Annotated in this window: 53 protein-coding genes and 3 pseudogenes; 17 read left to right on the top strand and 39 right to left on the bottom strand. The window is 41.9% G+C overall.

Translation table 11 applies throughout. The annotated features are described in order from the left end of the window. Window positions 1-9: 9 nt before the first annotated feature. The gene (locus JMW64_RS13375) at window positions 10-294 is read right to left on the bottom strand and encodes a hypothetical protein (RefSeq protein WP_062844972.1); all 285 of its coding nucleotides are present in this window, start codon (window positions 292-294) and stop codon (window positions 10-12) included. 325 nt (window positions 295-619) lie between these two features. Here JMW64_RS13375 and JMW64_RS13370 point away from each other — a divergent pair, with 325 nt between their 5' ends. The 4 genes from JMW64_RS13370 to JMW64_RS13355 all read left to right on the top strand — a co-directional run bounded on the left by JMW64_RS13370 (window position 620) and on the right by JMW64_RS13355 (window position 5,431). Next, a complete protein-coding gene (locus tag JMW64_RS13370; protein WP_201555269.1) occupies window positions 620-1,366 on the top strand; it encodes a heavy metal response regulator transcription factor in 747 nt (248 codons plus the stop codon). Continuing rightward, a complete protein-coding gene (locus JMW64_RS13365; protein WP_201555267.1) occupies window positions 1,356-2,828 on the top strand; it encodes an ATP-binding protein in 1,473 nt (490 codons plus the stop codon). Before JMW64_RS13370 ends, JMW64_RS13365 begins: the two co-directional genes overlap by 11 nt. Window positions 2,829-3,011: 183 nt before the next feature. Beyond that, window positions 3,012-3,896 (top strand): prolipoprotein diacylglyceryl transferase, encoded by an 885-nt coding sequence (lgt, locus tag JMW64_RS13360; RefSeq protein ID WP_011959981.1) that lies wholly within the window; start codon window positions 3,012-3,014, stop codon window positions 3,894-3,896. A gap of 812 nt (window positions 3,897-4,708) precedes the next feature. Further along, window positions 4,709-5,431 (top strand): CHAP domain-containing protein, encoded by a 723-nt coding sequence (locus tag JMW64_RS13355; protein ID WP_201555243.1) that lies wholly within the window; start codon window positions 4,709-4,711, stop codon window positions 5,429-5,431. Window positions 5,432-6,726: 1,295 nt separating this feature from the next. Here JMW64_RS13355 and JMW64_RS13350 read toward each other — a convergent pair. From JMW64_RS13350 to JMW64_RS13320, 7 genes are all read right to left on the bottom strand, one after another. Further along, entirely contained in the window at window positions 6,727-7,707 is a 981-nt protein-coding gene (locus JMW64_RS13350; RefSeq protein WP_227694303.1) for a DNA-binding protein, read from the bottom strand. 279 nt (window positions 7,708-7,986) lie between these two features. Then, window positions 7,987-8,151 (bottom strand): hypothetical protein, encoded by a 165-nt coding sequence (locus tag JMW64_RS13345; RefSeq protein WP_156410068.1) that lies wholly within the window; start codon window positions 8,149-8,151, stop codon window positions 7,987-7,989. Beyond that, on the bottom strand, window positions 8,138-8,401 hold the full coding sequence (locus tag JMW64_RS13340) for a BrnT family toxin (RefSeq protein ID WP_226949371.1): 264 nt from the start codon (window positions 8,399-8,401) through the stop codon (window positions 8,138-8,140). Before JMW64_RS13340 ends, JMW64_RS13345 begins: the two co-directional genes overlap by 14 nt. An 18-nt stretch (window positions 8,402-8,419) precedes the next feature. Beyond that, window positions 8,420-8,647: a type II toxin-antitoxin system RelB/DinJ family antitoxin gene (locus JMW64_RS13335; RefSeq protein WP_114701935.1), complete on the bottom strand. Its 228-nt coding sequence runs from the start codon at window positions 8,645-8,647 to the stop codon at window positions 8,420-8,422. 83 nt (window positions 8,648-8,730) lie between these two features. Then, the gene (locus tag JMW64_RS13330; protein ID WP_058368520.1) at window positions 8,731-9,687 is read right to left on the bottom strand and encodes a replication initiation protein; all 957 of its coding nucleotides are present in this window, start codon (window positions 9,685-9,687) and stop codon (window positions 8,731-8,733) included. Between the two features lie 327 nt (window positions 9,688-10,014). Beyond that, on the bottom strand, window positions 10,015-10,185 hold the full coding sequence (locus JMW64_RS13325) for a hypothetical protein (protein ID WP_162799535.1): 171 nt from the start codon (window positions 10,183-10,185) through the stop codon (window positions 10,015-10,017). A 198-nt stretch (window positions 10,186-10,383) separates the two neighbouring features. Then, window positions 10,384-10,725, bottom strand: a complete 342-nt coding sequence (locus JMW64_RS13320; RefSeq protein WP_201555265.1) for a hypothetical protein — start codon at window positions 10,723-10,725, stop codon at window positions 10,384-10,386. A 262-nt stretch (window positions 10,726-10,987) separates the two neighbouring features. Here JMW64_RS13320 and JMW64_RS13315 point away from each other — a divergent pair, with 262 nt between their 5' ends. Both JMW64_RS13315 and JMW64_RS13310 read left to right on the top strand, forming a co-directional pair. Continuing rightward, window positions 10,988-13,624 carry a MobA/MobL family protein gene (locus JMW64_RS13315; RefSeq protein WP_201555263.1) on the top strand — a complete coding sequence of 879 codons (2,637 nt, stop codon included), beginning with the start codon at window positions 10,988-10,990 and terminating at the stop codon, window positions 13,622-13,624. A 30-nt stretch (window positions 13,625-13,654) separates the two neighbouring features. Then, on the top strand, window positions 13,655-14,611 hold the full coding sequence (locus tag JMW64_RS13310) for a hypothetical protein (protein ID WP_201555261.1): 957 nt from the start codon (window positions 13,655-13,657) through the stop codon (window positions 14,609-14,611). A 187-nt stretch (window positions 14,612-14,798) separates the two neighbouring features. Here the strand turns inward: JMW64_RS13310 and JMW64_RS13305 are convergent, their stop codons facing one another. Together JMW64_RS13305 and JMW64_RS13300 are read right to left on the bottom strand one after the other, a co-directional pair. Next, entirely contained in the window at window positions 14,799-15,074 is a 276-nt protein-coding gene (locus JMW64_RS13305; protein WP_201532525.1) for a hypothetical protein, read from the bottom strand. Between the two features lie 155 nt (window positions 15,075-15,229). Beyond that, window positions 15,230-15,454, bottom strand: coding sequence for a helix-turn-helix domain-containing protein (locus tag JMW64_RS13300; protein WP_057758779.1), 225 nt, complete (start codon window positions 15,452-15,454; stop codon window positions 15,230-15,232). Between the two features lie 372 nt (window positions 15,455-15,826). Between JMW64_RS13300 and parA the strand changes: the two genes are divergently transcribed. Further along, window positions 15,827-16,465 (top strand): ParA family partition ATPase, encoded by a 639-nt coding sequence (gene parA, locus JMW64_RS13295; protein ID WP_201555259.1) that lies wholly within the window; start codon window positions 15,827-15,829, stop codon window positions 16,463-16,465. Between the two features lie 3 nt (window positions 16,466-16,468). Then, window positions 16,469-16,678, top strand: coding sequence for a plasmid partition protein ParG (locus tag JMW64_RS13290; RefSeq protein WP_201555257.1), 210 nt, complete (start codon window positions 16,469-16,471; stop codon window positions 16,676-16,678). Between the two features lie 387 nt (window positions 16,679-17,065). Here JMW64_RS13290 and JMW64_RS13285 read toward each other — a convergent pair whose 3' ends face one another. The 5 genes from JMW64_RS13285 to JMW64_RS13265 all read right to left on the bottom strand — a co-directional run bounded on the left by JMW64_RS13285 (window position 17,066) and on the right by JMW64_RS13265 (window position 21,793). Then, window positions 17,066-18,151, bottom strand: coding sequence for an ImmA/IrrE family metallo-endopeptidase (locus JMW64_RS13285; protein ID WP_201555255.1), 1,086 nt, complete (start codon window positions 18,149-18,151; stop codon window positions 17,066-17,068). Window positions 18,152-18,169: 18 nt separating this feature from the next. Beyond that, window positions 18,170-18,805: a hypothetical protein gene (locus JMW64_RS13280; RefSeq protein ID WP_201555253.1), complete on the bottom strand. Its 636-nt coding sequence runs from the start codon at window positions 18,803-18,805 to the stop codon at window positions 18,170-18,172. Between the two features lie 312 nt (window positions 18,806-19,117). After that, window positions 19,118-20,185 (bottom strand): LLM class flavin-dependent oxidoreductase, encoded by a 1,068-nt coding sequence (locus tag JMW64_RS13275; protein ID WP_201555251.1) that lies wholly within the window; start codon window positions 20,183-20,185, stop codon window positions 19,118-19,120. A 93-nt stretch (window positions 20,186-20,278) separates the two neighbouring features. Then, a complete protein-coding gene (locus JMW64_RS13270; protein ID WP_201555249.1) occupies window positions 20,279-21,193 on the bottom strand; it encodes an MBL fold metallo-hydrolase in 915 nt (304 codons plus the stop codon). A 51-nt stretch (window positions 21,194-21,244) separates the two neighbouring features. Continuing rightward, complete coding sequence (locus tag JMW64_RS13265; protein WP_201555247.1) at window positions 21,245-21,793, bottom strand: cysteine hydrolase family protein; 549 nt, start codon at window positions 21,791-21,793, stop codon at window positions 21,245-21,247. Window positions 21,794-21,901: 108 nt separating this feature from the next. On the opposite strand from JMW64_RS13265, the gene JMW64_RS13260 reads away from it, so the two are divergent. Further along, window positions 21,902-22,882, top strand: coding sequence for a GlxA family transcriptional regulator (locus JMW64_RS13260; RefSeq protein WP_201555245.1), 981 nt, complete (start codon window positions 21,902-21,904; stop codon window positions 22,880-22,882). A gap of 658 nt (window positions 22,883-23,540) precedes the next feature. On the opposite strand, the gene JMW64_RS13255 is transcribed toward JMW64_RS13260, so the two are convergent. Then, complete coding sequence (locus tag JMW64_RS13255) at window positions 23,541-24,374, bottom strand: cation transporter (RefSeq protein WP_025644116.1); 834 nt, start codon at window positions 24,372-24,374, stop codon at window positions 23,541-23,543. Window positions 24,375-24,449: 75 nt separating this feature from the next. On the opposite strand from JMW64_RS13255, the pseudogene JMW64_RS13250 reads away from it, so the two are divergent. From JMW64_RS13250 to JMW64_RS13240, 3 genes and pseudogenes are all read left to right on the top strand, one after another. After that, window positions 24,450-24,524 (top strand): annotated as a pseudogene (locus JMW64_RS13250) (IS1 family transposase); the annotation flags it as partial. 266 nt (window positions 24,525-24,790) lie between these two features. Continuing rightward, the gene (locus tag JMW64_RS13245) at window positions 24,791-25,381 is read left to right on the top strand and encodes a recombinase family protein (RefSeq protein WP_062844955.1); all 591 of its coding nucleotides are present in this window, start codon (window positions 24,791-24,793) and stop codon (window positions 25,379-25,381) included. 309 nt (window positions 25,382-25,690) lie between these two features. Continuing rightward, a complete protein-coding gene (locus JMW64_RS13240; RefSeq protein ID WP_201532527.1) occupies window positions 25,691-27,274 on the top strand; it encodes a Fic family protein in 1,584 nt (527 codons plus the stop codon). A gap of 598 nt (window positions 27,275-27,872) precedes the next feature. Here JMW64_RS13240 and JMW64_RS14300 read toward each other — a convergent pair. The 3 genes from JMW64_RS14300 to lspA form a co-directional block, all read right to left on the bottom strand. Continuing rightward, the gene (locus JMW64_RS14300) at window positions 27,873-28,121 is read right to left on the bottom strand and encodes a recombinase family protein (RefSeq protein WP_228139849.1); all 249 of its coding nucleotides are present in this window, start codon (window positions 28,119-28,121) and stop codon (window positions 27,873-27,875) included. A 564-nt stretch (window positions 28,122-28,685) separates the two neighbouring features. After that, on the bottom strand, window positions 28,686-29,018 hold the full coding sequence (locus tag JMW64_RS13230; protein ID WP_131603940.1) for a DUF3817 domain-containing protein: 333 nt from the start codon (window positions 29,016-29,018) through the stop codon (window positions 28,686-28,688). A gap of 275 nt (window positions 29,019-29,293) precedes the next feature. Beyond that, window positions 29,294-30,001, bottom strand: coding sequence for a signal peptidase II (gene lspA / locus JMW64_RS13225; protein WP_007394842.1), 708 nt, complete (start codon window positions 29,999-30,001; stop codon window positions 29,294-29,296). A gap of 179 nt (window positions 30,002-30,180) precedes the next feature. Here lspA and JMW64_RS13220 point away from each other — a divergent pair, with 179 nt between their 5' ends. Further along, window positions 30,181-30,831 (top strand): IS1595-like element ISPssp3 family transposase, encoded by a 651-nt coding sequence (locus tag JMW64_RS13220; RefSeq protein WP_007394843.1) that lies wholly within the window; start codon window positions 30,181-30,183, stop codon window positions 30,829-30,831. 27 nt (window positions 30,832-30,858) lie between these two features. On the opposite strand, the gene ccmI (JMW64_RS13215) is transcribed toward JMW64_RS13220, so the two are convergent. The 5 genes from ccmI (JMW64_RS13215) to JMW64_RS13195 all read right to left on the bottom strand — a co-directional run bounded on the left by ccmI (JMW64_RS13215) (window position 30,859) and on the right by JMW64_RS13195 (window position 37,735). Then, window positions 30,859-32,139, bottom strand: a complete 1,281-nt coding sequence (ccmI, locus tag JMW64_RS13215) for a c-type cytochrome biogenesis protein CcmI (RefSeq protein ID WP_062844957.1) — start codon at window positions 32,137-32,139, stop codon at window positions 30,859-30,861. Continuing rightward, window positions 32,136-32,618 (bottom strand): cytochrome c-type biogenesis protein, encoded by a 483-nt coding sequence (locus JMW64_RS13210; RefSeq protein ID WP_371532842.1) that lies wholly within the window; start codon window positions 32,616-32,618, stop codon window positions 32,136-32,138. The genes ccmI (JMW64_RS13215) and JMW64_RS13210 overlap by 4 nt, the downstream gene beginning before the upstream one ends. Window positions 32,619-32,701: 83 nt before the next feature. Continuing rightward, window positions 32,702-33,364, bottom strand: a complete 663-nt coding sequence (locus tag JMW64_RS13205; protein ID WP_084387320.1) for a DsbE family thiol:disulfide interchange protein — start codon at window positions 33,362-33,364, stop codon at window positions 32,702-32,704. Continuing rightward, window positions 33,365-35,413, bottom strand: a complete 2,049-nt coding sequence (locus JMW64_RS13200; RefSeq protein WP_062844959.1) for a heme lyase CcmF/NrfE family subunit — start codon at window positions 35,411-35,413, stop codon at window positions 33,365-33,367. A 120-nt stretch (window positions 35,414-35,533) separates the two neighbouring features. Then, window positions 35,534-37,735 (bottom strand): heavy metal translocating P-type ATPase, encoded by a 2,202-nt coding sequence (locus JMW64_RS13195; RefSeq protein WP_007394844.1) that lies wholly within the window; start codon window positions 37,733-37,735, stop codon window positions 35,534-35,536. A gap of 142 nt (window positions 37,736-37,877) precedes the next feature. On the opposite strand from JMW64_RS13195, the gene cadR reads away from it, so the two are divergent. Continuing rightward, complete coding sequence (gene cadR / locus JMW64_RS13190; protein WP_007394845.1) at window positions 37,878-38,288, top strand: Cd(II)/Pb(II)-responsive transcriptional regulator; 411 nt, start codon at window positions 37,878-37,880, stop codon at window positions 38,286-38,288. Between the two features lie 147 nt (window positions 38,289-38,435). Here the strand turns inward: cadR and JMW64_RS13185 are convergent, their stop codons facing one another. Continuing rightward, the gene (locus JMW64_RS13185) at window positions 38,436-39,158 is read right to left on the bottom strand and encodes a CHAP domain-containing protein (RefSeq protein ID WP_201555243.1); all 723 of its coding nucleotides are present in this window, start codon (window positions 39,156-39,158) and stop codon (window positions 38,436-38,438) included. Window positions 39,159-39,956: 798 nt separating this feature from the next. Next, window positions 39,957-40,601, bottom strand: coding sequence for a DUF411 domain-containing protein (locus tag JMW64_RS13180; protein WP_007394850.1), 645 nt, complete (start codon window positions 40,599-40,601; stop codon window positions 39,957-39,959). A 239-nt stretch (window positions 40,602-40,840) separates the two neighbouring features. Between JMW64_RS13180 and lnt the strand changes: the two genes are divergently transcribed. After that, complete coding sequence (gene lnt / locus JMW64_RS13175) at window positions 40,841-42,409, top strand: apolipoprotein N-acyltransferase (RefSeq protein WP_007394851.1); 1,569 nt, start codon at window positions 40,841-40,843, stop codon at window positions 42,407-42,409. A 140-nt stretch (window positions 42,410-42,549) separates the two neighbouring features. Here the strand turns inward: lnt and JMW64_RS13170 are convergent. Then, a pseudogene (locus tag JMW64_RS13170) lies at window positions 42,550-43,774 on the bottom strand (IS3 family transposase). Window positions 43,775-43,836: 62 nt separating this feature from the next. On the opposite strand from JMW64_RS13170, the pseudogene JMW64_RS13165 reads away from it, so the two are divergent. Next, window positions 43,837-44,130: pseudogene (locus tag JMW64_RS13165) on the top strand (transposase); the annotation flags it as partial. A 259-nt stretch (window positions 44,131-44,389) separates the two neighbouring features. Continuing rightward, entirely contained in the window at window positions 44,390-45,154 is a 765-nt protein-coding gene (locus JMW64_RS13160; protein ID WP_227522957.1) for a sulfite exporter TauE/SafE family protein, read from the top strand. A gap of 465 nt (window positions 45,155-45,619) precedes the next feature. Here the strand turns inward: JMW64_RS13160 and ccmI (JMW64_RS13155) are convergent, their stop codons facing one another. The 12 genes from ccmI (JMW64_RS13155) to JMW64_RS13100 all read right to left on the bottom strand — a co-directional run. Further along, window positions 45,620-46,900 (bottom strand): c-type cytochrome biogenesis protein CcmI, encoded by a 1,281-nt coding sequence (gene ccmI, locus JMW64_RS13155; protein ID WP_062844964.1) that lies wholly within the window; start codon window positions 46,898-46,900, stop codon window positions 45,620-45,622. Then, complete coding sequence (locus JMW64_RS13150) at window positions 46,897-47,460, bottom strand: cytochrome c-type biogenesis protein (protein ID WP_062844965.1); 564 nt, start codon at window positions 47,458-47,460, stop codon at window positions 46,897-46,899. Before JMW64_RS13150 ends, ccmI (JMW64_RS13155) begins: the two co-directional genes overlap by 4 nt. After that, a complete protein-coding gene (locus JMW64_RS13145; RefSeq protein WP_062844966.1) occupies window positions 47,457-48,107 on the bottom strand; it encodes a DsbE family thiol:disulfide interchange protein in 651 nt (216 codons plus the stop codon). Before JMW64_RS13145 ends, JMW64_RS13150 begins: the two co-directional genes overlap by 4 nt. After that, entirely contained in the window at window positions 48,100-50,154 is a 2,055-nt protein-coding gene (locus JMW64_RS13140; RefSeq protein ID WP_058025868.1) for a heme lyase CcmF/NrfE family subunit, read from the bottom strand. The genes JMW64_RS13145 and JMW64_RS13140 overlap by 8 nt, the downstream gene beginning before the upstream one ends. Before the next feature lie 244 nt (window positions 50,155-50,398). Continuing rightward, window positions 50,399-51,688, bottom strand: coding sequence for an ATP-grasp domain-containing protein (locus tag JMW64_RS13135; RefSeq protein WP_036599449.1), 1,290 nt, complete (start codon window positions 51,686-51,688; stop codon window positions 50,399-50,401). 104 nt (window positions 51,689-51,792) lie between these two features. Next, a complete protein-coding gene (gene tatC, locus JMW64_RS13130) occupies window positions 51,793-52,662 on the bottom strand; it encodes a twin-arginine translocase subunit TatC (protein WP_011959994.1) in 870 nt (289 codons plus the stop codon). Next, complete coding sequence (gene tatB / locus JMW64_RS13125; RefSeq protein ID WP_036599454.1) at window positions 52,659-53,045, bottom strand: Sec-independent protein translocase protein TatB; 387 nt, start codon at window positions 53,043-53,045, stop codon at window positions 52,659-52,661. The genes tatC and tatB overlap by 4 nt, the downstream gene beginning before the upstream one ends. Before the next feature lie 55 nt (window positions 53,046-53,100). After that, window positions 53,101-53,385, bottom strand: coding sequence for a Sec-independent protein translocase subunit TatA (tatA, locus tag JMW64_RS13120; RefSeq protein ID WP_011959992.1), 285 nt, complete (start codon window positions 53,383-53,385; stop codon window positions 53,101-53,103). 80 nt (window positions 53,386-53,465) lie between these two features. Next, entirely contained in the window at window positions 53,466-56,084 is a 2,619-nt protein-coding gene (locus tag JMW64_RS13115) for a copper-transporting P-type ATPase (RefSeq protein ID WP_062844968.1), read from the bottom strand. Between the two features lie 115 nt (window positions 56,085-56,199). Further along, window positions 56,200-56,355: a hypothetical protein gene (locus tag JMW64_RS13110; protein WP_201555241.1), complete on the bottom strand. Its 156-nt coding sequence runs from the start codon at window positions 56,353-56,355 to the stop codon at window positions 56,200-56,202. 150 nt (window positions 56,356-56,505) lie between these two features. After that, on the bottom strand, window positions 56,506-56,982 hold the full coding sequence (locus JMW64_RS13105; RefSeq protein WP_037059145.1) for a DUF305 domain-containing protein: 477 nt from the start codon (window positions 56,980-56,982) through the stop codon (window positions 56,506-56,508). A gap of 95 nt (window positions 56,983-57,077) precedes the next feature. After that, the coding region (locus JMW64_RS13100; protein WP_201555239.1) for a copper resistance protein B at window positions 57,078-57,671 on the bottom strand (594 nt) is incomplete at its 5' end.

Here is a 57,671-nt window from a genome sequence, read left to right as displayed (position 1 = left end):
CTTTTAGTATTACTTCTCACTACCATATTTTTTCACAAAATACTTTTCAGACTGCAAGTGTTGATCTTGATGCTGCACCTGACACGCGACTCTCGCATCAACATAGCCTTTCATTTGCACGCTAGAAATCTGTGCATCGTTATGATCTGCGTTCTTTGCAAAACTAGTGAGCGCATCACAATTACCGAGAACAGAAGCATCTAAGTTTGTGGTATGCGCATTGGCCGCTGACATGCCCACTAACATCGATACTGAAAGCAAAGCTGCTTTTTTTAATGAACTATAATTTTTCATATAAGACCCTTTAAAGATAAATAACAAACTGTTTAAGTAGGATAATTGCTTTACTCGTAGAGGCAGTCTGTATCAGAGACAAGCCAATATGCGGCGTTGATTTAGAATACTAAATGGTGGCTGACAGCTAGATGACACGGATATTACATGTTCGTTAGGAACAGCATAATATTGTCATCTTCTTGTCATTAAAACCAAATACCAGCATCTGTCTCTATCCAAAGAACACTGTTATAACAAGGGTTCCTGATAAATATATGGCTGATAAGCTAACAATGTTAGTGATACGCTGTTGACAACTATAATGATATAAAGGTAAGCAACGATGAAAGTACTGTTAGTAGAAGATGAGAAAAACCTTGGAGAATATATTAAGAAAGGCTTAACTGAGGCCGGTTTCATCGTGGATCATCACATGACAGGTTTAGATGGCTATCATGCGTTAATGACTGAAGATTTTAGTGTGGTTTTGATGGATGTCATGCTACCTGACGTCAGTGGCTTTGAGTTGGTACAGCGCTACCGAGCTGCTGGAAAGCATACGCCAGTTTTATTTTTAACGGCTAAAGATGATTTAAGCGATCGGATTAAGGGCATTGAAATTGGTGGCGATGATTATCTGACCAAGCCTTTTGCTTTTGCTGAACTGATTGTTAGAATAAAAAGCCTATTGCGCCGTGCCAATCAATCTGATTATAAAAGCTCGGTCATACACATAGCTGATCTGAAAATGGATATTGCCAAACGCACCGTTCATAGAGGCAACACTAATATAAAATTGACTGCTAAAGAGTTTGCTTTATTACAACTTTTCTTAGAACGTCAAGGTGAGGTACTGCCGCGCACTGTGATCGCCTCGCAAGTATGGGATATAAACTTTGAGAGTGATACGAATGTCATTGACGTGGCTATAAGGCGCTTGCGGATAAAAATTGATGATGGATTTGATATAAAGCTGATTCATACGGTACGCGGAATGGGCTACAAGTTAGAGCCACTGGCTGTCGACGTGGATAGTGGCATGGGCGACGATAGTATTAATAAAGACAGTCTGGCATCAAATGAGACATAAATCTAAGAATCGGCGTTGGTCACTGTTATGGCGAACTATTTTTTTACTGACATTGTTCGTTGTTATCTCTCAAGTTGTTATTTATATATGGGTTCAGCGCTCTGTTAACGAGCACTTTGAGCAAATGGACTCAGAGATTATTACCCATGCAGCTTTTAACCTGCGTAAACGCATGGTGAATTTTAACGATCACATAGAACCTTTTACAGTGTCAAAGTCGCAAGCGCTAATTGATGCCAATCATGTACATTCTTCTTGGTTAGACTATGATTTAAAAACGTTAATATCAGACAAAAACGGCAATTTATTGTCCAGCGATCCCAGTAATTTCATCAATGATCTACCGGCAGATTTTAGCTTGTTACAACTATTGCAGGACTATCGCGATCAGCAGTTTATGATCAAGATAAATAATAGGTATTACCGAGCCATTATCATTACACATCAAGAGGTTTTGGCATTTATTGCTCTACCTATCGATGTGCATCATCAATATCTTATCCAGTTTAATCGCCAGCTGAGCTTGATACTTATCGCCATTACCTTATTATTGGTTTCAGTAGCAGCACTAAGTGTACACTGGGGTTTTGCTCCCCTAGCTACTATCGTACAAAAGATGAAAGGCATTAATCTTCAAAGGTTAGATGAAAGAATTGTGGTTGGCGATATGCCGTTAGAATTACGTCCACTAACGGAGTCTTATAATTCTATGATGGTCAAGCTTGAAAGTAACTTTGAATCATTATCACGGTTTTCAGACAATATCGCCCATGAGCTACGTACGCCAATAGCGACGCTGAGTACGCAAACGCAAGTCATGTTAACTAAGCCAAGAGAAAGCGACGAATACATTGAGCAATTGCATCATCAGCATGATACGTTAAAGCAGTTATCCGCCATGATTAACGATATGTTACTACTGGCAAAAACTCAAAAAGAGCTGAGTGATTCGCAAATCAGTCATGTCGATATAGAGAGCTTGATCACAAAGCTTATAGATTATTATGAGATGATTGCTGAGGATCGTGAGATAATCTTTGAAAAATCGGGTGATTTTAAAACAGTACTAGGTGATAAAGGCTTATTGCAACGGCTGTTTGCCAACCTGATGTCAAATGCGATTTATTATGCGGCTAGTAATAGCACTATTATGATATCCGCTACTGTCCTCACTTCAAGCACCTCGCTTAATGCGCCAAAAGACGATATTCAATCCCCAGAGCAGCTCTGGTTAAGAATAACTATGACCAACCGTCTAGACAAACCATTAAATCAGATTGAAGCCGATAAACTGTTTGAGCGATTCTATCGTCATGATAAAACGAATACGATGCATTCAGGAACAGGCTTAGGCTTATCTATTGTGCAAGCTATCGCCAATGCTCATAATGGCAAAGTTAGTATTACTATCAAAGATGAGTGTCTTTTTGAGGTTGCTGTAAAGTTGTTGATTGCCAGGTAGTAAATACCTTCATACTGTCTATGAACCGCTCAGATTAGATCGAAGGCGAGTTTACTTGGAAGGTCTCTCTATCCATAAGATGAGATTCTGACTTGCGATAGTTGTACTTTTCAATTGTTGGACAAAAAATTTCTTATATAAGCCTATTTCATACATTCTATTACCAATAATTATGGTGCCTTTATGATGATTCATCCTCAGTATGATCCCGTAGCGCTTTCCTTGGGTCCATTGGAAGTGCATTGGTATGGGCTAATGTATTTGCTAGCCTTTGCTGCCGCTTACGGTTTGGCTTGGTATCGCAGTACCAAACGCGACAATTGGACCACCGACATGGTCTCTGACTTAGTCTTTTATGGCGCGCTTGGTGTCATCTTAGGCGGTCGTATTGGCTATGTGCTGTTTTATCAGTTCGGTGAATTACTCCAAAACCCTGCCTATATATTAAAAGTCTGGGAAGGCGGTATGTCTTTCCACGGCGGCTTTATCGGCGTCATGCTAGGTATGTGGTTCTTTGCCCGTAAATATAAAAAGACTACCTTTCAAGTATTCGATTTTATCGTTCCTTGTGTACCAACCGGCTTACTGTTTGGGCGTATCGGCAACTATATCAATGGCGAATTATGGGGTCGCGTCTCAGACGGTGGCTATAACTGGCTGACCTACTTTCCGCAAGCCGCGGCGTTTGATATGGAGCAATTACAGAGCAATCCACAATTGCAAGAATTGATGATTGAAGTCAATGGTCAATACATATTGCCTCGTCATCCATCACAGCTATATGAAGCCTTTGCCGAAGGTCTGCTGCTATTTATATTCTTATGGTGGTATTCATCAAAACCACGTCCACGTATGGCCGCCTCCGCTGTATTCTTACTAGGCTATGGCATCAGCCGCTTTATCATTGAATTCTTCCGCCAGCCAGATGCTGACCAAGGATTCATATTATTAGGTTGGATGACCAAAGGGCAAATCTTAAGCGCGCCGATGATTATCGCCGGCTTAATCATGCTGATTTATGCTTACAAACGCGGTATTTATGATTGGGGTAAGCAGTCTGCATATTAGAAATAAGTGTCGAGGTGCATGAACAAATAAATATAAATGCAGTTCTAACAAGATACATTCCATTTGCAGAATTAATACCTATGTTAGTACAAGGATTTTTACTCCTAAACCTAATTTTTTCATCAGATAGTGGAACTTCAAAAGCTAAAAATAAATTTGGATATGTAACTTTTTATGTCAATGTAACCTATTTTAGATGTTATCTGTCTTTAAAATAACCAATTTCTTAGAAATTAATACAAGGAACTACATGATGTATCGCAACAATTACGTAAGATTACATAGTTCCTTAGCGAATTAAAATTCATATTGACACTATAAACTAGTATATTATTTTAATAATTGGTTAAACCCTATATAGCATAATTACTTCACCCACTAAAAAAACGTTTGAGGATTAAATCTAAATTAAGGATTTAATCCTCAAACGTTTTTTTCTGCTTATCAAACAGGAGATATTGTTGTCAGGTTGGTCAGCTATATTCTATAAATGTTACACGAAATTACATTATAAAATAGGTATTTTTTATCATTTTATAAGCTTAAAAAGAGCTTTTATCAGATTTTTATTAGTGATGACATGCTTTACAGCCTATGCTAAAGTCCGATTTGTGTTTTGGCTAACAGTTTGACTTCCAATAAATTTATAAGGTTTTAGCGAAATCGTTGATAATGCCGGCCGCCTATGAAATAAGGGTTTGCAGCATAATTATTAGTCACCACAATGTGTATATTCTTGAGTTGTTGAGATTTAATTGACTGCTCTGTTATGGACAACAGACCATTTTGAATTAACCGTAGGTATTAGATTTATGAAACAGGCCTTATTGATTTTGTCAGTACTGGGTATGGGCATAGCACAAACGAGTACTGCTGCTGTAACGACCTTTCAAACAAGTAATAATATAACCAATATTTCTGCGGCATCAAACTACGGTTCATCAAAAAACATCTATAGCACCAAAAGTGGTGCTTATGTTTCTAATAATGATGAAATTAGTCAAGCAATTAGCAACCTAAGTGCGCAGGCCAAGCAAAAAGAGAATCAGCTTTCATCATTAAACAGCCGCTTATACGCTGAAAAACAACAGCAGCAAGTCAATAAGGTTCCTGACAGCAATTCAGCCCCCGCTATCGCTGCTGCTCGCGCCTCAAAAGTGGCTTTATCTGGCAGCTCTGGATATTGTGCCCGTTACGTACGTAAAGCACTACAATCAGCTGGTTATGAATTTACACCCAATCCTTCAGCCTATCAGTACGCCACTCGTGGCACGCTTGATAAAGCAGGTTTTAGCAAAATCAGTAATGATATGCCAACCCAAGTAGGTGATGTTATTGTCTATGATCGCTCATCAAAGCGCCCGCATGGCCATATCCAAATATTTGATGGCGAAAATTGGATTTCTGATTTCCGTCAGAACAGCATCAGCCCATACAGTGGTGTCTATGCTTATACGACATGGCGTGATTCAAAATATGTGGATGACGCATCCGCATCAGATCGTAATATCTACCTTGCTATGAATGATAAATAAGACCTGAGAAGTCAGCACAACATATTTATTGCTTTTCCCCAACCCAGTAGTGATCTTACTATCATTGCTGGGTTTTTTTGTGCTTAACATCAGGGTGTATTTAACCTTTCATGATTTGATCAGTCAGAAATAGACACTACTGATATCATTACTCATGACAGGAGTTATCGGCAAGCGCGTTTAAGATGCCACATGATACCGCTTGTGCACTACCTGCACATTTCTGGCGCAAAACTGAGAAATTTTTGGATTGCTAGCATTACAAGACAAATTACGAAACGACGCTCATGAAGATGTGGCTTAGCTCAAAGCGTATGGGTAAACCACCCCGAGTTCGTCGTACTCTCTAAGACTGTTTAGTCTCCGAAAACCTGAGGCGGTTCAGATAGTTTTTTTTGAGAGAGTATGACACTGCCAAAGCGATCTGAATTACTTAAACCAATTGATTGTATCAGTGCCTAAAAATTTTACGAAAATCTTATCAAAGGACTAGACAAAAAAATGCCTCTGGGAGTTGACTCCCAGAGGCATTTAGTTTTAAATGTAGATAACGGTTACAGTGTGCGACAACACGCTGTAACGAACAAATAAGCACACAGACTGCGTTATTTGAACAGCATTAAATGCCCGTTTAGGGTCATTTTATCCAAAATCTGCTTTCATATCAACTCTATTTGCTATACATTTTAAAAACTGCTTGTTCGCTCGTTACATTTTCGTGCTGCTCTCTCTGTACCCGTTACCCGTCAAATGGGTGGCAGGCCTCGGTGACGACTGCGTTTGACATAAGGGTGAGCTCCCTACAGGGGTGACTAGACAAAGGATCAGAGCAACGCAATGAGTGGTTACTTGTGCATATCGTAGCGGTATATTGGGCGAACGCCCTTGCTAGCGTATGACAGCACAGTAGCGGTTATGAGCGTGTCTAGGCGGTGCTATCAGCCGTAATCATAACAGCCGTAGCTTGATACAGTGATACGGTCTTGATGACGCGATGGGCGATGAAGTCGGCATGACTAATCACATCAAATTCAAGGAATGCACTAAAGTGTTTGTGAGTGTTTTTATTATACTCATAACTGCTTTAGGGTGAGTGTTCCTTGAAATCTGCTCAAGGCTCCAAAATCAGCATAAATTCACTTAGGCTAATTTAAGTAGTATATAGCCCACTAGGCTATATACTATAAGAATCTAGAGAAAAATTTAGAATATTTATTATACAACCATCATTTATTCAGTGAGTCGATATTGTCATGGTTGATTCATAAGCTTAGTGTGAATAGAACGGGATTGACTTATTTATTGTTAATTGTCTCTCGCATCTTTTCAATCTCTGCAGTCAATGAGCTACTCTTTTCCTGTTCTGATTGATAGTTAATTGAAAGCTCATCATACTGCTCACTCAATGCAGTGTGCTCAGTACTAAGCAAAGTTCTCTCATGATTTAACGTGTCGTGTTGCTTAATCAGTAGCTGATGATCTGCTTCAATCTTAGCTTGCTTTTGAGTAAGCTGCTCATTAATCCCTGATAACTTATCACGTTCAGCGATTATGGCCTTTAACTCTCCTTTCACTTCTGCTGTAAGATTCGTTATCTCGTTGCGCTCAATAACGACTGTCTTTAGCTCATCCTTAGTTGCTGTCAGTTCTGTTTGCAGACGCGCGATCTCTGCTTTATCGCTATTAGCAGTGGCTTCAAGCGTGGCCACCTTCGATATGTTGGCACTCAGCTCTTTTGATTGCTGATCAAAACTGCTACGCAGGTCACCAAGTTGGGCCTGAGCTGCCACTGTTTTAGCTCGTTCAAGTTCTAGCTGGTGCTGAGTATCGCTGAGTGTCTGTGTCAGCACATCCCGTTCAGCAGTCACTTGAGCCGCGGTGATAGCCGTTGCCTCTGCAGTTGCTGTGACCTCATCGAGCTGTTCTAACAAATCAGCCTGCTCACTCTCTAGGGTCTTAACCGCTTCTTGAGCCTCATCTGTCTCAGCTTGCGACTTGGCCTTAATACTCTCTAGAGCCTCCCGTTCTTTAACCAGACGATCATTGGCAATATCAATGGCCGTCTGCCACATATCCGCACCAAGCGTTTGTAAGCGTTCAGTGATACCACTTGGTAGCTCAACCTGTCTTAGCTGCTCTTCTTGTTGGTTATCCTGACGCCAAGACTTCATAGCTTCACTGATGGTCGTGAATGATCCACCACCCAGCGCCTTACGCACTTCGGCTAAAGTAGGTTTGATACCTTGTTCGTGCAGTTGATCAGCAATAGCATGAATTTGCTGTGTAGTAATGGCGATAATTATTGTCCTTAATTTTGTATGAGTAAATATGTAGCATTTGTAGTATTTTTTATATAGTATAATACAATATACAACATACTACAATATAAGGCTTAAAAAAACCTCAAGTAATCTTGAGGTCACAATCATTAGATTAGGGCTAACGATCAGTTAAGTACTCTTCTAGCGCATTACTATCATTTATTAATGATTAGCGCCTGTTTGCTTGGTTTTATCCTTAAATTTGGCAATGATACTGGCCTCAGTAAAGAACGCTTATGGTTTAATACTGCCACGGCTAACACCTGACCAGTCGGTGACTTCTGGAATGTCTGATAGATCAATGTCGTCATCATTAAGCGTTGCTAAATGCTCTAAATCTACTTGTTGCTTGGCCGTTAGTGGTGGTAGCTCGTCTATTTGATAACTAACTTTGTTCACACTGGCTCCCTTTCATTTTTTTGACACGTCTAGCTGAGATAATGCGTATAACCTCACCATTATCTATTTCTGTTTGCGTATGGGCTACCAATAGGACGGCGGTACCGTCTACTGTACCCAGCGCTTGCCACTGCTTTTCATCATTTTCATACCTGTCTTGCTGACGCAGGCATAAAAGGTCTAGAAAAACTCGGGCGGCTGCCTCAAATAATAAACGGTGCTTACGCTGATTGGTGTTTTTTTTGTTCATCCCATTCAAATCTAATACTTATCTGTTCTCTCTGTCAGTATGCTCTTTATAGATTAGCAATTCATCTTGACTGACAGCTGTTACTTTCTGGTATTCAAAAGATAGCGGTACTTGATTGGTTTGCGCCACTTGGGTCAAGAACAATTTAATCGCTTGAGACGGCGTTAGACCATAGCTTTCAAACACGGCAAAAGCATTTTCTTTTAGCTCTTGATCGAGCCTGATATTATAATTAGTTGTCGTCATGGCATTACAAATGGCTTATCTGTGTACATATAATATAAACCATTTGTATAGACAGTACCAGATTAATCACTCTTTTTTCTTTGCTATGATTTTTGCTTAGGGAACGTATAACCTACCGCCAGCAAATGCTTTTTATGGGTCTTTAAAAAAGCTTCATCTCTTAATTGAGTGTGTAACCAGCTGATCACTTCTTGGGTACTTTTTCCTGAAGGCGCATAGCTACCAAATGGGGCATAGTTAGCCAATAGAGGCGCAAAACGGTCGATCTGTTTGACTGTTAAGGATGGTATATCTCTATTCTCATTATTCTGATTTAAGTCCTCCAGACTTTTTTTCTTGGTGGGCTTAGCTTTTACATTAAATTTTAGTCCTGTGACGGTACGACCACGTTTGACGTTTTCATAGGTGATTTTAATATCTGACTTTTCTGTTATTTCTTCAACGCTTGGGTTGATGACTCGACTTTTTAGGTTGTTAATACGTTCGTAAGATTTAGAAAGAGCTAGCTCCTCTCTAATTTCTTCAAGTGACATTGTCCACGAGCTCATTGCCTCATGTTTTTTGGCCAGATGGTATATATCTATTGAATATTCACCCTTCAGTTTAAGTACATCTTCTTTTTTATATTTAGTGAATGGATTATTTTCATCAAAAACCTTCAACATCAGTAGCACTTCATCTGTAAAACATAGAGACACATAGCCATCTTCATATATTGATCTGATGACCCACTGTACATTGACACGGCTACCGCGTTCATTTCTATAGCTAAAAAATCGCCTCATCATCGTTTCACTAGCATCTTTTAATTGAGTATAAGCAGAATCCACTTGAATGTTGCAAGCCTCTGCAAATGCTTTCGCGGTTATCTCTATAGTGTCTTTTTCAGTGGCATCTATCAAACGCACTACTGAACTAGCAAGCAACAGCAACCGTTTTTCATCAAGTGTCATTTCATAAAACGCTTGTAGAATACGATTTTGCATAACAACCCAATTTGCAGGGTATTTCTTCTCATATAAACCAACTTGGTTAGTCATATCTACGCCTTAATACTCAAATCTATCTAATTGTAGCATAATACCTGCTGATTGTAGCTTTTAACCTAGCTGATTGTAGCTTTTAACCTAGCTGATTGTAGCATTAACCTAGCTGATTGTAGCTTTATAGATCTTGAAGCCCTTAACTGGTAAGGTCTGAGAGCTTCCTAAAAGTCTTTAAAAATCTTTAAAAGTAAAAAATATGTTTTTATATTAAATAATAGGAAAAAAGCTCAAGAACTGACGGATTTGAGATGATAATATGAGCGACCAATCACTTATAGAACTGTTCAGTAGCTCAAAACGCTATGGTCAATTTACTCGGTATCAATCTTTATTCTCATAGTTCGGATTAAGCTTTGATCTTTGAAAATCTTCAAAAGCACGGTCAAAGATATTTTGAATGTCTTCATCTGTCATTCTGGCCAACGCTGTTTTCATACTCTCAGTATCAGTCTCATTTTTTGTAGATAACTTGTCTTCATTTTCAATAGTCATTATCGACACCTCTGTAAACACATCTTAAAGCATTGCTAAAACGCATAAAAAATACTCTTATATGCGTTCTACGCTCTGTTCGATACGATGGTAGCTAAAGCTATTTTAAAACGCTTAAAACGGCCAATAATAACCTCCTAACTTTTCGCTGATTAGCAGACGATTCATCTGTACTGCTAATAATCCAATTCCTAGCTACTACTGCTCCAATGAATCATCCTCAAACAATGAACCGTGCTTACTATTCTGACTGTCTTTAGGTGGTGTAAAGTTGCTTAGTGTTACCTTAGCCTCACCTTGCATCTTATGAGCAATTGACTTTAAAAACTCACGGTGCTTTTTCAAACGGACATACTTTTCATTATCGTGTGCGTCTAAAAAAATAGCTTGCAGTTCATGATTATCATCATCGTCTAATGCGTTGGCCAACCACTCCCCCAATATTTTATGTGCTTCAAGCCTGTCCTGATCAATCTCTTTTTTAAGAGCCTGTAATTGCTTAATCTTATTTGCAAATAAATCATCTGATATTACTGACATTACTTCATCCTTTTTTTAGCCAACTATGATAGAGTTGATCCTAGCAGTACATACACAGGTATGCAAGGTAGTAAAATACACAAGACCACATCGTTTCGTGGGCGCAGTAGTATTTTAACCCTCTGTTAAGAGCGAACTTAGGAGTTTATGTAAAAAAGACCCACAAGGGGCGCTATTTTTTTACATAAACTCCGTCGTCCGGCAGGGGGCGAACCCCCTACAACCCCCAAAAAATCATCTCTCCATATTGGGTTTTTTTGCTATGAATAATAAAGGGTTTCATCTGTCAGTTAGCGCCGTTAGTAAGGCGAAAAATCATAGCGTGGTGGCAAAGTCGGCTTATAATTCTGGCTCAAAACTGGTTGATGAGCAGTCAGGAGTCGTCCACGATTATACCAGTAAAGCTAAAGACAAAATCTTAAACTTAGTAGACAGTGATGGCACTAAATACACGCAAGTTATTGACAAAAATGTGGTGCATACGGCGTTGTTAACGCCAACTCTTGCTGGGGATCTAGCAGTGACACGTGAGGGTTTTTGGAATGATATCGAACGCATTGAGACTCGTAAAAACGCGCAATTGGGTACTGAGATTGATGTGATGTTTCCTGATGGAATCACCGCTGATCAGCGTATAGTTCTGGCCGAGTGCTACGCTCAAACATTATCTGATCGCTATAACGTGCTTGTCGATATGGCCATTCATCGGCCCCACAGTCACGAGAAACATGTGGGGGAGGTTGAAGTGGTTGAGCTGACCAGTCGTAACTTTCATGCCCATATTTTACTCTCAAGCCGTGAGATAGTAGCGGATGTTAAGGGTTATGCTTTATCAGCACGCAAGAATTGGTTGCAGTGGTCAACGGAGGAGCGGTTATCTAAGGGGTTAAACGGGCGCGGCGATGAGCTTAAATATCAACGCACCCTTTGGGCGGATATGGCCAATGAGCTACTGCCTGAGAATAAAACCATTAGTGAGAAATCCTACCGTGAGCTGGGCATCAGTCGTTTACCAAAAATGAAACTGGGTAAGTCACTATATAAGGATATTCTCAAAGGCAATCGTTCAGTGATTCATGAGTACAACGAGACGATTGATGAGATCAATGCTTACATTGAAAAAAATGGTCTGGTAATTGAGTACGACGACAAGGGACGTATTGACCTAGAAAGCAATGAACAAGAGGTTAACGGCGTCACAATACATTATAAAAAGCGTAAGCCCTTTGCGCGAATTGAGCTCAGTAACATCCGCTTTGTAGATCCTGCCGCTGAACTTGAACCCGCTATTCCTAAAAATAAGAATCAGACGCATAGTGATGCGGCCAATGATCACGCACTTGATGAGCTTTTAGCAATCTCAGCCAACTTTGTGAGTCAAAAAAAGATGGTACGCAGCGCCTTATTTTCAACCATTGATGCGCTGCATGAAGAGTTAGCGCACCAGTCTAAACAGATTATTACCATTGATAAAAACATTAAGAGTACCCAGCGGTTCACCGAGGAGGTGGGACAGGATTTTAGCGAGCCCCGCCAAAAAATGATTGAGCTTGCCCGGAAAATACATACGAAAGAGCAAAGTGAGGCACTAAAGACGGCTTTAGTGTTGGTTGATCAATTTAGACAAGATGACACCCTACAAACAGGCCGCGCTGTTAGCCGCCTTGAAGAGCAGCTGTCACAGATTGATAAAACGGTGCTGAACAATAAAGCAGTTTTAAAAAAGCTTATTCCCCTTAACAATCGAGTTATTGATGATCATAAGGCGCTAAAGGCCACTTTAAAACCTTTTGCCGCAACGCTGAATAAGCTGGCTACTGATTTTAAAGCGCTTGATGAGATTGATGTTGAAAAAACTGAGCTGCAGCGGCACTGGCGGGAGGCGTTTGAGGATTTGCAGACGATCGAGGTAACGAGTAATCTTGACACCTATCATAAGTTCGCGGCAATGGCAGATCTTGATGTTGAGCGTTTTAAAGCGCTTGAGCAAGAGCGTGAGGCGCTGCGTGCTCTTAAAGCGGTAGAGATAGATGATACCGCTGAGGCACGTTTGAAGATGCTTGTATCTGATGTAAAGACATTTAAAACCGCCAATAATGAAGACATCAAACAATTAAAGCTGCAAATCAATACTAGTCAAAAAACCTATCAGCGCCTATCGCCGTTTTATGAGCAGCGTATTGCCCTTCTTGATCAAAGTGAAGCGGTGATTGTGCAAGATGATAACTTATACGATGAGATTACCCGTACCAAGACCACTCAATTGAACGCAGATCGGCTTGATGACTGGCGTACTCGTACCATGGCGCTCCAATACCAGCTCAACAAAGCGCATGAGCAAGCCGAAACTGAGAACAAAGCCAGGCGTGAGCGAGAGGAAGCACATCGGCGGCGGCAAGAAAAACAACAAAAAGAGCAAGATGCTACTGCCCTTGCGCGTACCCGACAGGCAGAAGTCAAGGCGTATCAGAGCAGGTTTGATAATATGCTGGTACGGGTTAAAGACCGTATTGATAAGATCGACTTTAAAGCGATTGATACTACTGCCACTGTGATAGAGGCGGCTGAAAAGTTAGCTGCTGAGGCCCTCGTCTTAAAAACGCTTCAGCATACTGATAATGTCACCGCGTTGCAAAAGCGTTTGCGAGACACGGATGCAAAACGGGTGATGATAGACAGAGATACGTCGGTACAGACACTATTACAAGCGCTCGGCACGCTTCCTAGCGACCGTCATAAAATTGATACTATAAACGCGCTTAATGAGCGTTTTGAGCAGGTTCCTGACATCCGCGTGGGCACGCAAAATTTAGCGCAAATCTTGGCCGCACAAGTGCTGGATATAGACAAGGCTATTCAAGAAAAAGCGCGCCATTACTCGTCACCACGCCCATTTTAGTTGTGATGATTATAATAATGAGTACTTACTATGAATAAAAATGACCGCACTGAGCAAGACATACACGATCAACTTGTTAACCTAGTGACTTCATTGACTCCGGTCATTGGGGCCTTGCGTGAGCTGATTAAGCGAGCCGATGATGCGGTAGCGAGGCGGCTTGAGCGTTCGCTTAGCGGTATTGATAGCAAGGTGAGTGAGGTGTCTTCTGCCATTGAAGAATTAGGTGGTAGCGCAAGCACGACTTCGCAGGCATTGAGTCAGTATCAAGAACTCGTGTTAAAGCAGCTACAAGCGGCAGTGACTGCTTTCACTGACAATGAGATGCCAAGTCGTTATGACAACAAAATAGCGGGCATTATCACCGATATGAAACAGCAGATTGATACGGCTGTACAGTCGGTGGTCACTGCTAAAAACGACAGCATAGAGGTACAAGTGAGTACCATGCAAGGAGTTGCTGATAAACTTAGCGCAAGCGCTGACAATCTAGCCCTATTCACCAATCAGTACCAAGCTGGTCATAAGCAGATTATTGAAGATATTGAGACCTTTGAGACCACCACCAAAACGCGAATTGAGCAGGTCGAGGGTAGAGCTAGTAAAGACTTGGACAAAATTCATAAGTCCATTGAGACTATGAGTATTAAAAGGATTGCAGCCGTTGTCGCAGCGGGTACGATGGCTGTGATAATAAGTTTGGTGGCCCTGGTATTTTGGTATGTGCCAAGCTTTGATGAGATTGCAGAGATGAGATACCAGCAAGCAGAGCTACAGCGCGGCATCGATGAGCTTGAAACGGGGTGGAAGCAGGCATTTGATAACGCTCAAAGTCAGCAGATTATTTTGGCTTGTGATGTTAATGAAGCGCAGCCTGATGCAATCAGCTGGTGCGTTAGAGCAGACAGTAAAAGTGTTTTGAGAGATGAGAGAGGCTTTGTTTATTATAAAATAGCTGGGGTGCCGCGTGCAGAGCCGACTGAGTAAAGGCGTATGGTAATAGTAAGCTATATTGCCCAAAAGTGCGTCTTCTGAGACATATAAGACTGAAAAAAGCTTTTTTGATTGTCGTTATCTTTGTCTATATTAAAAAGCCAGATAATGACACTTTATCTGGCTTTAAGGGTTACTGTTTCTTGTTAAACAAGTTGTCTGTAAATATAAGCTAAAGCCATTACGCTGCTTGGTCAGTGTGAGCTGTGACCAACTCTATAAAAGCAGTTTCAAGGGTGCTTAACGCATAATCGTCAACGATAAGACCGTCATCTAGCTGTCGTTGCACCCAGACATAAACCGCTTCACCATTATAAAGAATGGGGTCAACACCAAGTAGGGTTGCCAGCTGTACGCCTTGCTGTATTTGTAAGTTTAATAACAGCTGAGAGGCTAACGTTTTAGTCTGTTCACTAAACCATGTGCAGCTATTGAGCCGAGATAGATTGTTATTCATTGGTATTCTCCTATAGATTATTATGTGCATATAATAAGTAAAATGACTTACTACAGGTCAAATTATACCTATATTTTAATCTATTGCAAGAGAAAATAACCTTCTGTAGGTCTTTTTATTCGTTTAAAGACAATTACAGCTCATGATAACGTTATTTATGCTGGTGACTCACTGCTGTCCTCGTTTATGATTTCGTATAAATCACCAACATTGATTCTAAGATAAGTACATAAAGACTCGATGACATCTAGATCAACGCGGGTGGCTTCTTCATGATACATGCGAGTAATGGTGCCACGATTGATACCAGTATCTCTTGAGATATCGGCAATTTTAAGGCGTCTTTCACCCATGATGGTCGATAAGTGACACTTCACCATAGTGGTTCCCTCATTCATATTAGTGGTTTTTGATTGGTGAGCGGATTATAACGAATATGAGCTGATGAAGTATTGCTTTTAGTAGCTCAAATTGATATCCAATAGCGACAATTTATCTAGTAGTAGGCAGTTTATGATACTGTCTTTGATACAGGACGTCCATCATGATGGATATACGCTCGTTAGAAAAGACGATGCTATTTTTACTATAAGATATTGCTATTAGTAATGATGTGACGTACATTTTTAGTTATACTTATATACTTATATACTTATATACTTATATACTTATATACTTATATACTTATATACTTATATACTTATATACTTATATACTTATATACTCAATACATACTACAGGGATCTGTATTTATGAAGGTAATTGCGGTATTGAATCAGAAGGGCGGCAGCGGTAAGACCACCATTGCAACGCATTTAGCACGGGGACTACAGCTAAAAGGTCATAGTGTGCTGCTGGTAGATAGTGACCAACAGGGCAGTGCGCGTGACTGGAGGGCAGTTGATGAAGACAATCCGGTACCGGTGATCGGGCTCGATAGACCAACGCTTGATAAAGATTTAAAAAGCGTCTCTGATAAAGAGTACGTGGTGATCGATGGGTCACCGCAAGCCACCAGTTTGGCCATTTCAGCTATTAAAGCCGCTGATTTTATATTGATTCCGGTGCAGCCGAGCCCCTACGATATCTGGGCAACCAGTGATTTGGTTGATTTGGTGCAGCAGCGTATTGAAATGATGGATGGCAAACTAAAGGCGGCGTTTGTCGTATCACGTGCCATTCAAAACACCAATATAGGTAAGGAGGTAGCGACAGCATTACTTGATTACAATCTTCCGGTGCTAAAGACCAGAGTGATGCAGCGAGTTGCTTACCCTAACAGTGCTGCCCTTGGTAAGACAGTATTTGATACCGAATCGCCTAATAGCAATGCCATACAAGAGATAAGCGCATTGGTCAGTGAGATTCAAACATTTTTTGGTGAGGAGTAAGTTATGAGTTTATCAGCAGGTCGTCCTAGTAAGAACGTTAAGGATCAGTTAGCTCTATCAGATGTGACGGATAGTTCCAAAAAGACGGTACGAGTGAATTTCAATCTAGATGAAGATAAGCACATTGCGCTCAAACGATATGCGCTTGAGAGCCGCAAAACGGTTACTGAGCTGTTGACTGAGATGATTGAGGAAAAGTTGGTTGAGCGATAGGCATAAAAAATCGGATTTTTTATGCTTATTAAAAGGACATGTATAAAAAATTCAAAAAACTATACATGTTATTGAATGCTATGAAACGCTTCAGTATCATCGAATGCTTATTTTCTTAAGCCAGACGCAGAAGCAAGGTGCAAAGAACACAACAATGGCAAAATTGAACCGCCCCAAATATATCGGATACTGATATATTTGGGGCGGTTCCTAGGTTTAGTATAAAGTATAGCCGTAAATAGCTAAGTGCTTACCATTAATAATAATGAGATTGGTACGTATGGGCATTCATTTTTTGATTTAATGATCGCCCATATGCATGCTTGAGTAGTTGAATTAAGAGTAACAAAGCGAAAGCAGCTATCAATTTTGACTGACAATCTCACTTCATTTTAAAACTTGAAACAAATGAACAGGCTTTGTATTTTCAGCAAGTTGAAATAATAATGGAGTTATATCAGCTTTTCTAAGATGAATGTTTTTAGCAATATCATCTAAACTTATTCCTTCTGAATTTAGTTCCTTGGTTATGGTATTGAGTACTTGGGAAATTTCTCTACCCATTGGATAAGGCTCTGATTTACGATAATTGTATTTTGCAATTTGTGGACAAAGAACTCTTGTGTAAATCCACTCACTTATAAATCCTAGTTTATGCATTCTATATGCCAATGCAACTAAAGATACACCGAACACTTTTTTCAGCTCAATGAGATTGTTTATAGTAGGGTTTACATGCTTATATTCCATCAATGCAACCTCGGGCATCAAGAACGCAGATGCAAACTCGTCTGCACATCTTTCAACTACTTTAGAATCTAAATCTTCTTCAAGTGGTTCACCAAAACTTTCAGACATTTTCATGCTATAGATATCTCTAACCAAATGACCTAATTCATGACATGCGTCAAAACGGCTTCTCTCCATAGTTTTTTGGTTATTCAAAAATATAAAAGGCTTGTCATCATACCAAACGCTGAAAGCATCAATGTATTCCGATTTTACAAAAATCGAAAAGATGCGTATACCCCTTGATTCTAATAGAGCAATTAAGTTTCCAATAGGTTTATCCCCTAAACCCCAGTCATAGCGAAGCGTATTAGCCGCCTCTTCAGGAGACAAGTGTGACAAATCAGGAAGTTCTGATTGAACAAGCTCAAATTCTTCTTCAAACCAATCATTAAGCATAAAGCCGGTTACGCCATAAGTTAAAGCCTCAGCTTTGACTTTCTTAGTCATTCTAGAACGAGATCTAAAACTGACGCTATGTTCATCAATAATTGGTAAATCACTGCCTTTAAAAAAATCGATAGGCAAGCTTAGCACCCTTGAAAGATCAACTAAATTAGGCTCAGTATTTCCATTTAGGTAATTTGTTAATGTTCTAGGAGTAATATTTAGCTTTTCTGCTAATTCGGCTTTGCTCACAGCCCGCCTATCGATTGCAAATTGTAATCGATTTGGATTAAACATATATTAGCCTTAAGGTAATTAAGCTTTTTTCTTACGCTTGACAGGAACTACACCTACTTCTACTTTATCTTTCATACGTGGTGTTGTAGGAATGTTGAATTTGATATCAGGAAGTTTAATACGCGTACTCCAGTCATCAATCTTACCTTTTGCAAATGATTTTGGCTGTGAAAGCTCTAATCTCATTAACTCACCAAATCGGTAATGAAGTAAAGTCCAAATGGTCGTTCCCTTATCAGAATTTAGTAAAGGATAAATATCATCTTTAAGAGTACTACCTTTAATCGATTTATTGCTTACGCTTCCATCTCTTAAGCCTACATACTTATTACCTGCAAAGACACGGATTGCATGCTCCTTACACGGCGATATTACATATGCGACTCCTCCCTTGCCATCAACTTTGGTCCAACCAAAAGAGCATAATTTCTCTCTAAGAAAGCCTGAAATATGAAACTGCCACATCGCTAATAAAGCATTTGTTGGAAAGGATGTTCCAACATGTTGGGTTTTTTCATTAGCAGCCAGAATCACTTCGTAAACTAGTTGAGTTGTAAGACTGGGGTGGATGGCAGCAAGAGCACTAACGACCTCAGAAGTTTCATCAATAAATTTATCTGAAGTATGATCAAAAGCTGGTTGTAGTGAAAACATAATATTTCCGATATATTGACATCAATTTGATGTATGATAATAGGAAATATTATGTAAGTAAATAGCTAAGCGTCAATAAGATAAATAGAGTGAGCTGAATCTAGCTTTATTTAGTATTATGCAGAAAACCTAACCTATTTAATATTCTCACCTTTGGCTGTGTGCTATATCTAGCAATATATTCAACCGATTTATTTACCATAATGTACCTTTATGGGAATAGGGATTACTGCTGGCATACCTAACAACAAGCTTAATGGTTAGGCTTTAAGCTCTTTGCTAACCTTTTAATATCATTATTCTTAACAAGATCTAGTGACTTGGCATATCATAGTGATCTGCGATTAGCTCAACAGTGCGCGATTGGGCGCGACGCGAATAACCTTGAACAACCAACATGACCTCGTCGACACCTGTCTGCTCCTGAAGACTCTCTAAACCTTTAGCGACCTCGGCAGCAGTGCCATGCAGGGTTTGATTAGTATACTGCTCAATAACCTGGCGCTCTTGTATACTACCTTGAAAAGCCGCTACTTCATCAGGTGGCAGTAAAGCAAAAGGTTTACGTTGGAACATTCTTAACATTGCCATAGCAGACGACGTTGATTGGCGCCATGCCTCTACAGGGTCTTCATCTGCAATCGCTCCAATACTGACCAAACTATATGGCTTGGCTAGAATTTTTGAGGGACGGAAGTTCTCTCGGTAAATGCGCATGGCACTTAAGACATCAGCACTGCCAAACTGTAGAGCGAATGCATAAGGTCTACCCAGCTTTGCTGCCATATGTGCTGAATAGGTCGATGAACCCAAAATCCACACATCAGTGGCAGTCTTCGATGGTGGCACTCGATTTTGCTCAGCTTGCCATGGGCCTGGCACCGCATGAACCTCACTGTAAGGATGGTCTTTTGGAAAACTGTTTTCTAAAAAGCCCAATAATTCTGCGACTTGCTGAGGAAATTCATCGTTCGCCGCATGGTGACGACGCAAAGCTGACGCCGTTGCGCCGTCCGTACCGGGCGCCCGTCCCAAACCAAGATCAATTCGTCCTGGCGCCATCGCATCGAGCATCCCAAATTGTTCAGCGACCACCAAAGGCACATGATTCGGTAGCATGATGCCGCCTGCACCAAGCCTAATGCGCTCGGTTTCACCAGTCAGCCGAGCCACCATCATCTGCGGAGAAGGAACCGCGGCGCCCGGCATCGCATGGTGTTCAGACATCCAAAACCGCTGAAACCCTCTTTTATCCGCCAGTTTGGCAAGAGCGATCATCTCTTGAATGGTGTTCTCTATTGTGTGGCCAACACCAGTGAAGGCATTGTCGAGCACTGAAAGAACAAAAGGGGCGTTGCCAGAATGATTTGAAATATTCATAAACAATCTCATCTGTATAATATTGATTATGCATGGCAACACACTTTGGGCATTGCCACACAAAAAAGCTTCTAACAATTGACTTTCAAAAGACTAAAACTTGTAAGTTTGACCATCATCGGGAACAAGTACACGTTGTTTATCCAGATGTTTTTCCTCGATAAAGCGGCGTAGCTCTGCTTTCGACAGTGCTCCATGATTGACCGTATCCATGTGTACGTTAATTATCTGAGCATTAGGAGAGAATTTATACGCGCGGTATACATCGTCTTTTCCCATGATAATAGAGTCATCAACGAAAGTAGTCAGCTTCGCATATCCTGTATTTAGGATGACCGCATCAGGCTTGTAGCGAGTAAGTGCACTCTCTACTTGCTTATCCCAAATGGTATCTCCCGCAACATAAACTGTCTTATAGTTTGGTTTTTGGAACACAATACCCATCGTTTTGCCAAGTGCCTGAGCAAGTGCTGGAACCTTGTACATCTCATCAGTACCATGTTGTCCAATGGTTTTATTGATTCTCGTGCCTTTAAACACAACCCCTTGCTGTGTCAATATTCTGACATCGGTAAAGCCATCTTTACGCACAGTTGCCGCATCGGCTTCATTTTGAGTAAAAATTGGCATATTACGAGGGACGAGGTTACGTGCGGCATCATCCCAATGGTCAGCATGTAAATGCGTCAAGATAATGGCATCTGCTTTAAGCACTTCTGCAACAGATATCGGCAAATCGACCACTGGATAGCGGATTTCGCTATTCAATGTGTCTGCAAACCCTGGATAAGCGTTTTTAGGTGCTAGCATAGGATCCACTAAAAAAGTGGTGCCCGCATAATTAAGCTTAATTGTGGCATTACGGATTTGCTGAAATTGCACAGTATTGGTTGCCGTCTGTTTTCCAGCGTTGGGACTCGTTGCTGGACTGGCGAATGTGGTACATGCCGTTAGGAACATCACGCCACTTAATAGCGTGGTACTGGTCAGCGATTTGGCTATTTTCATGATAGATACCTTATTAATTAGTGTTATATATGTGCATTTAGACCGTGGTTATTAACGTGCAATCCACGTTTGGGTATCAATCACTTCTCCATATAGAAACTCAATCGCTGCCATGATAGTGGCATGAGCCTGCGCTGCAGGTACGGTCGTGCCATTGAATTCAAGATCAAGCGTGGCACAAGCATCATGGACGGTGGTTGTGGTATAACCAAAGTCCACTGCCGCACGAACCGTTGCATCTACACACATATGACTCATGGCGCCAATAACAGTCACCTCTTTTATACCTTCTTTATCTAATAGCTCTTTTAGAGTGGTCTCACGGAACGAATTAGGGTAATGCTTAGTGATTACAGCTTCACCCTCTATAGGTTTTACCTTCTCATTGATCTCTACACCATCGGTATTGGGTGTAAACATCGGTGCGTCGGCAGAAGGCATCTCGTGACGGATATGGATGATGGTCTGCCCTTTTTCTCTAGCAGATTCAATAATCAAAGCGGCATTGTCAGCGGCTTCGTTAATACCTACAAGTGATAACTTACCTTCTGGGAAATACTCATTTTGAATGTCAACAACGATAAGTGCTTGTTTGTTCATGATAGTGCCTCTTTGTTTATGGGAGTGACTGTATAGACGTACATTTTACAAGCACTGTGCTACACTAACGAGTGGCTACATCGACACATAAGAGGTTAATAACGACATATGAATCAAAAACATACTATTGAAATTGGGTTGGTCGTTTATGAGAAGGCACAAATGGCGGCCATCCTTGGTCTGACTGATCTGTTCGTCATTGCCAGTAAAATAGCCGCCAAGCGCCAAGATACAACTGATCTTCCTTTACAAGTGAGTCACTGGGAGATTAAGGATGCTAAAGAACAACCTACCTGCATTTTTTCTAGTAATTCCGATAGTGTAGGAAAATTAGCGGCTGTCATTATCCCGCCAACGTTAGAGGCACCGATTGAACAACAAGCAGCAGCGCCTTGGCTGAACTGGCTGAGAGATCAGCATTCAGGAGGTGTAATCATGTCATCCGTTTGTGCGGGTGCTTTTTTATTGGGTGAAACAGGATTACTCTCCAAGCGTAAGGCAACCACACATTGGGGTTATGTGGCGCAGTTCGAGAATCGTTTCCCTGATGTGGAGCTTGACGTGGATCGCATCATCATCGAAGACGGTGATATTGTGACTGCTGGTGGGGCGATGGCTTGGACGGATTTAGGACTTAGGATGGTTGACCGCTTTCTTGGCTCACAGGTGATGAATGAGACCGCTCGTGCGTTATTGATTGATCCCTCAAGACGTGAACAATGCTATTACAGTGCGTTCTCACCGGTATTAACACATGGTGATGCAGCCATACTAAAGGTGCAACATTGGTTGCAAAAAACAGAAGCACAGGATATTGATTTGCCCACACTAGCCAATTGTGCTCAATTGGAGGAACGTACTTTTTTGCGTCGTTTTCATAAGGCGACGGGCATGACGTCAACGGAATACTGTCAGCGATTACGGATAGGAGAGGCAAAAGACTTTCTACAGTTCTCGTCGTCTCCTGTTGAGCAAATCGCGTGGAAAGTGGGTTATAGTGATGTCAGTGCGTTTCGTAAGATATTCAAACGTATTGTTGGGTTGACACCTAGCGAGTATCGGCGCAGATTCAATCCAAATAAAGAGTGATATATTTAAGAGACTGCTGATTTAAAGGCATACCTATGGCTGTTTCTGTCCATTGTGGTTGCCTTTAATTCTATTCGGTTCCCTAGTGAGGACTTGAATCTTTGGCTGTGAGCTAATGGTATTAAGGTTTCAACTTGCTGAGATAGCCACAGTGTACTTCATGATGTACTTACCATAGATATTCTATCTATGATCGGTGCGCTAGTGAGGACTTGAAGAGACCATCCCAGATTCTGTGTAACTGACGTTTAGATTAAATACTTACACAAAATTTAGGAAGGTCTCTGAAAATTAACCACCTGACACAACTCGTCACCTACTAACAGATCTTGGCGGTCATAAAAGTTGCCCCAACGCTTATAATTATTATCCGTTCTCGACTCAGGGTTATAAGTAATGGCGATGTAGGTTTGAATTTTATTAGTGTCCTAAATTAGTTGACCACCACCAGATTCTTATCAAAGACTTCATCATCTATTATTCGCCAAACGGCAACTTGCTGATGGTCTTTGGTGGTGACTAGATTTAAAGTTTGTTCAATCATTGCTTGAGGTCTCATATCCTTATGATGTTTATTTGCTTCAAACCCAGTTACTTTACACTTAGCGGTTTAATTAAGCTACTTACTTGAGCTATTTGCTTCAGTTATTAGGCTTGGCTACTTACTCAACTTCAATATTCTAAAGGCGCCCTGAATAACTAAAGCAAATACGATGCTACCAATAATCAAATCAGGCGTACTAGAGTGTAACCAATTAACCAAAATCCCTGCAACAATTACCCCTAAATTGATAATCACATCGTTTGAAGTGAAAATCATACTGGCTTGCATATGGGCTTCTTCTTCTTTGCTTTTCGATTTTTGTAGTAAATAGAGGCAAATCGAGTTTGCAATTAGCGCAAGAATCGATATGACTATCATGGTAGAAAAGTCAGGTAACTGCTCATTGCCAAAGAAACGTCTTAGTACTTCTAAAAAACCAAGAATCGCTAGCGTAATTTGAAAATATCCGGCAATTCTAGCAATCCGTTTTTTCTTAATGACCGTTCCACCGACCGCAAATAAGCTAATTCCGTACACGAAGCTATCTGCTAACATATCTAAGCTGTCGGCGACCAACCCCATCGAACGAGAAATCAGTCCCGTGCTCATTTCAATAATAAAGAAAGCAAAGTTAATGACCAGCACTATCCATAGTAGCTTTCTTTGCTCAGCATCTTTTTTGTGACTAGAGTCAGCATCAATTTTAAAATTATTGTTGGGATCAGAGGGGTCAATGGTTTCGGTCGAGAGTAGGGTGTCTCCTAATTTTAGGTCATGAATAGCAGTCTCTATCCCTTCTATATTGTCATGATGAAACACAGTTAATTGACGGTTAGGAATGTCGAACTCAAGATGTTCAATATTCGAGTGGCCCTCTAATTTCATTCGGATTAGGTTTTCCTCCGAAGGGCAGTCCATCTTCGATATTTTAAAAGTTGTTTTATTCATAGCTACATTTATATCCGGGTGGTGGTTCAAAAAGTAGGCTGAAAAAAACAGGCTGAGAAATTGATAAATAGTGAAATGCAAATGACACTATACATCAAATGCCCAGCCTGTCTAAGTGACAATATAAAGAAAAATGGTTTCAAAAGCTATACCCTAGCGGAACTAGCTATTTAACCCTTCAAACCTATTAACAGACTATTTAAAACAGACTGGTATAATGGAACCATCTATAACAGACTTTTGAATTATAGTGCTGGTTGCCATGTTTTTCTCCTATCATTAGTCTATACCCAAAACATAAAACCTTTAAATGATAATCTATCTATCATTAGACTTTTTTATATTATTAAATGATAGTAATATCTTGTTATTATCAATGAGCACTAATTATTAAGTCTAAATAATAGAGGTGGGTTATGACTGTTCGTATTTATGTGAGAGCCAGCACTAAGGATCAAGACGCTACCAGAGCATTGGCTGATTTGGTGGCTTTCAGTACAAGTTATGATGATAACCATGTTGAGTACGTCGAGCATTTCAGTGGTACAAAGCTCGATAGACCATTATTAGCCAAGCTGCTAAAGGACGCTGAGCAAGGCGATATTCTACTGGTTGAAAGCGTGGATAGATTAAGCCGATTATCTCAAGATGATTTTGCAATTCTAAAGCAGCGCATCAAAGACAAGGGCTTACGATTAGTGGTGGCTGATCTGCCAACGACGCATACAGTCAGTGAGGGTATGACCGGGGATATTCTCAGGGTGATCAACGATATGTTGATCGACTTATTAGCCACAATGGCAAAGCTTGATAACGACAAACGTAGAGAGCGTATTAAGCAGGGATTGGCGAACAGTGGTTATAAGCCCACTGGTAAGAAGCCTAATACAACGAAACACAATCGTATTAAAGAATTAGCCAGTCAAAACAATATGACAAAAGAGGAGATTGCTAAGGCGGTTGGTGTTGGGGTGGCTACGGTTTATCGGGTGTTAAAGCAGGGCTAATAGCTGAGGTATTTTATTTTATTTTTGTTCATAAACAGCTGATATATAAGGCTTTACACGCGAGGCAAGAAGGCTTTATTTGCAGAAATAGGTACTCTATTACTACGTAGCTGTGTTAAGAACGGTGTATTTTCATCATTCAATTTCGTTCAATTATGCCCACTTAAAACGCCCTTCGATCTTTATCTAAAGACATCACAGCGTCATATAAAAATCGATTTAATGCAATGAGGCTTCATTATAATCATTATATTGCATTCATAATCGCTTTTCTGCAAAATAGCTTATCTATAATCGCTTGAGCCCCTCATGATGAATACCCCTACTTCAGACCCTATTGGCGCAGCATGGCTTATCCGTTATGCCAGCATCGAGCTGGTGTCCCCTTTATATGTCATCAGTAGTATCGGTGGGCGCAGACAAACCTATAAAGACGGTGACGTCATTCATAACGCTTATCAGGAAACCGCGCGTCCACTGGACACTATCATTGCGCACTTACAGTTTCACATGCGTCATGAAGTACTGAATTTAGAGTTACTGGTTCGTCTATTTGAGCAGGTAGGTGCTGATGACGTACAAGCATGGGTAAACGCTGAGCCGACAGGCAGCTATGCCCGTAGAATGGCTTTCTTGTATGAGTGGCTCATGGGTCAGCAGTTAGCAGTACCGAGTAATTTAGGCGGTAACTATGTGGACGCTTTAGATGCTAAGAAGCAGGTTACTTCAAGCCCTGCGCATGTCATAAAGAATGCTCGTTGGCGTATCAATGACAATCTTGCAGGAACCCGTCATTTCTGTCCTCAATTGGTGAAAACAGAGTTGTTTACGCAAGCCGCTGCACTCGATATTGCCACAATGGTTGACAAGCTGAACGATGAATTTGGGCAAGACTTACTGATGCGTGCCTCCGTATGGATGACATTACGAGAGAGTAAAGCCAGTTTTACTATAGAAGGTGAAGGGAAAGAGTTAAAACGTATTGAACGTTTCGCCGATGTAATGGCACGGCGTACCGGCAAGGGCGATATTCCGCTTGATCCTGAGTCGCTAGCAGAGTTGCAACAAGACATATTGGGTAGTAAAACTATTATTCAGCAGTACGGCATCCGTCAATCACCAGTTTTTGTGTCGCATACTCAGGTGAATGGCTTTAAAGAAATTGTGCACTATATCGCGCCACCTGCTGATGACATTGCTAACAAGCTAGCAGGGTTACAGGTATTTATGGAAAAGACTGAGGGACAATCAGCACTGATGCGTAGTGCGGTTGCCTCCTTTGCTTTTGTATATATTCATCCGCTGGCGGATGGCAATGGCCGTGTACATCGCTTCTTAATTAATGACGTCCTCAGGCGAGACCAGGTCATTCATGAGCCGATTATCCTACCTATATCACAAGCCATTGCTGAGCATCCCTCAGACCGTCATGCCTATGACAAAATTTTAGACCGTGTATCCGTGCCACTTATGGAGCAAATCCGTGATCATTACAGCTTTGATAAACAAGCGATTACTTACCCTGATGGTATTCGCTCAAACTTAAATTTTGGAAATACTCACCTAATTCAACCTGCATGGCGCTTTATGGATCTAACGCCTCACGTTCAGTACTTATCAGGACTCATTGCTCATGTTATTGAAAAAGAGATGCATAACGAGTCACAGTACCTAAGAAAGCATGACCATGCACGACTGGCGATAAAAGAGATTGTTGAGATGCCCAACAGCTATGCCGATAGAATTATTCGTAGCATGCTACAAAATAAGGGTGTTAAAAGTAATAAGCTATTGAAGGATTATCCGTTTTTGGCAAATGATGAGGTTTGGGACGATATTTTCTCTGTGGTTGTAGAAACCTTTAAAGATGAAGCAGATGGTTTGAATAGTTAGAACAAACCCTGCTATACGCAAGAAAATCTGCCTTGATAATCAAGCTTAAGCTAGTATCAGTATCATCGTTGCGATAATGATTCGTTTATAAAAGATTCGGCTAAAATACTGTAACTTGAAACGTAATCAATATTTTTCTTACTTAAACAGAATATATTAGAGGAACTTTGATAACAGACAATTTTTATTTGACAAGGTTATTACAGATCCTCAAAATAATTTTGAGTATTTGAGTATTTGAGTATTTGAGTATTTGAGTATTTGAGTATTTGAGTATTTGAGTATTTGAGTATTTGAGTATTTGAGTATTTGAGTATTTGAGTATTTGAGTATTTGAGTATTTGAGTATTTGAGTATTTGAGTATTTGAGTATTTGAGTATTTGAGTATTTGAGTATTTGAGTATTTGAGTATTTGAGTATTTGAGTATTTGAGTATTTATTTAGCTATACAGCTATCAAATGACGCGAGCACTTAGCTGTAGCTTGTATTTCAGAATAACTACGCCCAGATTTCAGAAGGCTAGCGATAATCTTACGCTTCTCGGTATCTTTCCTACGTCCTGAATATTTACTTTCTACCTTAGTACGAGAAATACCTTACATCTGACGGTTACGTCGATCTTCATAGTCCTTTCTAGCAATAGCAGCGAGCATATAAAGCATCATCGAATTGATGGCCTGTAATACGCTGCTCATAAATACAATGCTGCTATCAGATTGAGGCGTTATATAAGAGGTCGGTAGCTCTTCTGATACTACCGCCAGCTTCTTTTCTAATAGCATTCTTTTGAGAGTATCCCAATCAGCTTGGTTTAAACGTGCTAAGCGGTCAATCTGCTCAACCAAATTATATCGCCTTCATGGGCATCATTTATCAGTTACATTAACTGTGGACGTATTAAAGTTGCGTCTGACTCGTTTTCAACATAGAAGGCGGCAATTTTGTGACCATGATCAGCAGCAAGCTATATGAGCTCACTTTTGGCACGCTTGGCATCTTGATCTTTGATTGGCGCTCTATGCTCTGATAAACATAAACACCTAAAATAGTCTGTTATAAGTAGTTCCATTATTGCAGTCTATTATAAGTAGACTATTAATTGATTAAGAGACCTGTTTTGATAGTGCCCCTGGGGTATACCCTACGATAACAGGAAAGCCATCGCGGATGACAAAACCTGTTTAGCTTTTAAACAAAACGGGTTTGTCGATAGTATGTAAGATAAGTTCGAAAAGTAACTGGAGTGTGAGACTATTCATACTGGGTCTGAATTAAAGTTTTATTGTGATTAATTTCTGCTCAATGTTATTCATTTGTCGCCACGATGAGTGATGGCGGCTTGTGATTTAGTTAGGAAAAATAATCTTGAGTAATAAGATACGTTTGTGGCATTTATAGCAGAGCTTGTTCTAGGCTTCTTTACTTACATTTTCCTGCAAGTTCTTTTTTAGTAAATGATCGAATATAAATGGGCCAAAAGGTAAGAGTGAGCCGAGTACGCCCGCAGGTATTGCCCAAAGAGGCATTTTCATTTTGATAGCTGAGCCTATAAGTATTATGATATAGGTAATAAACAACATACCGTGTGCCATACCGATGTATTTCACACCTTCTGGAATGTCCATCATATATTTTAGTGGCATGGCGATGAAGAGCAATAATAAGAAAGAGGTGCCTTCTAGATAGCCTATAAGGGTAAGACTTTTTAACGCTGTCTCTTGTTTTTTTCTAAGGCTGTGAATTTTTTCAATAGTTGGCTGAGTCTGTGACACTGTATTTTCCTTTTGTTATTATCAATAAAGAATTTATGGATTATTCAATGTCTCTATAATAATGGCTCTACGCAGAGCTTTTAAGTATTGAGTTTTAAGACCTAAAATGAGTGAGTACCTATACCAGTCATACATTACCTTCCAGTTCACATTTTATAAACATACTCAAGTATAAAAAGTATTTTTCCGTATAGAGTGAATACGACGCTAGTTCATTTTGTTTGTGATAATCGGCATCAATGTGCTTATTTATTACGCTTACTTTCTAAAAATATCATGTCAATTATAATCAATGCGACACCGACACAGACACCTATATCTGCAACATTGAAAATAGGATAATTCCAGACATCAGCATAATGCACATGGATAAAGTCAACCACTTTACCAATTCTTAAACGATCGATTAAGTTGCCAATCGCACCACCAAGCATTAAGGCCAACCCCATAGATAATAGCTTGGCTGCACGTGGCGCTTTGATTAAATAAACCGTTAAAAAGATAGCCATTACAAAAGCTAAGCCTGAGAAAAACCATTTCTGCCAACCGCCAGCGTTGGCTAAAAAGCTAAATGCTGCCCCATAGTTATAAGCGAGTGTCCAGTTGAGAAATGGTTCAATGACCGGTACGGGGTCATTGAACGCTAATGTGGTTTGGGCCAACCACTTAGTCCATTGATCAAGTATTAATACCATTATCGCCAACAAATACCAGATAAAAGCGCGACTGCCATTGGCAACCATTTTTGGCATTTTGTCCAACTTATCTTTAGGTGTTATTGAGTTGCCTGAAGTCACGTACATAGCTTTAGGCGTATGATTTATGGTTTTAGAGTCAATCGATTGATGAGTACTACTCACAGCTATAGGTACCTTCTTGTCAGCAATATTAGTACTAGCCGATTCAACGCTATTCAATTTAGTACTATCTAATCTGTCGGTAGATTCAGTCATAGTTGTTTCCTTTATCTATGTTTATACAATGAACAATGTTAAACGTATATGTTTTTGGTATACGATTATTAATCGCGCCACTTTCATAAACGGCTCCACTTACCGCTCTGGTATTATGAAACTTACGGTAATAATTTTTGGGGCTGTCCTAGATAAGTAAAATTATTTAGGATAGCACTATGAGAAAGAGTAAACTAAGTTGGTATAAACAAAGCAGACTAATCGAGTTATTTGTTGCCGGTTCTACCGCGAGAACAGCAGCAAGCCTAATTGGTATTAATAAAACGACAGCCAGTTATTACTTTCATAGGCTAAGACTGCTTATTTACGAGAATAGTCAAGACCCTGGTCTATTTGAAGGCGAAATCGAAGTAGACGAATCATACTTTGGTGGAACTCGTAAAGGCAAGCGAGGGCGAGGTGCTGGTAGCAAAGTGCCCGTGTTTGGTCTATTAAAGCGTAATGGCAAGGTCTACGCTTGTATTATACCCAATGCTAAAGCAGATACTTTGATCCCCATCATAAGAGAAAAAGTGAAGCCTGATAGCATTGTTTATACTGACTCATTTAAAAGCTATAACGCATTAGATGTCAGTGAGTTTACTCATTATCGTATCAACCACTCCAAAACCTTTGTTAATGACAAGAATCACATTAATGGTATAGAGAACTTTTGGAACCAAGCTAAACGGCATCTACGTAAGTTTAACGGAGTTCCAAAAGAACATTTTCACCTCTATTTAAAGGAATGTGAGTGGCGTTTTAATCACAGTGACCCAAAGTCGCAATTACTACAATTAAAACAATGGGTTAAACAGGGTTTGAACTAGTTATCTAGGACAGCCCCTAATTTTTTATTAGGGAATCTGTTGATTGATTTCAACATTAACCTGAGTCTGTTCAACGCTAATCATTATAGGATTACCCGATAAGTCGCCTGATTCTGCTATGGCATTACCGCTATGACTAATACGAGCAACGACTGCTAACTGAGTTTTGTCACTACGAGCTGAATTTAACGTGCGATCTGGCATCATCGCATCAAGATTGCTTAAGCGGATACTAGCCTCACCTTGCTTGATAATACTAATGGGTAAACGTTTGGCGGCAAACGGTGGACCTCCTTTAACGTCACGTATCGCAACAAACAACACATCATCAGCTTTCACTAACGGTAATAAATTAGCGTTAATTTTCACTGTCACGTCAATACCTTCTAGCGCTTGCTTTTCTTGCGTGCTAACGTAGTTGCTTAACTCATCTAAGCTTGCTAAAGCTTTAGTATGATCACCTGGTTTGGCCACAATGCTGCCTTGTAAGCGTTTAATCCAACCTTGCGCTTGGGCAAAGTTACTACTACGAGTCTCACCCATTGCCATGAGCATTTGAGCCCGTTCATGCTGCGGATTCTTAGCTAATATAGCTTGTAATACACGGCGAATATTGGCGTCTAACTGACCTTCATTAACAAAAAAACTAGTCTGAGCATAAGTAGTAGCAATCTCCTCGTTATCAGGTGCTAAACGATAGGCACGCGATAAGGCTTCTAAAGCAGAGCCAGTCGCCTCCATCGATAAGAAAAGCTCAGATAGGCGCATCCAGCGATTAGGATCATCAGCGTTACGATGGACGTTGGTCTGCATAGCGCTAATCAACTGACGACCGTTTTCAGTCGCCCACTTTGGTGGCTTATCAATCTTAGCCGTCAATAGGTCATCAGCCACTTGTCCTACTTTGTCCTCGCTTGTCCACGAATCAAACACGGGCGTACGATTGCCTATTAGTAAGTACGCCATTGCAGCCAATATTGGGATCCAAGCTGCGACAATTAAACGGCTTTTGACATCAGGGGTGACCATAGGTGTTATCTGACGCTGCGCATCTAATAGCTGACGCTCCAGTTCCAGCTTTTGATTTTGATAATGGCTATTATTAATAGTACCGCTGTCTTTATCTGTTTGTAGCTCAGCTAAACGTTCGCGAAATACTGCAACATTAATATCTAGCAGTTGATTGTCTATTGGTTTGGACTGCAAACGCGGTGCTCGTAGCCATGGCATAATAGCAATTAGCGCAAATATAAGAGCAATCAGCAAGCTTAGAGCTACAAATAAGCCAAAAGTAGAAAATAGAGTCATTTTTTGTCCTCTATGCTAGTAATATCGTGGTCGACATTCTCAGCTTGCGATAATAGACGATCAAGCTCAGCCTTTTCCGCAGAGGTCAAGGCAGCAGTACTGTTCACTGTAACGCCGTTTTGGCCACGGGCGACAACTTGGCGGCGTTTACTTTGCCAAAACCAACCAACAATTAAGACGAGCAATAATAATGGTGGAAAAAACCATAGGATCCATGTCGATGGTCGCATAGGCGGCTTGTAGCTAATAAAGTCACCGTAGCGCTCTTGCATATAGGCGCGTATTTCAGCATCACTACGTCTATCTTTAATTAAATCATAGACTTTTTGCTTTAGATCCTGTGCAATCGGTGCATCAGAGGCTGCAAGGTTTTGATTTTGGCATTTTGGGCAGCGAAACTCTTCTATTAATCCACGATACTGAGCTTCTTGCTGTGGTGAATCAAAATCGTATACGTCAATAGCTGCGTTTGCCGTCATGTTAAGCAAACACGCTAGTATTAAGCTTGCTAGTTTTAAAATTATATTGAGTTTTATTTGAGGAGCTCTTATTCGAGTAACGTTCATTTGCACATCTCCTCAACCTGAATGAGATCAGGACTATCGTTGTTCTTATTAGCCTCATTAAGTACGGTCAGGCACGGCTTAACACGCTGTTGCCAATTGGCTTCATTAATCTCACCAACAATATGCTGACGAATGATGCCATCTCCATCCACAACAAAGGTTTCGGGCGCACCAGTTATGCCTAAGTCTAGAGCAAACTGACCCAATGAATCCTGAATAGACATAGAAAATGGATCACCGCCTCGGTTTAAGTAACTGAGCGCATTACCAATCTCATCCTTATAATTCACACCAACGATATCAACGCCGCGCTCTTCTAGTTGCATTAAAAACGGATGCTCAATAATGCAAGTTGGGCACCACGAGCCCCAAACATTAAGTAAAAACGGCTTATCTGGCAAATTATTATTGGTGATAGTACGGGTAGTATCTGCTAATAACGGCAGCTCAAAGGCAGGAACCGGACGCTCAAGAGCGGTATTGGTCACAATGTCTGTTGGTTTACCTAAGCGCATGTACAATATAACTACCAAACCAAAAAAGAGGATAAGCGGAATTAAGAACCATAGCTTCATCTGCTTTTTTTTCATTGCCTTTGGGTTACGCTGCTTACTGTTTTGGCTATCTTTTTGCTCAGGAGTGTTATTCGACATAGTCATTTACTTCTCCTTTAGTGTCGACATCGTCGATACTGAGATTGCCTGCTCAATAGCTACCTCATTGACTCCATAAGTAGCCAAACTACCAGTAACTAGCAACGGAGCTTTAATTTTTTTGATGCGGTATCGTTTATCAAGCATACTAATTAATCCACCTAGAGCCATGATAATTGCCCCTAACCAAATCCAGCGAATTAATGGTTTTACATAAATCCTTAATGCCCATTGGTTACTACCATCGGCAATAGGTTCGCCCAGTGCGACATAAACATCGCGCATAAGACTGGGGTCAATAGCAGCTTCAGTTGTTGGCATCGTGCTGATAATATAAGTACGCTTTTCTGGAGTCAGTTTCGCCACTTCACGACCGTCTTTGGATACCACCACTTGCGCTTGCGTTGCATCAAAGTTACTACCCTTTATTTCAAAAAATTCAGTTACTTCAAAATCGTAACCTTGAACATTGACTGTATCGCCAATACCCATTGCTACGTCACGCTCAATACTCAGGCTACTAGTAAAGGCTATGCCAATGACAGCAACCAATACGCCAATATGAGCAGTCTGTTGACCCCAATAGCTCAGACGCAACTGCCGCAAACCGTTAAAAAGATTAGGCGCATTCTTAGTTTTATCTTTAAAATCAACTGCCATCCATAGCAGTGCCCAAAAGCTAACGGCTAAAGTCACACCAATATTAAGCATAGACGATGGATTAACAAAGTAAGTAATAATGGCGGCTAATACTAAGCTACTAACGGCGATGACCATGCCTATACCCAGTAGTGGACGGGTGTCTTTTTTCCAGCGAATATTTGAGCCCATACCCATAGCTATTAATAACAGCCACGTTAAAGGTACAAATAATGCATTAAAATAAGGAGGGCCAACGGACACTTGTCCTAAACCAAAAGCATCAGCGATAATAGGGTAAAGGGTGCCGAGCAGCACCACTAAGGTTGCAATCAAAATGATGGCGTTGTTGATCACTAAAAAGGACTCACGTGAAATCAGCTGATATTGACTTTCAACGGTTAAACGCCAACCTCGAACGGCAAACATTAATAGACCACTACCGATGATAATGCCAAGAATAGCTAAGATAACCAAACCACGCGTCGGATCAGCGGCAAACGAATGCACTGAGGTAAGGACTCCAGAGCGTACCAGGAACGTGCCAAGCAAGCTTAAGGCAAAGGCGAAAATAGCCAGCATGATGGTCCATGCTTTAAACACCCCGCGCTTTTCAGTGACTGCTAATGAATGCAGCAATGCTAAGCCGACAAGCCAAGGCATAAACGAGGCATTCTCTACCGGATCCCAAAACCACCAACCGCCCCAGCCAAGCTCGTAGTAGGCCCACCACGAGCCCAGTGCAATACCAATGGTCAAAAATCCCCAAGCCGCGAGCGCCCATGGACGTGACCAGCGTGTCCAAGCAGCATCTAAACGCCCTTCCCACAATGCCGCCATACAAAATGCAAAAGGTACTACCATACCCACATAGCCCATATATAACATGGGCGGATGAATAATCAGACCGAAATCTTGTAGGACAGGATTTAAATCAGCGCCATCGACCGCTAGATTGGGTAAGGTACGCTCAAACGGTGACGAGGTAAATATCAGCATCGTTAGCATCATTAACTGTACACCGGCCAAAATAACTAATACCCGCGCACGCATTGATAACGGCAAGCCGCGACTAAAGTATGATACCAGTGCACACCATGTGGCCATGATGGTCATCCATAGCAGCAAAGAGCCCTCGTGTCCGCCCCATGTCGCCGATAACTTATAGTACCAAGGCAACAGCGTATTAGAATGCTGCGCGACGTAACTGAGGCTAAAATCATTATAATAAAAACCTGCTATCAAAGCGCCAAATGACGTTATCATGGCGGCAAACTGTGCCCAAGCTAGGCTAGGGGCTAGTCGTTGCCAAGCAACTTGGTTACGAATAACACCAATAGTTGGCAGAATTACCTGCAATAACGCCAGTACAAAAGCGGTAAGCAAGGCAAAATAGCCCAATTCTGTAATCAACATACGGTCTAACCTTATTTACTCTAATGCGGTTGCAGTTTACTGTGGCGGTGGAATTTTTATTATTAGAACCCACCCCGAAATCTGCTGCTATCTCTAGTTTTTAATTGATTTCGAAGGGTTTTATTTAACTACTTTAGGCGGATTTACCAGTGGAGGCGCGCCTTTAAAGCGCAGTAAACGTAACGCATTAAGAGTAACGATCACTGTTGCTCCAGCATCAGCTAGAACCGCAATCCATAGTCCAGTAATGCCGAATATGGTCGTGATCAGAAAGACGCCTTTGAGACCTAAAGCGAAAATGACGTTCTGATGAATGTTGCGCATGGTGGCACGTGAAAGTGCGATGAGATGAGCCATGTCCGTAACACGACTTTTTAATAATGCGATATCGGCCGTCTCAATGGCCACATCGGTACCACCACCCATCGCGATGCCAACATCGGCAGTTGCTAGCGCTGGCGCATCGTTAATACCATCACCAACCATCGCTATTTTGCGGTTGTTCTTCATCTCGTTAAGCAGGCGCAGTTTGTCCTCAGGCAACAGCTCAGCTTCCCATTCCACGTCTAAATTACTGGCAAGTGCTTGAGCGGTTAAGCGGTTGTCGCCTGTTAGCATGACGGAGCGCACACCCATCGCTTTGAGCTGAGCCACACCTTCATGAGCGTCGTCTCGTAATTCGTCTCTTAGCGCGATTAATCCAAGCACTTCACGGTTTTGCTCATCGAAAAGAACAGAGACGGTCTTACCCTCATTTTGCAGCGCCTCAATTTGCGCCTGTTGTGTGGATGAAATCAATGCCTCATCGGCTGCGTAAACAGGCGAACCGATAGCTAGCGCGCGCTCCGCGACAGTTGCGTGTACCGCTTTACCGGCAGTTGCAGAAGCATTGAAGGCCACAGGTATGAACACTTTAGCAGCTTCAGCATGACTAACAATGGCTTCAGCAAGCGGGTGACTAGAACCAGTCTCCACACTGGCAAAAAGTGCCAATATCTCATCTTGACCTTGAGAATTCTGACCTTGAATACTTGAGTCCTCTTGTGTAAAGGCAACAACATCGGTCACGCGTGGTTTGCCTTCAGTTAAAGTGCCTGTCTTGTCAAAAGCGACCGTCTTCACTTGGCCGATAGTTTCTAAAGCACTACCGCCTTTGATCAGCAAGCCACGGCGCGCACCAACAGCAAGACCAGAGGCGATGGCAGCGGGTGTTGATAGTACAAGAGCACAGGGACAGGCAATCAGCAACAGTGCTAGACCGCGATACAACCAAGTCGACCAATCTCCACCCATGGCTAACGGTGGAATGATAATAATTAGTGCGGCAATAGCCATCACTGCCGGTGTGTAATAGCGACTGAATTTCTCAATAAAACGGGCAGTGGGTGCTTTGGAGGCTTGGGCTTGCTCTACCAGCTCAATAATGCGCGAAATGGTGTTATCGGCGGCTGTCTTTTCTACGCGCACTTGGAGCACACCATCGATGTTAATTGACCCTGCAAATACATTGTCACCCATCGTCTTGGCAACAGGAACAGACTCTCCCGTCACGGGCGAATCATCAAGGCTGGACGCACCTTGAACAATGGAACCATCAGCAGATACCCTATCTCCAGGACGCACCAGCACAAGGTCATTCACTTGTAGTGAAGTCGCTGGAACGTTACGCTGCCCACCTTGAGCATCAAGTAAAATCGCACTTTTCGGAACCAGCGATGATAAGGCTCTGATGCCAGCGCGAGCGCGATCAGCAGCGATACTCTCAAACAGTTCACCGATTGAGAACAAAAAGACAACCGCTGCGGCCTCTTCAGCTTCACCAATGATAAGTGCGCCAAGCACGGCGACGGACATCAGCGTTTCAATTGAAAAGAATGAACCTGTTTTAGCCAGTGCTAAGGCTTTGCGCGCAAATGGAAAAACGCCTACAATCACAGCGATGGCAAACACCCATATCCCATAAGCGGGCAACAGTAGTGACAGTGCATAACCGCTGCCCATCAAAATACCGAGGCCAACAACCTGTTTGCCTTTTTGAGTTTGCCACCATTGCTTATCCTGCGGAGCCATCTGATTGTCGCTGTCAATATCAATAGCCGATACAGTTTGTTGACCAGTATTGGCAGAGATGCCGAACCCTAGGCTTTTGATTGTTTTTTCGATATCACTAGCCTGAGTCGGCGCACCAGGGGCTAAATTTAGCTCTAGCGTTTCTGTAGCGAAATTCAGCTGAACATCAGAAACCCCAGGCATACGTTTCAAAGCTGTTTCAATCTTGCCGATGCAACTGGCACAGTCCATACCTTCAATATGATATTTCATAATAATTTACCCTTTGAATAATGATATTATGAACCCTATAGTGGCTTTAGAGTCAAGGTTATTTATCTACAGTTTCGTAATTTTAATTTCTCTAGCGCTAGTCTTTACAGCCACTTTAATTATTTAAATCATAGAGGTTGTTATGACAATCAAAATTGGTGAGCTCGCTAAACGCACAGGTGCCACAGTAGAAACCATTCGCTATTATGAAAAAGAGCGTTTATTACCCGAGCCTTTTCGTAGCGAAGGGAATTATCGTTTATATAATGAAGAGCACATTGAGCGTCTACAATTTATCCTACATTGCCGTACGCTCGATATGGCTTTAGATGATGTGCGAATCTTACTTGAATACTGGGAGTCGCCTGACAAGGACTGCGGCGATGTGAATAACTTGCTAGATGAGCACATTCATGCTGTGGAAATACGAATGGAAGAACTGATGCACTTAAAGCATCACTTGACCGTTTTGCGCCAGAAATGTGCAAGTAGTGCACCAGCGTCATCATGTGGCATTTTAAACGCGCTTGTCGATAACTCCTGTCATGAGTAATGATATCAGTAGTGTTCATTTCTGACGGATCAAATCATGAAAGGTTAAATACGCCCTGATGTTAAGCACAAAAAAACCCAGCAATGATATTAAGATCACTACTGGGTTGGAGGAAATAACAAATATGTTGTGCTGACTTCTCAGGTCTTATTTATCATTCATAGCAAGGTAGATATTACGATCTGATGCGGATGCGTCATCCACATATTTTGAATCACGCCATGTCGTATAAGCATAGACACCACTGTATGGGCTGATGCTGTTCTGACGGAAATCAGAAATCCAATTTTCGCCATCAAATATTTGGATATGGCCATGCGGGCGCTTTGATGAGCGATCATAGACAATAACATCACCTACTTGGGTTGGCATATCATTACTGATTTTGCTAAAACCTGCTTTATCAAGCGTGCCACGAGTGGCGTACTGATAGGCTGAAGGATTGGGTGTAAATTCATAACCAGCTGATTGTAGTGCTTTACGTACGTAACGGGCACAATATCCAGAGCTGCCAGATAAAGCCACTTTTGAGGCGCGAGCAGCAGCGATAGCGGGGGCTGAATTGCTGTCAGGAACCTTATTGACTTGCTGCTGTTGTTTTTCAGCGTATAAGCGGCTGTTTAATGATGAAAGCTGATTCTCTTTTTGCTTGGCCTGCGCACTTAGGTTGCTAATTGCTTGACTAATTTCATCATTATTAGAAACATAAGCACCACTTTTGGTGCTATAGATGTTTTTTGATGAACCGTAGTTTGATGCCGCAGAAATATTGGTTATATTATTACTTGTTTGAAAGGTCGTTACAGCAGCAGTACTCGTTTGTGCTATGCCCATACCCAGTACTGACAAAATCAATAAAGCCTGTTTCATAAATCTAATACCTACGGTTAATTCAAAATCGTCTGTTATCAACAACAGCGCAGTCAATTAAATCTCAATAACTCAAGTATATATATGTCATAGTGACTGATACTTCTGCTGCATATTATTCATATAAAAAATGATTATTGGCGATCACAGCTCATTGAAGTCTTACGAAGCTGTTACAAATCAAGCTGCTGACCAAAACACAAAGCCGACTTTAGCATAGGTTGTTTAGCCTGTCATTCCCCTTAAAAACCCCAAAAATACTTTTTTGATGTCGAAAAAATTGCTAATATCCCACATTTTACAATGTAAGTTTGTGTAACATGTACAGAATATAGCTGACTAGATTGACCACAATTTCTACTGTTTTATAAGCAAAAAAAACGTCTGAGGGTTAAATCTATAATTTAGATTTAACCCTCAGACGTTTTTCTATTGGATGAAGTAATTACCCTATGTAGGGTCTAACTAATTATTAAGATAATATAATTAATTTATAATATTAATATAGATGCTAATTCCCTACTAGCTTATGTAATATTACGTAATTGTTTCGATACATCCTGTATATTCTTGTATTAACCCTTAGTCATTTATCTATTTTAAGGGTTAATAACCGATAAATTCGCTTACATTGTCATCAAAAGTTACAAATTCAAAGTTATTTTTAATTTTAAAGTCGCAATAGCTAATGAATTTTTTGATGAAGAATCATTTTATAAGCAATAGAACAGTCTTATACCTACCTCATTTACTTTTAACGCTAACACTATAATCAAAGTATTCTTAACTGCTAACACACTATAATTGCTGCTCTACCGATTCAATATCAGCATAAACTTGGGTTGTCCCGTCTTTATTGAGCTGCATAACCTGATAGGGCATGAATTTATTTTGATACTCCATACCTGGGCTACCAATAGGCATGCCAGGTACGGCAAGACCCATAGCTTGTACTGGCGGATTTTCTAAAAACTGCGCCATATATTTAGCGGGTACATGACCTTCAAAGACGTAACCATCCGTAGTGACTACAGTATGGCAAGAACGCATTTCATTTGGAACGCTGTAGCGCTCTTTAAATACGGCTAAGTCCGCAACATCTTGCGCGGTTGCACTTAGACCATTATCTTCTGCATGACTTATCCATTCTTTACAGCAGCCGCAATTGGCATCTTTATAGACAGTGGCTGATACGTTTTTTAGTAAGTCTGGTTTACTTACTGATGTCATCATAGAATTATTTATAACGTTTGGTTCAGCTGTCTTTGGAACAGCCAAAACATCTTCAGTTGATGCCGATGTTGTGCTTGCATCAGATACGCCACTACTCGGTTGGCTACAAGCAAATAGTGATGAGGCAGCCAGTAATAATAACGTACTACGCAACCCCTTAGACAGATAACGATTGCATATAAGACTGGATTTTATTTTTAAGGGGGGCATAGTGCTTTCTCATGTACTGTAGATATTGTGAGCTATAGAAGATCAAGTAACACTTCATATCGTTTGGTAATGTAGCATAATAACCCATTAAACGGAGTACGTAAATTCATCCATTGAGCAGTGCAGGCTGGTATCATAAGCAGTTTTTATTTTAAAATACTGCCTGTAGTATTAACGGCTCTATCTAAGTTTTGGATTTTGATTAAAAATTCAAGGCTCATAATTTTGGATAATTTGCGATGCGCCTGTCTACTATTAATCTACAAAAGCGTTTGAGTACTCACTTAAATCAATTACCGCTATCGCTTACGCTAGTAGCAGCATGGCTTGCAGGAGCTATTTTTTTATTTTCGCTAGCGCCTTATGGGTTTTGGCCGCTAGCAATAGTATCACCAGCGATTTTATATGCGCTGTTGGTGACAAGTATGAGTGGTCGTCGCGCTTTTATTATCGGTGAAGCTTACGGTATGGGGCTATGGTGCGTCGGCGGCTTTTGGCTCTATACTGCTATCCATGATTATAGCGATACACCAACGTGGCTCGCATTGATTATGATTGCATTGATGGGTCTCGGTATGGGACTATTTCATGGATTGTTAGCACTAGTCTTTAACCGTATGGTAGGCAAACAACCCTTTTCATTTGCTGCTCTTTGGGTGCTACAAGAATGGTTAAAAACTTGGTTATTCACAGGCTTTCCGTGGCTGTTTGTTGGTTATGCATTTACTGAAGAGTATTGGTTATCGTCCTTAGCACCCGTTGCTGGTGTTTTTTCCGTCTCTTTTGTTGCCATACTATTGGCTGCAAGTTTAGTAGAGCTACTGCTTCGGCGCAGTAGTTATGCCATCGTTTCTGTACTGTTATTAGCCATTAGCACATCATTATGGCTGGTCAATCCGCAATGGACAAAACCTAAGGGCACACCTGATCTGTCAGTGTCATTGATTCAAGGTAATATTTCACAAGATATAAAGTGGCTGACTAAGTATCAAGTAGAAACGCTAAAGATTTATGCGAAGTTAACACGCACTGAGTGGGGACGTGATGTTGTGGTGTGGCCTGAATCATCTATTCCTATGTTTCAGGATGAGGCTGCGGGCTTTATTAGTGAAATGATAGAAATGGCTAATGCGACCAATACGACATGGATAACTGGTATCCCTTATAAGGATAAAGCGGCATTCAATGCCAGTACGGATAAGTATCCCCCATTTTACAATAGCGTGATTGCTCGAGGTGTAGAAGCGGAAGGCCTATACAAGAAGCAGCGTCTAGTGCCTTTTGGAGAGTATATTCCATTTGAAGGCGTGCTCGATATTTTCCCAAGTTTGGCCGGTAGTCAGGATATTAAGAGCTATAGTCGTGGTAGTGATCAGCAGTCACCTCTAAAGGTGCGTGGACACAATATAGGGACGGCTATCTGTTATGAGGTAGCTTATCCAGATACCACGCGTAAAAATGCCATCGATACTGAATTTTTGTTGACCGTCTCTAACGATGCCTGGTTTGGCACTTCAGCAGGACCATTGCAACATTTGCAAATGGTACAAATGCGCGCGCTTGAGAACGGGCGCTGGTTTATTCGAGCGACCAATACTGGTGTTACCGCTATCATTAACCATAAAGGTCGTATTGTAAAACGCGCACCGCAGTTTGAGCGTACTGTACTACGTGGTGAGATACAGGCACGGGTTGGTAACACGCCCTTTATGCTTATGGGAAATTATCCTATCTTGATAATAATAACCTTGTTATTACTACTAAGCTATTTTGGCAAAGGTCTAACCACACTTAGAAGACGAGGGTAATAGTAAACTTAATCATAATAATTTAATCAGTGTAAGTTTTTTATTTTTTCTAGGTAACGTCCTAACGCACGTAAATATAAAAGTTTTAAACTATTGACCCCTGCCGTCAAATCCGTATACATAAACTTGGGAGATTTTAATTACGCAGCTTGACGATAATAATCAAACCACACCTGTCTTGGCGATTGATAGCCCAAACCCTTTTGAATCCTCGTCTGATTGTAGTACAGCTCGATATAACTGATAATATCATTGATGGCTGTGAACCTTGTTTTATAGTCTTGATGATATACCAGCTCATTCTTTAATGTGCCCCAGAAGCTTTCTATCGGAGCGTTATCGAAACAGTTGCCTTTGCCGCTCATTGAGCCTATAAATTGATGCTGCTTAATGGTCTTGTGGTAGGCGTGACTGCAATACTGACTGCCTCTGTCTGAATGAACGATTAGCCCTTTGCTTGGACGTTTATTCTTGATGGCCATATTTAGTGCTTTGCAAACTAAATCTGCGGTCATACGCTTGTTAATAGCGTAACCGACAAGCTCTTTGGTGTATAAGTCTTTGACCCCTGCTAAGTACAGCCAACCCTCATTCGTCCAGATATAGGTGATGTCGCTGACCCACGACTCGTTAGGGCGCTTAGCATCAAACTTCTGATCCAGTACGTTTGGATAGACCAGCTTGTTGTGATTGGAGTCGGTGGTGACTTTAAAGCGCTTATGACGACGACATTTAATGCCGTGTTGCTCTTTGATGCTTCTTACCATATACAGGCTAATGTTATGGCCTTGCTCGCTTAGATGAGCATGCAGTCGATCTGCGCCATAACGTTCTTTCGTTTCATTGTGAGCCGCTTTAACCAGTAATTCAGACTGGTTGCGATGTATCTGTTGGTCGCTGAGATCACGACTTAGCCAGTCGTAATAGCTTGATGGCTTAACCCTTAACACACGGCACATAGTGGTGATGCGAAAGAGGAACTGGTTGTCTTTGATAAAGGCGTACCTGACTAACTGTTTCTCGCGAAGTACGCCGTCGCCAACTCGAGCATAGCTCTCCCCTTGCGTCGGGGCGAAGCAGTGCTTCGCTTTATCCCTCCTCATTTAGTATTTCGCGTTCCTCTTCGGCAACTTTAAGCTGTCGCTTTAGGCGTTTTACCTCTTCAAGCGCACTCATAAGTTCAGGGTCATACTGCTTTGTTCCTACAAGCTTGCCTTGATTAGCTTTGTTCTGCCAGTTGGATAGCGTTTGCATGGCGATGCCAAGTTGCTTTGCGGTCGCTGAAATATTGCCGTTGTTATCCGCTATCTTCTTGACGGCTTCAGCTTTAAATTCGTCACTGTAGGTTCTTACTTTCTTGGTCATGGTAAACTCCTGTCAATACGCTTAGTTTACCAAGTTTATCTCTACGGTTTCTTCAGCATAGCTCACTAAACGAGTGGCTCACAAAACACAGTGATACCACGTTGATAACCAAACTTCGGCGTAATATGAAACCCCAATTACTCAAGCCTATGGATGAGGCACTACTCAATCATCGCTCTTTGGTTGAAACGGTGTTTGGAGAGCTTAACAACTTGTGCCAAATCGAACACTCACGCTATCGTAGTGTCACGGGTTTTATTACAAACTTGCTGTCAGGTTTGATTGCTTATTGCTGGTTTCCCTATAAACCCACCATCAAAAACATGCCTCAGCAGGGACAGGTAGCGACATTGTAAATAGTATCAATGAGTTACAATGTGGCTTATCCCGAACTGGGGTTATGATAGCTATCAGCTTTGGATGTACTAGCTTTGCCCCTGACCCATTCTCTACGTAGAACGCAGCAAGTTTATGACCATGATCAGTAGCAAACTGTATGAGCTCATTTTTGGCACGCTTGGCATCTTGCTCTTCAGGTAACGTTTTATGGTGACTTTAGATAGGATATAGCTCTAAAACAATCTCGTTCCCTTCTGTTAATGTTGGAGCTTAACCGTGCTCGATATTTTACAAGCAATTCCTAATTGGCATCTTGCAGGGCTGTTTTTGGCGGGTATGATTGCTTTTGTGATTTCCACCATATCAGGAGGTGGCGGTGCACTTTTACTTATACCTGTCACCTCTGCGCTGATAGGGATCTCGGCTGCGCCACCCGTGATTAATTTAGGTAATTTCATTAGTCGCCCTTCACGTCTTTATTTATTTTGGCATCATATCGACTGGTCGCTAATAAAGTATTATGCGCCAAGCGCTATCGTTGGTGCGTGGTTAGCTGCATTATTATTTAGCCGTCTTGATGGGAGCTGGATTCAGTTATTAGTGGGTGCATTTTTGATATCTACCGTCTTGCAGTATCGTTTTGGCAAAGTAGAAAAATCTTTTAATATGCCTAAACTGGGGTTTGTGCCTTTAGGTTTTATTACGGCGTTCATTAGCACACTCGTCGGCGGTTTGGGTCCTGTGCTCAATCCTTTCTATATGAATACGGGATTACAAAAAGAAGATTTAATCGCTACTAAAACAGCTAATTCATTCTTTGTAGGATTGGCTCAGATTGGTAGTTATACTTTTTTTGGCGTATTGACTGCCAATCTTTGGATTTATGGCTTTGCTTTAGGGCTTGGTGCTGTGGTTGGCAACATCATTGGTAAGCGCTTTTTAGCAGGTATGAATATCAAGCAGTTTAGAGTGATGCTGATCCTATTAATGGTCATTAGTGGCGTAGTGATGATTGTCCAAAACGTCATGATTCTGTTTTAAATTAAACCAAAGTTATCTGACAGTGAATATATTCATTATCACTGCTAGAGCTAACAATACTGATGTAAAAACAAGCTACGCGGACCATAGCTGAAACGCGGGATACTCAGATAGGGATAGATAACTAAGAATTCATTCGAGGCATGGTTGCCTGTGCGGTACTAATTCTAAATAGTGAGCAGCAAGCAAACCTTTGCCACCGTATTTACTCATGGTCCCACTGTTAAAAAGTCTTTAGTAGAGTTATTAAGCCATATACCTCTTCTGCGGGAAGCTGAAAATGAGCTGTCTGTTATGTTTAATCAAGACTTTCTATAGTCATCCGTCCAATTATTTCACTAGCAAAACACCATAGCCGTTTTTTACTTCTTTACTAATAGGTTATACAGCTATTGATAGCACCACTTTCAAAAGCTGTCCTACATACGGTTCTAGTATTATGAAACTTACTGTAATAATCATTTGTTAAGGGATCTGTTGATTGATTTCAATATTAACTTGAGTCTGTTCAGCGCTAATCACTACTGGGTTACCTGATAGATCACCCGACTCTGCGGACGCAGTCCCACTATGGCTAACACGAGCAACGACTGCTAACTGAGTTTTGTCGCTACGGGCAGATTGTAACGTGCGTTCTGGCATCATCGCATCAAGATCGCTTAAACGGATACTGGCTTTACCTTGCTTGATGATACTAATAGGTAAACGTTTGGCGGCAAACGGAGGGCCCCCTTTCACATCACGTATCGCTACAAACAACACATCATTGGCTTTAACCAATGGTAATAGACTCGCATCAATAGAGACGGTAACTTCGATACCTTGCGCGGCTTGCTGCTCTTGCTCGATGACATTAGCACTTAGCTCATCAAGGCTCGCTAGCGCTTTACTATGGTCACCTGGTTTGGCAGCGATGCTCTCACGTAAACGCTTAATCCAACCTTGCGCTTCTGCAAAGTTACTACCACGTGCCTCACCCATTGCCATTAGCATCTGCGCACCTTCATGCTGTGGATTTTTGGCAAGGACATCTTGTAATACACGGCGGCTACTGGCATCAAGCTGACCTTTATTGGCAAAAAAGCTAATCTGCGCATAAGTGGTCGCAATCTCTTCATTGTCTGGTGACAGACGGTAAGCGCGTGACAAAGCTTCAATCGCTGAGTCGGTAGCTTCAAGCGATAAAAACAGCTCTGACAAACGCATCCAGCGATCAGGATCATCGGCATGACGATAAACGTTGGTCTGCATCGCGCTGATAAGCTGCTGGCCGTTTTCGATTGCCCATACAGGTGGCTGATCGATTTTGCCAGTCAACAAGTCATCAGCGACTTTTCCGACCTTGTCTTCGGCCGTCCACAGATCAAACACAGGCGTTCGGTCACCCACCATCAGATACGCCAGCGCAGCCAATACAGGCACCCAAACCATGAGGATCAAGCGGCTTTTGATACCAGGGGTGACCATCGGCGTGACTTCACGCTGGGCATCCAATAGTTGCCGCTCAAGCTCAAGCTTTTGGTTTTGGTAGTGAGCATCATCGATGGTGCCACTGTCTTTGTCTGTTTTTAGCTCTGCCAGACGCTCGCGAAACACCGCCACGTTGATATCTAGTAGCTGGTTGTCCACAGAAGTGCCTGATGTACGCGTGGCGCGCAGCCATGGCATGATGGTAATAACAGCAAGGAGTAAGGCAATCAGTAAGCTTAGAGCAATAAATAAGCCAGCAGTAGAGAATATGGTCATTTTTTGTCCTCGGGGCTTGTGGTGTCATGAGCGTCATTATCGGTGCTATTGGCACGCGATAGCAGACGATCAAGTTCGGCTTTTTCGGCGGCAGTCAGCTCCGAGGCGGTATTATCTACCGTCACTCTACTCTGACCGCTCGCTACCAGCTGGCGGCGACGGCTTTGCCAAAACCACCCTATCAATAATACGATCAGTAGCAATGGCGGAAAAAACCATAAAATCCATGTCGATGGACGTACAGGCGGCTTGTAGCTGATAAAATCGCCGTAGCGCTCTTGCATATAATCCCGGATTTCCGCATCACTACGTCTGTCTTTAATCAAATCATAGACTTTTTGCTTTAAGTCTTGGGCAATCGGCGCATCAGAACCTGCCAAGTTTTGGTTTTGGCATTTCGGGCAACGTAGCTCTTCGATCAATCCTCGGTATTGTGCTTCTTGTTGGACAGAATCAAAATCATAGACGTCAATCGCCGCATAGCTGGTCACACTTAGGAGACAGGCAAGTATTAAGCTCGCTACTTTTATCGTAACGGCCTTTATTGAAAGGGCTATCATTTGCACACCTCTTCAACCTGAATCGCATCTGGACTGACGTTATTATCATTGGCATCATTGAGTACCGTTAAGCAAGGCTCAATACGATCTTGCCAGTTACTCTCGTTAATCTCACCAACAATGTGCTGGCGAATAACGCCTTCACCATCGACAGTGAAAGTCTCAGGCGCACCCGTCAACCCTAAGTCCAAGGCAAACTGGCCGGACAAATCCTGAATAGACATCGAAAAGGGATCACCGCCTCGGTTCAGATAACCGAAAGCATCACCAATATCGTCTTTATAATTCACGCCAACCAGATTGACACCACGCTCTTCTAGTTGCATCAAAAAAGGATGCTCAATAACGCAAGTTGGGCACCAAGAGCCCCAAATATTCATCAAAAAGGGCTCATCAGGTAAGTTGTCATTGGTCATGATCCGACTGGTATCGGACAACAATGGCAGCTCAAACGCTGGTACTGGGCGTTCAAGCGCGGTATTGGTTACGATTTCAGTCGGCTGCCCCAAACGAAAATAAAGCATAACCATAACAGCAGCAAAGATGATCAGCGGGATCAAAAACCATATTCTAATTTGGCTTTTTTTCATTGTTCGATTACCTTTTGTTTCAGGGGGTTGCTCGGAAAAATGATTAGACTTAGTCATTTTGCTTCTCCCCTATTAGTGTCGTGTTATTAGTAGTGCTTTTAACATCTAAATCAGTAACCGTCGTAAAGCCTGACTTACTCGCTGCAATTTGTGCAGGGGTCTTGGATGTTTTGAGACGATAGCGCCTATCAAGCATACTCAGCAGACCACCCAATGCCATAATAATAGCGCCGAGCCATATCCAACGAATCAATGGCTTCACATAAATACGTACGGCCCATTTATTACTGCCTTCAGCTATAGGTTCACCAAGTGCGACGTACACATCACGCATCAGACTGTCATCAATCGCTGCTTCGGTCATTGGCATCATGCTAATAATGTAATTGCGTTTTTCAGGGTATAACGTAGTCACAGCACGGCTATCTTTACTCACTTCGACCTCAGCTTGGGTCGCATCATAGTTACTGCCTTTGACTTCGCGGAAGCCTTTAACGGTGAAGTCGTAACCTTGGACATGGACCGTTTCGCCAACACTCAATGCCACATCGCGCTCGATACTCAAGGTACTGGTAAAGGCAACACCGATGACCGCTACAATCACACCAATATGTGCCGTTTGCTGACCCCAGTAGCTTAAACGCAGCTTATTTAAGCCTTGCAAAAAGCTTGGTGCATTTTTGGTTTTGTCTTTGAAATCAACCACCATCCAGAACAGTACCCAAAAACTTACTGCTAGTGTTACACCAATATTAAGCATGGCAGATGGACTGACAAAGTAAGTGATGACTGCAGCTAATACTAGACTGCTCGCCGCAATGACCATACCAACGCCTAACAATGGACGCTTATCTTGTTTCCAGCGGATATTGGAGCCCATACCCATGGCAACCAGCAATAGCCATGTTAAAGGCACAAATAGCGCATTAAAGTACGGAGGACCTACCGATACCTGACCCAAGCTAAAGGCGTCGGCAATGATAGGATAGAGGGTACCAAGCAATACCACTAACGTTGCAATCAAAATGATGACGTTGTTAATGACTAAAAATGACTCACGCGAAACCAGTTGATACTGACTTTCAATCGTCAAACGCCAGCCACGCAGCGCAAACATCAGCAAACCACCACCGACGATGATGCCAAGAATCACTAAAATTACCAGACCACGAGTGGGGTCAGCGGCAAACGAATGCACTGAGGTAATAACCCCTGAACGTACAAGGAAAGTACCCAAGAGACTTAAGGCAAAAGCAAAGATAGCCAGCATAATGGTCCATGCTTTAAAGACACCGCGCTTCTCAGTCACTGCCAACGAATGCAGCAAGGCTAAACCGGCAAGCCAAGGCATCAGTGAGGCGTTTTCTACAGGATCCCAAAACCACCAGCCGCCCCAGCCAAGCTCATAATACGCCCACCAAGAGCCAAGAGCGATACCAACGGTCAAAAACCCCCAAGCCGCTAGCGCCCATGGACGCGACCAACGTGTCCATACTGCATCCAAACGCCCTTCCCACAATGCCGCCATACAAAAAGCAAATGGCACCGCTAAGCCCACATAACCCATATACAGCATCGGTGGATGAACGATCAGCCCAAAATCCTGCAAAAGTGGGTTGAGATCTACCCCATCTACGGGCAGATTGGGCAAGGTACGATCAAATGGCGACGAGGTAAAAATCAGCATCGCTAGCATCATGACCTGCACACCGGCCAATATCACGAGTACCCGCGCGCGCATCGACAACGGTAAGCCACGGCTAAAATAGGAGACCAGCGCGCACCACGTGGCCATGATGGTCATCCACAACAAGAGCGAGCCTTCGTGTCCGCCCCATGTCGCCGAGAGTTTATAGTACCAAGGCAACAAAGTATTAGAGTGCTGCGTGACATAGACGAGACTAAAGTCATTGAAATAAAAGCCTGCCATCAATGCAACAAATGAAAAAATCATGGCAGCAAACTGTGCCCATGCCAAACTCGGTGCCAAACGCTGCCAAGCAACATGGTCACGCATAACGCCTATCGTTGGTAATACCACCTGCAAAATCGCCAAGATTAAGGCGGCTAGCAAGGCAAAATAACCCAATTCTGTGATTAACATACGGTCTAACCCTGTTTACTCTAATATGATTTAAGCTCACTGTAACGGTTGGATTTTTATTATTGGAAACTATTGAAATTTACTGCTATCTCTAGCTCCAATTGTTTTCGAAGTGTTTTGAAAAGCGTGCCGAAAGTAATAGACAATCATAAATATACAACCATCTTTTGTTAGGTAAGAAGAATATTGAATTAGTTAACCGGACTTATAACAGCCTAATGCTATCTAAATAAGACCTAGACGATCACACCTGAAAGACAGGCGCGAATCCACCGCCTGGCGTACGGAAGTTAGTCACCTGACCTTGATACACACGCGCAGCAGGTAGTAACAGTTTTCCGCCATACGTATAAAGACGTATATCTACCTTTCTTGTTGTTACGATGTCATCAATTTTGAGTGATCTCTCTCCTGCAGGGACAAAGGTCTGTGCGATATAATCTTCATCCAGAATGTTTTCGAAGACGCGTCGAGTCAGTTTGCTACCGCGATAAACGCCTTTGCTTCCATGACCAGCAACTGGCTTAAAAAACAGTTGCCGCCGAGTAAGCCACAACTCTGCTGCATCGTCTCTTGATACAATCTTAGTCCTCGGTACAGACCTTTCGAGGCACTCCACTGCAGCCTCATCCAGACCCCAAGAGCGCAATATTTGGGAGTCTGATAGCAATGTCAGGTTTTGCTTATTGGCCAACATAGCATGTACGCGGGGATTGGGTGTCACTACCACAGCACCCTCTAAATAAGCCTGCTTAAGCAATACATGGTCAGGGTCCTCAAATGCAAAGTCGACAAGCCGATTGTAAATCATATCGATTTTCTGGCCATGGGCTGTTAACGTACCGTCGATATACTCGAGTTCAGAGGGATCAAGTATCACAGTATCAATACCTCTAGCTTGGAGCAGTTGACAGGCTAACTCAAACTCTAAGAACATGAACTGACTCTCGGGGTCATTGTCCACAATGGCTATCCGATTGGGCATAGCAACAGCGGACTGTCGCTGCCATTCCTGTTTGAACATGTCAAACACTGCTTCCTCGAACCTATCTAGCATTTGATTGGTTGCAGCGCTTTGCTCTGAGGGGTTGCAACAGCGTTTTTGTGCGCGAGCGAGCAACACATTCAGAAATGCGCCACCGGCATTAGTATTGACCTCGATGAGCTGAGGTCCATCGCTACCCAAGTGAAAGTCATAACCCATGAGGGCCCCTATTGGGCCTGGGTCGAAAGCAGCTATTTCTGGTGCCCACGACAGCACTTGCTCTTGATACAATGGCAGTTCGGCAGCTGACTCGATAGCCCTGACGATTCGCTCCATCGCCTCTATCTCTGTTTTGGGAACGAACACGGGTGTTGCTGAAAAAAGCTTATTAAGCTCGTTCGCTCCTATTGGATTGTTTCTAGTTTCTACCAATTGATCTTGAAGGCTTGTATTAAGCGCTTTACGATCAAGGGTAATGCAGTAGCACTCTTGGTTAAGTCGATTTGCAAGACCGTCATTTTTTTCGTTGTTATTAGTTGGGTGTTCCATTTAGAGTCCGTCGCTAAGTAGAGTACTCACGCTGACATACTCTAGTAAAAAGTAAAAAGTAAAAAGTAAAAAGTAAAAAAGGTTCTTGGCGTATTTAAGTAGTGCTAGCTACTTTCTAATGTTTCATTCCCTGAGACTAAATCATTATTTCGTTCATTTTTAATTAATATCTTTGCTAAGAGTAAACCCAGCTCAAATAATAGCCACATAGGAATCGCCAACAACAGCATTGATACACCATCAGGCGGTGTCACTACCGCGGCGATCCCAAAACAGCCGACTATGATATAACGACGCTTATCTTCTAAAATTTGAGTAGAAACGATTCCGGCCATTATCAGCAATAAGGTAACCACTGGAATCTCAAAAGTCAGTCCAAACACCATAAATAGCTTGAGGGCAAAGCTCAGATAACTGTCAATATCGGTCATTGGTATAACGTTCTGCGGAGCGAACATAATAAAAAATTTCAATACCCCTTTGAGTACGACAAAGTAGGAAAAAGCAACACCAGCATAAAATAGAAATATCGAAGATAGCAGTACAGGAATGGCAATTTTCTTCTCTTTTTTATATAAGCCGGAAGCTACAAATGACCAAATTTGATACAGGATATAAGGCATTGCTAAAAATGCGGCGACGAATATCGTTAAGCGAATGGGTGCCATAAAGTTTGACGTTATATCAGTGGCAATCATGGTCGAATTGATGGGTAACTGCGCCACTAATGGGTCTGATAAAAGATTATAAAGCTCGCGTGAAAATCCCACCAATACTAAGAATATAATTAAGACGACCACGCATATTCTTATTAAGTGCGTACGCAGCTCGATTAAATGTCCGGTAATAGGCATATCGCCAAGCGTACCTAACGTATCTCCAGACTCACTATTCTGTGTTGTATCTGTTGGCGCCTCAAACTCTATATCTGTTATTTTTTCTTGTCGACTTTTTTGCCGTTTAAATAGGCTCACTGATCCGCCTCCTGTTTAATGAACGAGGAGGTAGTATTCTGTTGATGGTCTTTATCATAAGGGGTGATTGACTGATGTGAAGCGTCTAGGCTTTGGTTCTGTGACTGCTCAAACTTTTGCATACTGCCACGCATTTCTGCTAATTCGCGCTTCATATCCGACTCGGTCTGACGGATTTTCGCAAGTTCATTTTGCATTTGTTGACGTGTTTCAGCTAGATCAAGCTCAGCTTCTATTTCAGATTGTAGAGTGGATACTGTACGGCGCAGTTTGGCATACCATTGCCCAGCGGTACGTGCGGCTTGCGGCAGTTTTTCTGGCCCCAATACGATTAAAGCAATGACGCCAAACAAGAGTAATTCGGAAAACCCAATATCAAACATAACAGTCACATATATTAATAGACTACTTAGTGCCGCTATTTATAAGCGGCGCGCTTCATACTTTAGGCTGGTCATCAGTGGAAATAGGGCTGATTTCCATATCATCAGCCTGATTACCTACACGCGTATTTAAATCATTACTTGCAGCTGGCGTACTATTTTCATGGCTAAGCACATGATTTTTGCGAGCATTCTCGGGTTCTTCATCTTTGACCGCTTCTTTAAAACCCTTCACCGCACCGCCTAAATCTTTACCTGCATTTTTAAGCTTGGCAGTACCAAATACGACCACCACTACGACCAATAAAATCAGCCAATGTGTAATAGAAAAGCTGCCCATAACGGTATCCTTATATTTTGTGATCTTGTTTAGACCAGTATGTGTCAGTGTGCTTTAGAACACTTTTTACCGTACCAGAATTATAGTTTCAAACGGCGCAATCGCAGCGCGTTAGCAATCACCGAGAATGACGACAAGCTCATCGCTGCCGCTGCTATCATCGGACTGAGCAGAAGCCCAAATATGGGATAGAGCACACCTGCGGCAATAGGAACACCAAGTGCATTGTAGATAAAGGCAAAAAACAGATTCTGTCTGATATTGCGCATGGTGGCGTGGCTAAGCTTATAAGCTTTGGCAATGCCCATTAAATCACCTTTTAGCAGGGTAATGCCCGCACTCTCCATCGCCACATCGGTACCAGTTCCCATAGCGATACCAACATTAGCTTGCGCTAGCGCTGGTGCGTCGTTGATACCATCACCCGCCATAGCGACCAATTTACCGCTGTCTTGCATTTCTTTGACGATACGGTTTTTATCCTCTGGTGAGACATCCGCATGAACTTCATCAATACCTAGTTTATTGGCGACTGCCTGCGCGGTTTTTTCGTTGTCACCGGTTAGCATCACAACTTTTAAACCTGCGTCATGAAGCAGTGAAATAGCCTCTTTAGTGCTTGGTTTAATAGGGTCAGCAACTGAAATAATACCCGCAGCTTTACCGTCTATAGCCACAAACATTACCGTTTCTCCGTCTTTTCTACGGACATCAGCTTTAGTGGACAGCTCATTATCAAAACTATTTAGGCTTTCCATAAGCTTAGAGTTACCAATAGCGACTTTCTTACCATCGACCACGGCTTGTACGCCTTCGCCAGTAGTCGAATTAAAGTCAGTAGCTTTAGGAATAATGAGTGATCTTTCTTGAGCTGCTCTAACGATAGCTTCTGCTAAAGGATGCTCGCTAGCGCTTTCTACTGAGGCTACCAATGCGAGGAACTCGTCTTCATCTTGACCTACCTGCGCATCAATTGCGGTAAGCTCGGGCTTACCAGCGGTCAGTGTTCCGGTCTTGTCGACGACAATGGTATCGACTTTTTCCATACTCTCTAACGCTTCAGCATTTTTGATGAGGACGCCGTTTTGCGCGCCTTTGCCGGTACCAACCATAATGGACATCGGCGTCGCTAGACCAAGGGCACAAGGACAAGCAATAATCAGTACCGCAATCGCGTTAACCAAAGCATAGGTCATAGCGGGCTCAGGGCCGAATATCGCCCAGACAATAAAGGTAATGACGGAGCAAATAAGCACGATCGGTACGAACCACCCAGCTACCTTATCTACCAATTTCTGTATAGGTGCGCGGCTACGCTGGGCTTCAGCAACCATTTGTACAATTTTAGATAATACTGAATCTGCTCCAACATTGACCGCTTCGACTAATAGCGTTCCGGTGCCATTTACCGTACCACCAGTCACTGTATCTCCTGCTACTTTTGATACAGGGATTGGCTCACCCGTCACCATTGATTCATCAACATTACTATTACCATCGATCACTGTACCATCTACGGGTAGTTTCTCACCTGGTTTAACCCGTAGCTTATCGCCAGTGACGACCTCATCAAGCGAGACTTCGACTTCTTTACCGTTTTCATCGACACGTCTTGCGGTTGGTGGTGCGAGCTCAAGCAAAGCTCTAATCGCACCTGAAGTTTGACTTCTAGCTTTGAGCTCTAATACTTGACCCAGTAGCACCAAGGTCACAATGACCGCTGCCGCTTCATAGTAGACTCCGACTTGACCAGAGGCATCTCTGAAACTGTCTGGGAAAATATCGGGAAAAAAGGTCGCGACAATACTAAAAATATAAGCAGCGCCTACGCCTATCGCAATCAAGGTAAACATATTTAGATTGCGGCTTTTTATAGACTGCCAGCCACGGACGAAAAACGGGGCGGCGCCCCAAAGCACTACAGGGGTCGCGAGCACTAACTCAGCCCATTGTAAGATCTTTGAAGAGATACCATACTGACTAAAATTAACTACGTTTAAGTCAAACATACCGCTCATCACATATATTAATAGCGGTACAGTCAACACGGTACATATCCAAAAACGACGAGTCATATCGTCAAGCTCTGAGGTGTCCTCTTCACCGATAGTAAGCGTTTCGGGCTCAAGCGCCATACCACATATCGGACAACCGCTATTTCTAACGTCTCTCACTTCAGGATGCATAGGACAGGTATATACCGTGCCATCGTAATCAGCAGGTACTTTATCGTATTTACCGCCTTTAACAGATTTTACTCCGCTACTATCAGTATCCTTTCCATGACAACTGGCGTGACTATCATCTTTAGCAACTTCGTCTTCAGGTTTAAGAAACATGCCACATATTGGGCAGTCACTTTTTTCAACATCTCTTACTTCTGGATGCATAGGACAAATATAAATCGTGCCGTTATAATTTTCTGGTATCTTGTCGTACTTATTGCCTTCGACAGACTTTAACTCAGTACTATTATTAGCATCCGCTTTATGACAATGCGCATGACTGCCCTCATTATTGTTGGATTCAGCAACCTCGTCTTCAGGTTTGAGAAACATGCCGCATATCGGACAATCGCTCTTCTCAGTATCTCTAACCTCAGGATGCATCGGGCAGATATAAACCGTACCACTATAGTTTTCTGGCACTTTATCGTACTGACCACCTTTGATAGATTTTTCATCGGCAATATGTTTCATAAAATCACTCCTTGAAGACAATAAATAAAGCTTTTAAAGCACAATCATCAACCTTTAATTGCTATTCATCTAATTACTAATCTAGATATCTCGAAAATTAAGTTTCAATTGGAACTTAATCTTTATTACGCAAATATTTGAGTAAGGCCATAATAGTCAATATCAGTACCGCAAAAACCAGTACTGTAAACAATAAGGAGACAATAGATTCTCCCCAACCCATACCGTGCATCGATCCATTCATCATGCCGTGCATAGTCCCGTTCATCATACCGTGCATCATAATAACCATTACAAGGACTCCTTATTTGTTATTTCCTTAGTATAAGTAATGATATAGTGCTAGTGTGTGAACGTACACCTCTCAATAGTCTGCTTACTTAATAACACCTAATACAAAGTGCTCAAAATTTGTGACTGCCTATTCCAACTCATCAATAAGCGCTTGCATCTCACCGATTTCACGCTTTTGTGCTTCGATAATGTCATCAGCAAGCTGGCGTACACGTGGATCTTCGATATCAGCACGCGAACTGGTCAAAATAGCAATCGAGTGATGCGGTATCATCGCCTGCATCCAATCCACTTGATCGACCGTTTGTTGTGATCTAACGCCCCATAAACCAAAGGCAAATAGCACGACACTAATCCCATAAACCATTAGATTGACCTTAGTCTTTTTATACATATTGGTCATAAAGGCGAGCATAATAATAGCCATCATAGCGCCCATATATAACGCCATATAAGCTCTGGTTTCGCTAAAATAAACGTGATCCCATTGATAAGTATTAAAATACATCATGATAAACATCACGACTGTCGATGTTAAAATCATGATTGTGAACTTTACATAAGGGTTCATTTGCTTCTGTTTATTATCCATATGGTTATTCATATTCTTGTCCTTAATTTAGTAAAAAGGCACCTAAATAAAGAGGTGCCTTTTTTTAGAGCTAGTGTTATAAACTGTTGTTACTTACATGGTTAACACTAGAACCAAAATTTCACACCAGCTGTAACGCTACTAGAATCAACAGCTTCGTCTTCTTGACGTCGCAAATCTCTTGCGTTGCCTAAAGCGGTCTCATAGCTGATACCCACATAAGGCGCGAGCTGACGACTTAACATCTCGTAAGTAAGCCTAACGTCAGCCCCAAACTCATTAAAGCCTTTAGTAATATGGTTATCTGTATCATCTTTGCTAAACGCCGTCAGCTCTACTTCTGGAATCACTACCCAATGTTGATCTAAGCGCCACTCATACTCCGCACCTAGATCTAGACGAACTTGCCCATCAGTATATAAATAAGCTCTAGCATCGGTTTCGATGAAGTAAGGTGCAGTGCCTGCAATACCAGCCATCACGGCAGATTTATCATTTTCGGTATCATAAGCAACACCGGCTTCCCCATTCCAAAAAATACTAAGTGGCTTCCAGTAAGATAGTGAGGTTAAGCTATCAATTTCTTTATCATCTTTAGTTTGGATACTACCTTCGCTACGTAGCGTTACGCGGTTGCTGTCTGTACCGTACCACGTATCAAACTCATAATTGATTTGATCATCGTCAAATTGATAGCCCAA

Source organism: Psychrobacter immobilis (assembly GCF_904846065.1).
Lineage (GTDB): Bacteria > Pseudomonadota > Gammaproteobacteria > Pseudomonadales > Moraxellaceae > Psychrobacter > Psychrobacter immobilis_H.
Note: the sequence above shows the minus strand (reverse complement) of the source record. Positions and strands in the feature narration are given on the sequence as shown.

Bases quoted from the DNA above. Each gene is read 5' to 3' on its own strand.
- tatB (WP_036599454.1), bottom strand. From the start codon at position 53,045: ATGTTTGATATTGGGTTTTCCGAATTACTCTTGTTTGGCGTCATTGCT.
- JMW64_RS13270 (WP_201555249.1), bottom strand. From the start codon at position 21,193: ATGAAAATAGCCAAATCGCTGACCAGTACCACGCTATTAAGTGGCGTG.
- ccmI (WP_062844964.1), bottom strand. From the start codon at position 46,900: ATGACCATATTCTCTACTGCTGGCTTATTTATTGCTCTAAGCTTACTG.
- JMW64_RS13200 (WP_062844959.1), bottom strand. From the start codon at position 35,413: ATGTTGATTACAGAATTGGGCTATTTTGCCTTGCTTACCGCTTTTGTA.
- JMW64_RS13310 (WP_201555261.1), top strand. From the start codon at position 13,655: ATGAATAAAAATGACCGCACTGAGCAAGACATACACGATCAACTTGTT.
- JMW64_RS13265 (WP_201555247.1), bottom strand. From the start codon at position 21,793: ATGAACAAACAAGCACTTATCGTTGTTGACATTCAAAATGAGTATTTC.
- JMW64_RS13240 (WP_201532527.1), top strand. From the start codon at position 25,691: ATGATGAATACCCCTACTTCAGACCCTATTGGCGCAGCATGGCTTATC.
- JMW64_RS13340 (WP_226949371.1), bottom strand. From the start codon at position 8,401: ATGAACAAAAAAAACACCAATCAGCGTAAGCACCGTTTATTATTTGAG.
- JMW64_RS13305 (WP_201532525.1), bottom strand. From the start codon at position 15,074: ATGAATAACAATCTATCTCGGCTCAATAGCTGCACATGGTTTAGTGAA.
- JMW64_RS13365 (WP_201555267.1), top strand. From the start codon at position 1,356: ATGAGACATAAATCTAAGAATCGGCGTTGGTCACTGTTATGGCGAACT.
- JMW64_RS13135 (WP_036599449.1), bottom strand. From the start codon at position 51,688: ATGGAACACCCAACTAATAACAACGAAAAAAATGACGGTCTTGCAAAT.
- JMW64_RS13290 (WP_201555257.1), top strand. From the start codon at position 16,469: ATGAGTTTATCAGCAGGTCGTCCTAGTAAGAACGTTAAGGATCAGTTA.
- JMW64_RS13255 (WP_025644116.1), bottom strand. From the start codon at position 24,374: ATGAATAAAACAACTTTTAAAATATCGAAGATGGACTGCCCTTCGGAG.
- JMW64_RS13210 (WP_371532842.1), bottom strand. From the start codon at position 32,618: ATGACGGCAAACGCAGCTATTGACGTATACGATTTTGATTCACCACAG.
- ccmI (WP_062844957.1), bottom strand. From the start codon at position 32,139: ATGACTCTATTTTCTACTTTTGGCTTATTTGTAGCTCTAAGCTTGCTG.
- JMW64_RS13150 (WP_062844965.1), bottom strand. From the start codon at position 47,460: ATGATAGCCCTTTCAATAAAGGCCGTTACGATAAAAGTAGCGAGCTTA.
- JMW64_RS13105 (WP_037059145.1), bottom strand. From the start codon at position 56,982: ATGAATAACCATATGGATAATAAACAGAAGCAAATGAACCCTTATGTA.
- JMW64_RS13320 (WP_201555265.1), bottom strand. From the start codon at position 10,725: ATGTCAGTAATATCAGATGATTTATTTGCAAATAAGATTAAGCAATTA.
- JMW64_RS13280 (WP_201555253.1), bottom strand. From the start codon at position 18,805: ATGTTTTCACTACAACCAGCTTTTGATCATACTTCAGATAAATTTATT.
- JMW64_RS13285 (WP_201555255.1), bottom strand. From the start codon at position 18,151: ATGTTTAATCCAAATCGATTACAATTTGCAATCGATAGGCGGGCTGTG.
- JMW64_RS13275 (WP_201555251.1), bottom strand. From the start codon at position 20,185: ATGAATATTTCAAATCATTCTGGCAACGCCCCTTTTGTTCTTTCAGTG.
- JMW64_RS13370 (WP_201555269.1), top strand. From the start codon at position 620: ATGAAAGTACTGTTAGTAGAAGATGAGAAAAACCTTGGAGAATATATT.
- JMW64_RS13140 (WP_058025868.1), bottom strand. From the start codon at position 50,154: ATGTTAATCACAGAATTGGGTTATTTTGCCTTGCTAGCCGCCTTAATC.
- JMW64_RS13355 (WP_201555243.1), top strand. From the start codon at position 4,709: ATGAAACAGGCCTTATTGATTTTGTCAGTACTGGGTATGGGCATAGCA.
- JMW64_RS13300 (WP_057758779.1), bottom strand. From the start codon at position 15,454: ATGGTGAAGTGTCACTTATCGACCATCATGGGTGAAAGACGCCTTAAA.
- tatA (WP_011959992.1), bottom strand. From the start codon at position 53,385: ATGGGCAGCTTTTCTATTACACATTGGCTGATTTTATTGGTCGTAGTG.
- JMW64_RS13185 (WP_201555243.1), bottom strand. From the start codon at position 39,158: ATGAAACAGGCTTTATTGATTTTGTCAGTACTGGGTATGGGCATAGCA.
- JMW64_RS13115 (WP_062844968.1), bottom strand. From the start codon at position 56,084: ATGAAACATATTGCCGATGAAAAATCTATCAAAGGTGGTCAGTACGAT.
- parA (WP_201555259.1), top strand. From the start codon at position 15,827: ATGAAGGTAATTGCGGTATTGAATCAGAAGGGCGGCAGCGGTAAGACC.
- JMW64_RS13260 (WP_201555245.1), top strand. From the start codon at position 21,902: ATGAATCAAAAACATACTATTGAAATTGGGTTGGTCGTTTATGAGAAG.
- JMW64_RS13110 (WP_201555241.1), bottom strand. From the start codon at position 56,355: ATGATGAACGGGACTATGCACGGCATGATGAATGGATCGATGCACGGT.
- JMW64_RS13220 (WP_007394843.1), top strand. From the start codon at position 30,181: ATGAGAAAGAGTAAACTAAGTTGGTATAAACAAAGCAGACTAATCGAG.
- lspA (WP_007394842.1), bottom strand. From the start codon at position 30,001: ATGACTGAATCTACCGACAGATTAGATAGTACTAAATTGAATAGCGTT.
- JMW64_RS13335 (WP_114701935.1), bottom strand. From the start codon at position 8,647: ATGACGACAACTAATTATAATATCAGGCTCGATCAAGAGCTAAAAGAA.
- JMW64_RS13330 (WP_058368520.1), bottom strand. From the start codon at position 9,687: ATGACTAACCAAGTTGGTTTATATGAGAAGAAATACCCTGCAAATTGG.
- JMW64_RS13375 (WP_062844972.1), bottom strand. From the start codon at position 294: ATGAAAAATTATAGTTCATTAAAAAAAGCAGCTTTGCTTTCAGTATCG.
- cadR (WP_007394845.1), top strand. From the start codon at position 37,878: ATGACAATCAAAATTGGTGAGCTCGCTAAACGCACAGGTGCCACAGTA.
- JMW64_RS13145 (WP_062844966.1), bottom strand. From the start codon at position 48,107: ATGACTAAGTCTAATCATTTTTCCGAGCAACCCCCTGAAACAAAAGGT.
- lnt (WP_007394851.1), top strand. From the start codon at position 40,841: ATGCGCCTGTCTACTATTAATCTACAAAAGCGTTTGAGTACTCACTTA.
- JMW64_RS13245 (WP_062844955.1), top strand. From the start codon at position 24,791: ATGACTGTTCGTATTTATGTGAGAGCCAGCACTAAGGATCAAGACGCT.
- JMW64_RS13325 (WP_162799535.1), bottom strand. From the start codon at position 10,185: ATGACTATTGAAAATGAAGACAAGTTATCTACAAAAAATGAGACTGAT.
- JMW64_RS13180 (WP_007394850.1), bottom strand. From the start codon at position 40,601: ATGCCCCCCTTAAAAATAAAATCCAGTCTTATATGCAATCGTTATCTG.
- lgt (WP_011959981.1), top strand. From the start codon at position 3,012: ATGATGATTCATCCTCAGTATGATCCCGTAGCGCTTTCCTTGGGTCCA.
- JMW64_RS13315 (WP_201555263.1), top strand. From the start codon at position 10,988: ATGAATAATAAAGGGTTTCATCTGTCAGTTAGCGCCGTTAGTAAGGCG.
- JMW64_RS13195 (WP_007394844.1), bottom strand. From the start codon at position 37,735: ATGAAATATCATATTGAAGGTATGGACTGTGCCAGTTGCATCGGCAAG.
- JMW64_RS13205 (WP_084387320.1), bottom strand. From the start codon at position 33,364: ATGACTATGTCGAATAACACTCCTGAGCAAAAAGATAGCCAAAACAGT.